This is a genomic window from Burkholderia territorii (genome assembly GCF_001718335.1).
In the GTDB taxonomy this organism is placed as follows: domain Bacteria; phylum Pseudomonadota; class Gammaproteobacteria; order Burkholderiales; family Burkholderiaceae; genus Burkholderia; species Burkholderia territorii.
Genome location: NZ_CP013366.1, coordinates 3,296,378 through 3,352,073, shown reverse-complemented (window position 1 = coordinate 3,352,073; position 55,696 = coordinate 3,296,378). Strand labels below are relative to the sequence as shown.

General features: G+C 67.0%; 55 protein-coding genes (2 of these 55 cut by a window edge). 24 read left to right on the top strand and 31 right to left on the bottom strand.

Features of this window, described 5'->3' with window-relative positions:
- The 4 genes from queE to WS51_RS25945 form a co-directional block, all read left to right on the top strand.
- On the top strand, positions 1-152 hold the final stretch of the coding sequence (queE, locus tag WS51_RS25960) for a 7-carboxy-7-deazaguanine synthase (RefSeq protein WP_059448419.1). It extends 481 nt beyond the left edge of the window; the window shows 152 of its 633 coding nt (coding positions 482-633); its start codon lies off the left edge, out of view; its stop codon occupies positions 150-152.
- An 18-nt stretch (positions 153-170) separates the two neighbouring features.
- Positions 171-623: a 6-carboxytetrahydropterin synthase QueD gene (gene queD / locus WS51_RS25955; RefSeq protein WP_044847357.1), complete on the top strand. Its 453-nt coding sequence runs from the start codon at positions 171-173 to the stop codon at positions 621-623.
- A 306-nt stretch (positions 624-929) separates the two neighbouring features.
- The gene (locus tag WS51_RS25950) at positions 930-1,715 is read left to right on the top strand and encodes an HpcH/HpaI aldolase family protein (protein WP_069229944.1); all 786 of its coding nucleotides are present in this window, start codon (positions 930-932) and stop codon (positions 1,713-1,715) included.
- A complete protein-coding gene (locus WS51_RS25945) occupies positions 1,712-2,473 on the top strand; it encodes a tetratricopeptide repeat protein (protein WP_059504447.1) in 762 nt (253 codons plus the stop codon). Before WS51_RS25950 ends, WS51_RS25945 begins: the two co-directional genes overlap by 4 nt.
- 107 nt (positions 2,474-2,580) lie before the next feature.
- Here the strand turns inward: WS51_RS25945 and rodA are convergent, their stop codons facing one another.
- From rodA to WS51_RS25920, 5 genes are all read right to left on the bottom strand, one after another.
- Positions 2,581-3,729: a rod shape-determining protein RodA gene (gene rodA / locus WS51_RS25940; RefSeq protein WP_059448422.1), complete on the bottom strand. Its 1,149-nt coding sequence runs from the start codon at positions 3,727-3,729 to the stop codon at positions 2,581-2,583.
- 11 nt (positions 3,730-3,740) lie between these two features.
- Positions 3,741-6,035, bottom strand: coding sequence for a penicillin-binding protein 2 (mrdA, locus tag WS51_RS25935; protein ID WP_060256971.1), 2,295 nt, complete (start codon positions 6,033-6,035; stop codon positions 3,741-3,743).
- 109 nt (positions 6,036-6,144) lie between these two features.
- Positions 6,145-6,657 carry a rod shape-determining protein MreD gene (mreD, locus tag WS51_RS25930; protein WP_011886346.1) on the bottom strand — a complete coding sequence of 171 codons (513 nt, stop codon included), beginning with the start codon at positions 6,655-6,657 and terminating at the stop codon, positions 6,145-6,147.
- Complete coding sequence (gene mreC / locus WS51_RS25925) at positions 6,654-7,733, bottom strand: rod shape-determining protein MreC (protein ID WP_059771755.1); 1,080 nt, start codon at positions 7,731-7,733, stop codon at positions 6,654-6,656. Before mreC ends, mreD begins: the two co-directional genes overlap by 4 nt.
- Positions 7,734-7,860: 127 nt before the next feature.
- Complete coding sequence (locus tag WS51_RS25920) at positions 7,861-8,904, bottom strand: rod shape-determining protein (protein WP_004189550.1); 1,044 nt, start codon at positions 8,902-8,904, stop codon at positions 7,861-7,863.
- 366 nt (positions 8,905-9,270) lie between these two features.
- Here WS51_RS25920 and gatC point away from each other — a divergent pair, with 366 nt between their 5' ends.
- From gatC to WS51_RS25895, 5 genes are all read left to right on the top strand, one after another.
- Positions 9,271-9,570, top strand: coding sequence for an Asp-tRNA(Asn)/Glu-tRNA(Gln) amidotransferase subunit GatC (gene gatC, locus WS51_RS25915; RefSeq protein WP_006407213.1), 300 nt, complete (start codon positions 9,271-9,273; stop codon positions 9,568-9,570).
- 65 nt (positions 9,571-9,635) lie between these two features.
- Positions 9,636-11,126, top strand: a complete 1,491-nt coding sequence (gene gatA / locus WS51_RS25910) for an Asp-tRNA(Asn)/Glu-tRNA(Gln) amidotransferase subunit GatA (protein ID WP_059448425.1) — start codon at positions 9,636-9,638, stop codon at positions 11,124-11,126.
- A gap of 4 nt (positions 11,127-11,130) precedes the next feature.
- Positions 11,131-12,603 (top strand): Asp-tRNA(Asn)/Glu-tRNA(Gln) amidotransferase subunit GatB, encoded by a 1,473-nt coding sequence (gene gatB, locus WS51_RS25905; RefSeq protein ID WP_059448426.1) that lies wholly within the window; start codon positions 11,131-11,133, stop codon positions 12,601-12,603.
- Between the two features lie 126 nt (positions 12,604-12,729).
- Positions 12,730-13,569, top strand: a complete 840-nt coding sequence (locus WS51_RS25900; protein ID WP_059448427.1) for a polyphosphate kinase 2 family protein — start codon at positions 12,730-12,732, stop codon at positions 13,567-13,569.
- A gap of 59 nt (positions 13,570-13,628) precedes the next feature.
- Positions 13,629-14,402 (top strand): exodeoxyribonuclease III, encoded by a 774-nt coding sequence (locus WS51_RS25895; RefSeq protein ID WP_059448428.1) that lies wholly within the window; start codon positions 13,629-13,631, stop codon positions 14,400-14,402.
- Positions 14,403-14,504: 102 nt separating this feature from the next.
- Here WS51_RS25895 and WS51_RS25890 read toward each other — a convergent pair whose 3' ends face one another.
- A complete protein-coding gene (locus tag WS51_RS25890) occupies positions 14,505-15,557 on the bottom strand; it encodes an NAD(P)-dependent alcohol dehydrogenase (protein ID WP_059798852.1) in 1,053 nt (350 codons plus the stop codon).
- A gap of 227 nt (positions 15,558-15,784) precedes the next feature.
- Here WS51_RS25890 and WS51_RS25885 point away from each other — a divergent pair, with 227 nt between their 5' ends.
- Positions 15,785-16,729, top strand: a complete 945-nt coding sequence (locus tag WS51_RS25885) for an AraC family transcriptional regulator (RefSeq protein ID WP_059504587.1) — start codon at positions 15,785-15,787, stop codon at positions 16,727-16,729.
- A gap of 54 nt (positions 16,730-16,783) precedes the next feature.
- Here the strand turns inward: WS51_RS25885 and WS51_RS25880 are convergent, their stop codons facing one another.
- The 7 genes from WS51_RS25880 to argB all read right to left on the bottom strand — a co-directional run bounded on the left by WS51_RS25880 (position 16,784) and on the right by argB (position 23,681).
- Entirely contained in the window at positions 16,784-17,830 is a 1,047-nt protein-coding gene (locus WS51_RS25880; protein ID WP_059448431.1) for a M48 family metallopeptidase, read from the bottom strand.
- Positions 17,820-19,241, bottom strand: coding sequence for an AmpG family muropeptide MFS transporter (locus WS51_RS25875; protein WP_059448432.1), 1,422 nt, complete (start codon positions 19,239-19,241; stop codon positions 17,820-17,822). Before WS51_RS25875 ends, WS51_RS25880 begins: the two co-directional genes overlap by 11 nt.
- 117 nt (positions 19,242-19,358) lie before the next feature.
- Positions 19,359-19,967, bottom strand: a complete 609-nt coding sequence (gene metW / locus WS51_RS25870; RefSeq protein WP_059448433.1) for a methionine biosynthesis protein MetW — start codon at positions 19,965-19,967, stop codon at positions 19,359-19,361.
- A complete protein-coding gene (gene metX / locus WS51_RS25865) occupies positions 19,964-21,109 on the bottom strand; it encodes a homoserine O-succinyltransferase MetX (protein ID WP_059504457.1) in 1,146 nt (381 codons plus the stop codon). The genes metW and metX overlap by 4 nt, the downstream gene beginning before the upstream one ends.
- A gap of 255 nt (positions 21,110-21,364) precedes the next feature.
- Positions 21,365-22,027 (bottom strand): nucleoid occlusion factor SlmA, encoded by a 663-nt coding sequence (gene slmA / locus WS51_RS25860; RefSeq protein WP_059448435.1) that lies wholly within the window; start codon positions 22,025-22,027, stop codon positions 21,365-21,367.
- The gene (locus tag WS51_RS25855) at positions 21,994-22,785 is read right to left on the bottom strand and encodes a pyrimidine 5'-nucleotidase (protein ID WP_059798853.1); all 792 of its coding nucleotides are present in this window, start codon (positions 22,783-22,785) and stop codon (positions 21,994-21,996) included. The genes slmA and WS51_RS25855 overlap by 34 nt, the downstream gene beginning before the upstream one ends.
- Entirely contained in the window at positions 22,782-23,681 is a 900-nt protein-coding gene (argB, locus tag WS51_RS25850; protein WP_006490510.1) for an acetylglutamate kinase, read from the bottom strand. The genes WS51_RS25855 and argB overlap by 4 nt, the downstream gene beginning before the upstream one ends.
- A 304-nt stretch (positions 23,682-23,985) precedes the next feature.
- Between argB and WS51_RS25845 the strand changes: the two genes are divergently transcribed.
- The 3 genes from WS51_RS25845 (at position 23,986) to WS51_RS25835 (ending at position 26,297) form a co-directional block, all read left to right on the top strand.
- Positions 23,986-24,210, top strand: a complete 225-nt coding sequence (locus tag WS51_RS25845) for a cysteine-rich CWC family protein (protein ID WP_059504461.1) — start codon at positions 23,986-23,988, stop codon at positions 24,208-24,210.
- 127 nt (positions 24,211-24,337) lie between these two features.
- A complete protein-coding gene (locus tag WS51_RS25840) occupies positions 24,338-25,741 on the top strand; it encodes an ATP-binding protein (RefSeq protein ID WP_060136170.1) in 1,404 nt (467 codons plus the stop codon).
- A 13-nt stretch (positions 25,742-25,754) separates the two neighbouring features.
- Entirely contained in the window at positions 25,755-26,297 is a 543-nt protein-coding gene (locus WS51_RS25835; protein ID WP_059448439.1) for a response regulator transcription factor, read from the top strand.
- Positions 26,298-26,380: 83 nt separating this feature from the next.
- Here the strand turns inward: WS51_RS25835 and hslU are convergent, their stop codons facing one another.
- The 9 genes from hslU to lpxL form a co-directional block, all read right to left on the bottom strand.
- The gene (gene hslU, locus WS51_RS25830; RefSeq protein ID WP_059448440.1) at positions 26,381-27,724 is read right to left on the bottom strand and encodes an ATP-dependent protease ATPase subunit HslU; all 1,344 of its coding nucleotides are present in this window, start codon (positions 27,722-27,724) and stop codon (positions 26,381-26,383) included.
- 10 nt (positions 27,725-27,734) lie between these two features.
- Positions 27,735-28,271 (bottom strand): ATP-dependent protease subunit HslV, encoded by a 537-nt coding sequence (hslV, locus tag WS51_RS25825; RefSeq protein WP_006760749.1) that lies wholly within the window; start codon positions 28,269-28,271, stop codon positions 27,735-27,737.
- Between the two features lie 236 nt (positions 28,272-28,507).
- Complete coding sequence (gene dksA, locus WS51_RS25820) at positions 28,508-28,924, bottom strand: RNA polymerase-binding protein DksA (protein WP_006477498.1); 417 nt, start codon at positions 28,922-28,924, stop codon at positions 28,508-28,510.
- 489 nt (positions 28,925-29,413) lie between these two features.
- Positions 29,414-30,511, bottom strand: coding sequence for a CobW family GTP-binding protein (locus tag WS51_RS25815; protein ID WP_069229943.1), 1,098 nt, complete (start codon positions 30,509-30,511; stop codon positions 29,414-29,416).
- Positions 30,512-30,710: 199 nt separating this feature from the next.
- The gene (locus tag WS51_RS25810) at positions 30,711-31,925 is read right to left on the bottom strand and encodes a class I SAM-dependent rRNA methyltransferase (RefSeq protein WP_059771762.1); all 1,215 of its coding nucleotides are present in this window, start codon (positions 31,923-31,925) and stop codon (positions 30,711-30,713) included.
- A 76-nt stretch (positions 31,926-32,001) separates the two neighbouring features.
- Entirely contained in the window at positions 32,002-32,922 is a 921-nt protein-coding gene (gene xerC / locus WS51_RS25805; protein ID WP_069229942.1) for a tyrosine recombinase XerC, read from the bottom strand.
- 13 nt (positions 32,923-32,935) lie between these two features.
- A complete protein-coding gene (locus WS51_RS25800) occupies positions 32,936-33,661 on the bottom strand; it encodes a DUF484 family protein (RefSeq protein WP_059504473.1) in 726 nt (241 codons plus the stop codon).
- A 36-nt stretch (positions 33,662-33,697) separates the two neighbouring features.
- Complete coding sequence (gene dapF / locus WS51_RS25795; protein WP_059542573.1) at positions 33,698-34,567, bottom strand: diaminopimelate epimerase; 870 nt, start codon at positions 34,565-34,567, stop codon at positions 33,698-33,700.
- Between the two features lie 190 nt (positions 34,568-34,757).
- The gene (gene lpxL, locus WS51_RS25790; protein WP_059448446.1) at positions 34,758-35,642 is read right to left on the bottom strand and encodes a lauroyl acyltransferase LpxL; all 885 of its coding nucleotides are present in this window, start codon (positions 35,640-35,642) and stop codon (positions 34,758-34,760) included.
- Positions 35,643-35,907: 265 nt separating this feature from the next.
- Between lpxL and metK the strand changes: the two genes are divergently transcribed.
- The 6 genes from metK to WS51_RS32235 all read left to right on the top strand — a co-directional run bounded on the left by metK (position 35,908) and on the right by WS51_RS32235 (position 41,580).
- On the top strand, positions 35,908-37,095 hold the full coding sequence (metK, locus tag WS51_RS25785) for a methionine adenosyltransferase (protein WP_011546455.1): 1,188 nt from the start codon (positions 35,908-35,910) through the stop codon (positions 37,093-37,095).
- Positions 37,096-37,641: 546 nt separating this feature from the next.
- Positions 37,642-37,791 (top strand): hypothetical protein, encoded by a 150-nt coding sequence (locus WS51_RS32240; protein ID WP_155630629.1) that lies wholly within the window; start codon positions 37,642-37,644, stop codon positions 37,789-37,791.
- A 70-nt stretch (positions 37,792-37,861) separates the two neighbouring features.
- Positions 37,862-38,863: a radical SAM protein gene (locus tag WS51_RS25780; protein ID WP_081333604.1), complete on the top strand. Its 1,002-nt coding sequence runs from the start codon at positions 37,862-37,864 to the stop codon at positions 38,861-38,863.
- The gene (locus WS51_RS25775) at positions 38,863-40,095 is read left to right on the top strand and encodes an MFS transporter (RefSeq protein WP_069229940.1); all 1,233 of its coding nucleotides are present in this window, start codon (positions 38,863-38,865) and stop codon (positions 40,093-40,095) included. The genes WS51_RS25780 and WS51_RS25775 overlap by 1 nt, the downstream gene beginning before the upstream one ends.
- Entirely contained in the window at positions 40,055-41,299 is a 1,245-nt protein-coding gene (locus tag WS51_RS25770) for a radical SAM protein (RefSeq protein ID WP_167358005.1), read from the top strand. The genes WS51_RS25775 and WS51_RS25770 overlap by 41 nt, the downstream gene beginning before the upstream one ends.
- Positions 41,300-41,313: 14 nt before the next feature.
- The gene (locus WS51_RS32235; RefSeq protein WP_147956650.1) at positions 41,314-41,580 is read left to right on the top strand and encodes a hypothetical protein; all 267 of its coding nucleotides are present in this window, start codon (positions 41,314-41,316) and stop codon (positions 41,578-41,580) included.
- A gap of 124 nt (positions 41,581-41,704) precedes the next feature.
- On the opposite strand, the gene WS51_RS25765 is transcribed toward WS51_RS32235, so the two are convergent.
- Positions 41,705-42,046: a hypothetical protein gene (locus tag WS51_RS25765; protein WP_059448447.1), complete on the bottom strand. Its 342-nt coding sequence runs from the start codon at positions 42,044-42,046 to the stop codon at positions 41,705-41,707.
- A 353-nt stretch (positions 42,047-42,399) separates the two neighbouring features.
- Here WS51_RS25765 and WS51_RS25760 point away from each other — a divergent pair, with 353 nt between their 5' ends.
- A complete protein-coding gene (locus tag WS51_RS25760) occupies positions 42,400-43,173 on the top strand; it encodes a phytanoyl-CoA dioxygenase family protein (protein ID WP_059504477.1) in 774 nt (257 codons plus the stop codon).
- 157 nt (positions 43,174-43,330) lie between these two features.
- Here WS51_RS25760 and WS51_RS25755 read toward each other — a convergent pair whose 3' ends face one another.
- Positions 43,331-43,537, bottom strand: a complete 207-nt coding sequence (locus WS51_RS25755; RefSeq protein ID WP_059448449.1) for a DUF3185 family protein — start codon at positions 43,535-43,537, stop codon at positions 43,331-43,333.
- 182 nt (positions 43,538-43,719) lie between these two features.
- Here WS51_RS25755 and mgrA point away from each other — a divergent pair, with 182 nt between their 5' ends.
- Entirely contained in the window at positions 43,720-44,763 is a 1,044-nt protein-coding gene (gene mgrA, locus WS51_RS25750; protein ID WP_059448450.1) for an L-glyceraldehyde 3-phosphate reductase, read from the top strand.
- Between the two features lie 120 nt (positions 44,764-44,883).
- On the opposite strand, the gene WS51_RS25745 is transcribed toward mgrA, so the two are convergent.
- Both WS51_RS25745 and WS51_RS25740 read right to left on the bottom strand, forming a co-directional pair.
- A complete protein-coding gene (locus WS51_RS25745; protein ID WP_059448451.1) occupies positions 44,884-45,069 on the bottom strand; it encodes a hypothetical protein in 186 nt (61 codons plus the stop codon).
- A gap of 303 nt (positions 45,070-45,372) precedes the next feature.
- Entirely contained in the window at positions 45,373-46,254 is an 882-nt protein-coding gene (locus WS51_RS25740) for a DMT family transporter (protein WP_069229938.1), read from the bottom strand.
- Positions 46,255-46,880: 626 nt separating this feature from the next.
- On the opposite strand from WS51_RS25740, the gene WS51_RS25735 reads away from it, so the two are divergent.
- Entirely contained in the window at positions 46,881-47,093 is a 213-nt protein-coding gene (locus WS51_RS25735) for a hypothetical protein (RefSeq protein ID WP_011886311.1), read from the top strand.
- Positions 47,094-47,151: 58 nt separating this feature from the next.
- Positions 47,152-48,174: a serine/threonine protein kinase gene (locus WS51_RS25730; RefSeq protein ID WP_414132999.1), complete on the top strand. Its 1,023-nt coding sequence runs from the start codon at positions 47,152-47,154 to the stop codon at positions 48,172-48,174.
- A gap of 75 nt (positions 48,175-48,249) precedes the next feature.
- On the opposite strand, the gene WS51_RS25725 is transcribed toward WS51_RS25730, so the two are convergent.
- On the bottom strand, positions 48,250-49,692 hold the full coding sequence (locus WS51_RS25725; RefSeq protein WP_069229937.1) for a coniferyl aldehyde dehydrogenase: 1,443 nt from the start codon (positions 49,690-49,692) through the stop codon (positions 48,250-48,252).
- A gap of 721 nt (positions 49,693-50,413) precedes the next feature.
- On the opposite strand from WS51_RS25725, the gene WS51_RS25715 reads away from it, so the two are divergent.
- The gene (locus tag WS51_RS25715) at positions 50,414-52,054 is read left to right on the top strand and encodes a GMC family oxidoreductase (RefSeq protein ID WP_069229935.1); all 1,641 of its coding nucleotides are present in this window, start codon (positions 50,414-50,416) and stop codon (positions 52,052-52,054) included.
- Between the two features lie 41 nt (positions 52,055-52,095).
- On the opposite strand, the gene WS51_RS25710 is transcribed toward WS51_RS25715, so the two are convergent.
- The 4 genes in view from WS51_RS25710 to fliH are tightly spaced (at most 31 nt apart) and all read right to left on the bottom strand, a layout consistent with a single transcriptional unit that may run on beyond the window.
- Positions 52,096-53,469 carry a flagellar hook-length control protein FliK gene (locus tag WS51_RS25710; RefSeq protein WP_069229934.1) on the bottom strand — a complete coding sequence of 458 codons (1,374 nt, stop codon included), beginning with the start codon at positions 53,467-53,469 and terminating at the stop codon, positions 52,096-52,098.
- 31 nt (positions 53,470-53,500) lie between these two features.
- Positions 53,501-53,959 (bottom strand): flagellar export protein FliJ, encoded by a 459-nt coding sequence (gene fliJ / locus WS51_RS25705; protein ID WP_059448457.1) that lies wholly within the window; start codon positions 53,957-53,959, stop codon positions 53,501-53,503.
- Between the two features lie 5 nt (positions 53,960-53,964).
- Entirely contained in the window at positions 53,965-55,521 is a 1,557-nt protein-coding gene (gene fliI, locus WS51_RS25700; protein ID WP_069229933.1) for a flagellar protein export ATPase FliI, read from the bottom strand.
- On the bottom strand, positions 55,515-55,696 hold the end of the coding sequence (gene fliH, locus WS51_RS25695; protein ID WP_059448459.1) for a flagellar assembly protein FliH. 502 nt of this gene lie beyond the right edge of the window; the window shows 182 of its 684 coding nt (coding positions 503-684); the start codon falls outside the window, past its right edge — the gene reads right to left on this strand; its stop codon occupies positions 55,515-55,517. Before fliH ends, fliI begins: the two co-directional genes overlap by 7 nt.

The window sequence follows — 55,696 nt, the reverse complement described above, 5'->3', positions numbered from 1 at the left end:
ACTACGCGAAGCTCGATTTCGAGTATTTTCTCGTGCAGCCGATGGACGGCCCGTCGCGCGATCTCAATACGAAGCTCGCGATCGACTGGTGCAAGCGGCATCCGCAGTGGCGGCTGTCGATGCAGACCCACAAATATCTGAACATTCCCTGAGCCACGGCTTTTGACATCGTGCTGATTACCCGAAAACTCGAATTCGACGCGGGCCACCGCATTCCCGATCACCGCAGCCAGTGCCGGAACCTGCACGGCCATCGTTACGTGCTCGAAGTCACGCTGCGCGGCGATCTCGTCGATACCGAGGGGGCACCCGATCGCGGCATGGTGATGGATTTCGCCGACGTGAAGGCGCTCGCGGTCGAGCACCTCGTCAACAAGTGGGATCACGCGTTCCTGGTCTACGCGCGCGACGAAGTCGTGCGCTCGTTCCTCGAGCAGATGGCCGACCACAAGACCGTCGTGCTCGACCGGATCCCGACCGTCGAGAACCTCGCGGCGATCGCGTTCGACATCCTCGCGAACGTGTACGACGCGCACTACGGCGTGAACCTGCGCCTGGAACGCGTGCGCTTGTACGAAACGCCGAACTGCTGGGCCGACGTCGAGCGCCAGCCCGGCCGCTGATCCTGCCTTTTCGGCAGCCTCGCCAAGCGGCGCGGGCTGCCTGCCACGGCGCCGTGCAGCCTTGTGCGGCGCCGCTCCCCGCCAGTTCCCACATTCCGCGTAACGCCGCGCTATGATCGCTGCGTGGCACCGGAAAGTGCTTCCGCGCTCTGCTGCGCGGCCCGCGCTGTCATATCGGCGGCCCACGTCCGACTGACGTTCCAGCGCCTGGTTCGGCGCCGCCGTGCATGGCGGCACCGCGTGTTGCGCCCGCTTCGCTTGTTGCTTGTCCCGTTCGATTGCCGTTCCGTCCCGGAGGCCGTATCGATGAGCACGCTCACCAATTCCCTCAAACAACGTCTGCACGACGGCGACGAGCCGCTGTACGGCCTGTGGCTGTCGCTCGGCTGCGAAACGGTCGCGGAAGCGCTCGCGCACGCCGGCTACGACTGGCTCTGCATCGACATGGAGCACGCGCCGAACGACAGCCGCGACGTCGCATCGCAACTGCGCGCGCTGGCCGCCGCGCACCTGCCGAGCGAGCCGGTCGTGCGCGTGCCGGGGCGCGAGCCATGGCTCGTGAAGCGCGCGCTCGACGCCGGCGCGCGCACGCTGATGTTCCCGTGCATCGAGACGGCCGACGAGGCCGCGCACGCGGTGCGGCTCACCCGCTTCCCGTCGCCGGATTCACCCGACGGGCTGCGCGGCGTGGCCGGCATGGTCCGCGCGGCGGCGTTCGGCATGCGCCGCGATTACCTGCAGACGGCGAACGCGCAGGTCGCCGTGATCGTGCAGATCGAATCGGCGCGCGGCATCGATGAAGTCGACCGGATCGCCGGGACACCGGGCGTCGACTGCCTGTTCGTCGGCCCGGCCGATCTGGCGGCGAGCCTCGGGCATCTCGGCGACAGCCGGCATCCGGACGTCGAAGCCGCGATGGCGCGCGTGCTCGCGGCCGGCAAGCAGGCCGGCGTCGCGGTCGGCATCTTCGCGAGCGATACCGCGAGCGCGCGTCAGTATCGCGAGGCAGGCTACCGGATGATCACGCTGTCGGCCGACGTGAGCTGGCTGCTGCGTGCGACGCGCCAGGCGCTGCAGGAGGTGCGGTCATGAACGGGTGCGAGGGCGCGCGGCATACGAGCCGCGCACGCGCGCGGATCGGCGCGATGCTCGGGCTGTGGGCCGTGTGCGTCGCGGCGGTCGCGCAGAATGCGCCACATGCGAAGCCGGACCCGGCGCGCGAGACGCAATCGGCGGTGGCCGACTACAACGCCGGCGACTATCGCGCGGCGCTGGTGCAGTTCCACGACGCGGCCGAACGCGGCGACCGGCTCGCGCAGTTCAACTACGCGATGATGCTGCTCACCGGCGTCGGCGTGACCGCGAACGTCGACGAAGGGCTGCGCTGGCTGAAACGGGCGGCCGACGCGAACATGTCGCACGCGCAGTACGTGTACGGGCGCATGTTCGACGACGGCGAGTTCGTCGCGCGCAATCCGGCCGAGGCGCACCGCTGGTTCCTGCGTGCGGCGAAGCAGGGGCACGTGCAGGCCGAGCTGTCGCTCGCGAACCAGTTCCTCGATGGGCGCGGTACGCCGCGCGACAACCGCCAGGCGTTCGCGTGGTACAAGCAGGCGGCCGACGCGGGCGAGCCGACCGCGCAGTACGTTACCGCGTCGTTCTACGAGCGCGGCGGCGACGGCGTCACGCAGAACCTGAACATCGCGCGTGCGTATTACGCGGCTGCCGCCGCGCAGGGCGACGAGACGGCCGGGATGAAGTTCAAGGAACTGAGCGCGCGCCTGAAGACCCAGGAGCCGGCATCGGGCACCGGCGCGGATCACGCGAGCCCGCGCGCGACGCCGCAGTGAGCGCGCCGCACACATCGCATTCGATCTACCAACGAAAAACGGCGCCTCGTGCGCTGTTTTTCATTGCCGCGACTGCGCCGCAGGCGGCGGTGTGTCGCACTGCAGGGTCAGCTCTTCATCAACCGCCGCTGTCGCCCGACGCTCATGATCATCCCGATCGCGATGCCGAGCGTCGTGAGCGCGGTGCCGCCGTAGCTCATGAACGGCAACGGCACGCCGACGACGGGCAGCACGCCGCTCACCATCCCGATGTTGACGAACGCATAGACGAAGAACGCGAGCGTGAGCGAGCCCGCGAGCAGCCGGCCGAACAGCGTCGCGCCCTGCGCGGCGATATAGAGCCCGCGCGCGATCAGCGCCATGTACAGCGTCAGCAGCACGAGGCCGCCGACGAGCCCCCATTCTTCGGAGAACACCGCGAAGATGAAGTCGGTGTGCTTCTCCGGAATGAACTCGAGGTGGGCCTGCGTGCCTTTCAGGTAGCCCTTGCCGAGCACGCCGCCCGAGCCGATCGCGATCACGGCCTGGATCGTGTGGAAGCCCTTGCCGAGCGGGTCGGAGGTCGGGTCGAGCAGCGTGCACACGCGATGCTTCTGGTAGTCGTGCATCAGCGGCCACTGCACCTCGGGCTGGCAGATGCGCTCCTCGAACACGGCGATCGAGCCGACCGCGATCACGCCCGCGACGAGCACCGGCACGATCAGCTTGAACGACAGGCCCGCGAGGTAGATCACGAAGAAGCCGGCCGCGAACACGAGCAGGCCCGTGCCGAGGTCGGGCTGCTTGGCGATCAGTCCGACCGGCACCATCAGGATCCCGAACGCGGCGACGAAGTCGTACCAGCGCAGTCCGCCTTCGCGGCGCTGGTAATACCACGCGAGCATCAGCGGTGTCGCGATCTTGAGGATTTCCGACGGCTGGATCACGACGCCGACGTTCAGCCAGCGTTTCGCGCCCTTCTTGGTCATTCCGAACAACGCGACCGCGACCAGTAGCGCGACCCCGAACGAATACAGCGGGACCGCGAAGCGCATCAGCGTCGTCGGTGGAATATTGGCGATCACCCACATCAGCACGAACGTCAGCAGGATGTTGCGCAACTGGTCCTCGACGCGGCCCGGCATGTCGATCGACGCGCTGTACAGCGTGACGATGCCGACGCACAGCAGCAGGAACACGATGAGGGCGAGCGGGCGGTCGAAGCCCGCGAACATCTGCTTGATCTTGTCGAGCCAGGCGCGCTTGTCGAATTGCATGCCTTTCTCCGTTAATGAGCGGTGCCGGCATTCGCCGCTTTCGCGGCGGCGAGGGCACGAGAGTTGTCGTCGCGCGGCGCGGTGGCGAGCGGTTGCGCATCGCTGGCGGGCCGGCGCGGCCGGTGCGGGCGCCGGATCGGCGGCAGGCTCGCGGGCATCGGCGCCGCCGCGCTCGCGACGGCCGGCTGCGCCGCGCTTGCCCCGGCTGCACCCGGCGCACCTGACGCCTCGGGCGCCGACGCGGCCGATGCCGCATCCGCCGCGCTGGCCGCGGCCGGCACGACGGGCTGCGGCAGTGCCTTGAAGCCGGCCGCGACCGACACGGTCTTCGATGCATCGCCGATCACCGGTGCGTTGATCGGCTCGGTCGCCGACGCGGCGGCGGCAACGGCGGCCGCCTCGTTCTCCGGTTTCTGGCGGTCGACGAGGTAGAAGTCGAGCACGCGGCGCGCGATCGGCCCCGCGGCCTGCGCGCCCCAGCCGCCGTTCTCGACGATCAGCGCAAGCGCGATCTGCGGATGGTCGACCGGCGCGTACGCGATGAACAGCGCGTGGTCGCGCAGGTGCTCGGCCAGCAGGTGCCCCTTGTAGTTCGAGCCCTGCAGCGAGAACACCTGCGCGGTGCCGGTCTTGCCGGCCGCGAGGTACGGTGCGCCGCGGAACACCTTGTACGCGGTGCCGGACGGGTTCTCGATCACGTTCTCCATCCCGCGCTTCACGACGTCGATATCGGCCTGCTTGAGCGGAATCGTTTCGCTTTCCTTCGGCACGGTCAGGTGGCGTCCGCGCGTGATCGGATCCTCGATTTCCTTCACGAGGTGGGGCTTCATCACGACGCCGTTGTTCGCGAGCGTCGCGGTGGCGTGCGCGAGCTGCAGGATCGTGAACGAGTTGTAGCCCTGGCCGATCCCGAGGCTGATCGTCTCGCCGTCGAACCACTTCTGCTGCGCGGCCTTCTTGAACGCCTTCTTCTTCCAGTCGGTCGACGGCAGGATGCCGCGCGCCTCGCCCTGGATGTCGATGCCGGTGATCTGGCCGAAACCGAACGGCTTCATGAAGTTCGCGATCGCGTTCACGCCCAGGTCGCGCGCGAGCATGTAGAAGTAGGTGTCGTTCGACACCATGATCGCCTTGTTCATGTCGACCCAGCCCTGGCCCGAGCGCACGTCGTTGCGGAACGTGTGGCCGCCGAACGTGAAGTAGCCCGGATCCTGGAAGCCCCAGCCCGGCGAGCGCTTGCCGAGCGTGAGGCCCGCCAGCGCCATGAACGGCTTGTACGTCGAGCCGGGCGGGTAAGTGCCGTGCAGCGGGCGGTTGAGCAGCGGCTTGTCGGGCGAGTTGTTCAGCTCGTCCCAGGTCTGCTGGTCGATGCCGTCGACGAACGAGTTCGGGTCGAAGCTCGGCGACGACACGAACGCGAGCACGTCGCCCGTCTTCGGCTCGATCGCGACGAGCGCGCCGCGCTTGCCGGCGAACGCCTGCTCGGCGACCTGCTGCAGCCCGATGTCGAGCGACAGCACGAGATTGTTGCCGGGCGTCGCCTGCGTGCGCGACAGCGTGCGCACCGGGCGCCCGCCCGCCGTCACCTCGACTTCCTCGAAGCCCGTGAGGCCATGCAGCTCGGACTCGTAGCTCTGCTCGACGCCGATCTTGCCGATGTAGTCGGTGCCCTTGTAGTTGTTCGCGTCGCGACGCGGATCGTAGTGTTCCGGATCGCTGTCGTTGTCGTCGCTCATCGCGTCGATGCGATCCTGGTCGCGCTTCGAGATGCGGCCGATGTAGCCGATCACGTGCGCGGCCGTCGTGCCGAGCGGGTATTGGCGGAACAGGCGCGCGCGCACGTCGACGCCGGGGAAGCGGAAGCGCTGCGCGGTGAAGCGCGCGACTTCCGCGTCGGTGAGGCGCGTGCGGATCGGCAGACTCTCGAAGTTCTTCGAGTCTTCCTGCAGCTTCTTGAAGCGGCGGCGGTCGCGCGCATCGATCGGGATGATCTCGGAGAGCTTGTCGATCGTGTTGTCGAGCGTGTCGTCGAGCTTCGACGGCGTGATCTCGAGCGTGTACGCCGAATAGTTCTTCGCGAGGACCACGCCGTTGCGGTCGGTGATGATCCCGCGGTTCGGCACGATCGGCGCGACCGAGATGCGGTTTTCCTCGGCCTGCAGCGCGTATTTGCCGTGCTGCATCAGCTGCAGGTAGAAGAAGCGGCTCGCGAGCAGCCCGAAGCAGACGAACACGAACACGCCCGCCGCCGCGACGCGCAGGCGGAACTTCGAGAGCTGCTGTTGGGTGTCGTTGAATTCGGTCATGCGGTTACGATCGATCTGGCCCGGGCGCGGCGAACGCGCGCGGGCGAGGAGCCGCCCCGGAGCGCGGCGCGCGGGCGTGGGGGCGGCGGGTATTCAAGGTCGGTCCGGCTCAGATGGGGCGCGTATCGTCCGGGTCGACCGGGCGGCGTTGCGGCATCAGCAGCAGGTGGCTCGCGATCGGCCACAGCGCCGCCTCGACGAAGCCGTCCACCAGATAGCGCCAGCCGGGAAACGCGGCGCCCATCATCAGGCGGATCACGAACGGCACCAGTTGCGCGCCGACGAGCAGCGGCGTGACGTACAGCACCTGCACGCCGATCGGCATCCACAGCACGCGCCGGTGGATCGTGATCGCGCCGTACGAAAGCAGCGTATAGGCAAGCGCGTGCTCGCCGAGCAGCCCTGCGTCATGCACGTCCATCAGGATGCCGAGCGCGAAGGCGACGCCCATCCCGACCTTGCGCGGCTGGTGGATGTTCCAGAACAGCAGCACGAGCGCGACGAAGTCCGGCACGCCGGGCAGGCGGCCCCACGGCATCAGGTTCAGCAGGAAAGCGGCGGCGAGGCTGAAGACGATGAAGTACGGGTTGACCGGCTGCAGGATGTATTGCGGGCGGTTCATCGCTGGGCTCCTGGTTGCCCGGCCGCGGGCTTCGCGGGCGCGGCGGCGGGCTTGGCCGGAGCGGCGGGGGCCGACGGCGCGGGTTTCGCGCCGGGCGCGGCCGCGGCGGGCGCCTTCGCGTCCGCCTTTTCGGTCTTGTCGGCCTTTTCGCTCTTGTCGCTCTTTGCAGCGGCCTTGGCGCCTTTCTTGCCCTTCGCGTTCTTCTCGGCGGCCGGATCCGGCTCGGCCGGGCGCGGCGGGGCGTCGTTCTGATAATGCAGCACGAGCATCTGGCGCGCACCGCGCACCGCGGCGACCGGCGCGCAGGTGACGCGCGCGAACGCGGTATCGGCGAGCTTGTCGACGCGCACGACCTTCGCGACCGGCAGGCCCGGCGGGTACACGCCGTCGAGGCCGCTCGTGACGAGTTCGTCGCCGGCGACGAGATCCGAGCTCGTCGGCACGAAGCGCAGGTCGAGCGAATCGCCCTTCGGCGTGCCGTAGATCACGCTGCGCAGGCCGGTGCGCAGCACCTGCACCGGAATCGCGAGATCGCGGTCGGTGATCAGCGTGACTTCGGCCTGCAGCGGGAACACGCGCGTGATCTGGCCGACCACGCCGTCCTCGCTGACGACCGGTGCGCCGTTCTGGATGCCCTGCTGCGAACCTTGCCCGATCACGATCTTCTGCGTGAACGGGTCGCTCGTGTCGTACTGGATCTCGACGGGCGTCGATTGCGTCGCGATGTGCTGGCGCAGCTCGAGCACCGCGCGCAGGTGCATGTTTTCCTGCGTGAGCACCGCGGCCTGGTTGGCCTGCGTGGACAGCTGCAGGTTGCGCTTGCGCAGCGCGTCGTTCTCGTGGCGCAGCGAAGCGCCCGTGACGGCGATGTCGGCCGCGCCCATGAACAGGTCGCGCGGCACGAGCGCCGCGCGCTGCAGCGGATACAGCACGGTGCCGAGCACGCCGCGGACGATTTCGAGCGTGCTGAAGCGCGCGTCCGATACGAGCAGCGCGATGGCGAGGGCGACGAAGAAGATGAGCCGCGCGAGCGCGGGCGGACCTTGCTTGAAGAGGGGCGGCGGACTGTATTCCATGGTCGGCGCCGGGCGCGTGGGATCGGTTAAATAATGCTCAGACGCGCAAACGGCGTGGCGGTTCGTTCTGAACGAGCGATCCGGCCACGCCGCGGGTGCGTCATATCAAACGGGACTGCTTAGGCGATCACTCGTACGAGAAGATGCTGCCGAGCTTGTCCATGCGCTCGAGCGCCATGCCCGAACCGCGGACGACGCAGGTGAGCGGGTCTTCGGCGACGAGCACCGGCAGGCCGGTTTCTTCCGCCAGCAGGCGATCGAGGTCGCGCAGCAGCGCACCGCCGCCCGTCAGCATCATCCCGCGCTCGGCGATGTCGGCGCCGAGTTCCGGCGGCGTCTGCTCGAGCGCGATCTTCACCGACGACACGATCTGGTTCAGCGGATCGGTCAGCGCTTCGAGGATTTCGTTGCTGGAGATCGTGAAGCTGCGCGGAATGCCTTCCGACAGGTTGCGGCCCTTCACTTCCATTTCCTTGACTTCGGAGCCCGGGAACGCGGAGCCGATTTCCTTCTTGATCGCCTCGGCGGTCTGCTCGCCGATCAGCATCCCGTAGTTGCGGCGGATGTAGTTGACGATCGCCTCGTCGAACTTGTCGCCGCCGACGCGCACCGAGCCCTTGTAGACGATGCCGCCGAGCGAGATCACGCCGACTTCCGTCGTGCCGCCGCCGATGTCGACGACCATCGAGCCCGTGGCTTCCGACACCGGCAGGCCGGCGCCGATCGCGGCCGCCATCGGCTCCTCGATCAGGTAGACCTGCGAGGCGCCGGCGCCGTGCGCCGCTTCCTTGATCGCGCGGCGCTCGACCTGGGTCGAGCCGCACGGCACGCAGATGATGATGCGCGGCGACGGCGAGAACATGCGCGACTCGTGCGCCGTCTTGATGAACTGCTTGATCATCTGCTCGGTGACGGTGAAGTCGGCGATCACGCCGTCCTTCATCGGGCGGATCGCCTCGATGTTGCCCGGCACCTTGCCGAGCATCTGCTTGGCTTCCTTGCCGACCGCCTGGATCGTCTTCTTGCCGTTGGGGCCGCCTTCCTGGCGAATCGACACGACGGACGGCTCATCGAGCACGATGCCCTTGCCGCGCATGTAGATCAGGGTGTTTGCGGTGCCGAGGTCGATCGCCAGATCGTTGGAGAAGTAGCTGCGCAAAAAACCGAACATTCAGAATCCTGTTTCGCTCTGGGCCGGCCCTGCATAGCGAACGCTGAGGGCGGCAGCGGAAAAAATAACAGCCTCGGGAAGCGTGGCGGAAGCGGCCGCCGCGGCGCACGAAGCTGCGAGTGATGTCTACCGGGGATCGCACGAAGCACGCACGGCTTGCCGAAGCGGGCGAAACGGTGCGGGAAAAGGCTGCCGGGTTTGGGTCGAACGCGTAATGATACCTTATAATTTCGCGGTATTTGAATCGAAACGGGCGGTATTTTTGCCGCTTCGGCCCCGATTTTTGAGGGTGGGATCGCACCCTCCAACCCCCCGCCGCAGCGCTGCTTTCGATGCGCTGCGCAGCCTTGTTTTTCCGGTGATCGCATGGCCCTGACCCTGACCGATGTGAAACGCATCGCGCACCTGGCGCGACTCGAAATGGCCGACGCCGACGCCGAGCATACGCTCGGCCAGCTCAATGAATTCTTCGGCCTCGTCGAGCAGATGCAGGCGGTCGACACCGCCGGCATCGCGCCGCTCGCCCACCCGATCGAACAGATCCAGGAAGTCGCGCAGCGCCTGCGCGACGACGCCGTGACGGAAGTCGTCAATCGCGACGACAACCAGCGTCCGGCGCCGGCCGTCCAGGACGGCCTCTATCTCGTGCCGAAGGTGATCGAGTAAGCATTCGATGACAAGCGCGCCGCCTTCGCGCCGCGCGCCACCCAGAATTCCCAGGAAAACACTCAATGCACGCAAAAAGCCTGACCGAACTGCGCGCCGCGCTCGCCGCCAAGGAATGCTCGGCCGTCGAGCTCGCGCAGCTCTACCTGAAACGGATCGACGCGGCCCGCGACCTGAACGCGTTCGTCCACGTCGACGCCGACCTCACCCTCGCGCAGGCGAAGGCCGCCGACGCCGAGCTCGCGCGCGGCGCGGGCGGCGCGCTGACCGGCCTGCCGATCGCGCACAAGGACGTGTTCGTCACGCGCGGCTGGCGCTCGACCGCCGGCTCGAAGATGCTCGCGAACTACGAGAGCCCGTTCGATGCGACCGTCGTGGCCCGCCTGCAGGCGGCCGGCATGGTCACGCTCGGCAAGACCAACATGGACGAGTTCGCGATGGGCTCGTCCAACGAGAATTCGGCGTTCGGCGCCGTGAAGAACCCGTGGGACACGAACGCCGTGCCGGGCGGCAGCTCGGGCGGCAGCTCGGCGGCGGTCGCCGCGCGCCTCGCGCCGGCCGCGACCGGCACCGACACCGGCGGCTCGATCCGCCAGCCCGCGTCGTTCGCGGGCGTGACGGGCATCAAGCCGACCTACGGCCGCGTGTCGCGCTACGGGATGATCGCGTTCGCGTCGTCGCTCGACCAGGGCGGCCCGATGGCGCAGAGCGCGTCCGACTGCGCGCTGCTGCTCAACGCGATGGCCGGCTTCGACGAGCGCGATTCCACGAGCCTCGAGCGCGACGACGAAGACTTCACGCGCCACCTCGGCCAGCCGTGGGCGCCGGGCAACGATGCGGGCAAGCCGCTCGCGGGCCTGCGCATCGGCCTGCCGAACGAATACTTCGGCGACGGCCTTGCCGACGACGTGCGCGCGTCGATCGACGCGGCGCTCAAGCAGTACGAGGCGCTCGGCGCGACGCTCGTGCCCGTGTCGCTGCCGAAGACGGAACTGTCGATCCCCGTGTATTACGTGATCGCGCCGGCCGAGGCGTCGTCGAACCTGTCGCGTTTCGACGGCGTGCGCTTCGGCCACCGCGCCGCGCAGTACGGCGACCTGCTCGACATGTACAAGAAGTCGCGCGCCGAAGGCTTCGGTCCCGAGGTGAAGCGCCGGATTCTCGTCGGCACCTACGTGCTGTCGCACGGTTACTACGATGCGTACTACCTGCAGGCGCAGAAGATCCGCCGCATCATCGCGAACGATTTCCAGGAAGCGTTCAAGTCCTGCGACGTGATCATGGGCCCGGCGTCGCCGACGGTCGCATGGGACCTCGGCGCGAAGGGCGACGATCCGGTACAGATGTATCTCGCGGACATCTACACGCTGTCGGTGAGCCTCGCGGGCCTGCCCGGCATGAGCGTGCCGTGCGGCTTCGGCGCCGGCGCGAACGCGAAGCGCCCGGTCGGTCTGCAGATCATCGGCAACTATTTCAACGAAGCCCGGATGCTGCAGGTCGCCGACGCGTTCCAGCGCGCGACCGACTGGCACAAGCAAGTTCCGGCGGGGGTGTAAGCATATGACTCAATGGGAAGTCGTCATCGGTCTCGAGACGCACGCGCAACTGTCGACCGTCTCGAAGATTTTCTCCGGCGCGTCGACGCAGTTCGGCGCCGAGCCGAACACGCAGGCCTGCCCGGTCGACCTGGCGCTGCCGGGCGTGCTGCCGGTGCTCAACCGCGGCGCGGTCGAGCGCGCGATCCGCTTCGGCCTCGCGATCGGCTCGACCATCGCGCCGCGCAGCATCTTCGCGCGCAAGAATTATTTCTACCCCGATCTGCCGAAGGGTTATCAGATCAGCCAGTACGAGATCCCGGTCGTGCAGGGCGGCCAGATCACGATCCAGGTGCCTGCCAACGAAAAGGCCGGCAAGCAGGCGTACGAGAAGACCATCAACCTGACCCGCGCGCACCTCGAGGAAGATGCAGGCAAGTCGCTGCATGAAGACTTCGCCGGGATGACGGGCATCGACCTGAACCGTGCGGGCACGCCGCTGCTCGAGATCGTCACCGAGCCGGAAATGCGCAGCGCGGCCGAGGCCGTTGCCTACGCGAAGGCGCTGCATGCGCTCGTCGTGTGGCTCGGCATCTGCGACGGCAACATGCAGGAAGGCTCGTTCCGCTGCGACGCGAACGTGTCGGTGCGCCCGGTCGGCCAGGAAAAGTTCGGCACGCGCGCGGAGATCAAGAACCTGAACTCGTTCCGGTTCCTCGAGGAAGCGATCAACTACGAAGTGCGCCGCCAGATCGAGCTGATCGAGGACGGCGGCGAAGTCGTGCAGGAAACGCGCCTCTACGATCCGGACAAGCGCGAGACGCGCTCAATGCGCAGCAAGGAAGACGCGCACGACTACCGCTACTTTCCCGACCCCGACCTGATGCCGCTCGTGATCGGCCGCGACTGGGTCGAGCGCGTGCAGGCCGGGATGCCCGAGCTGCCGGCCGCGATGCAGCAGCGTTTCGTCGAGCAGTACGGCGTGTCCGCGTACGACGCGGGCGTGCTGACGTCGAGCAAGGCGATGGCCGCGTACTTCGAGGCCGTGGTCGCGAAGGCCGGCGCGGCGAACGCGAAGATCGCCGCGAACTGGCTGATGGGCGACGTGTCGTCGCAGCTGAATCGCGACGGCATCGAGATCGACGCGATTCCGGTCTCGGCCGCGCAGCTCGCGCTGCTGCTGCAGCGCATCGCCGACGGCACGATCTCGAACAAGATCGCGAAGGAAATCTTCGCGACGATCTGGGACGAGAAGGCGACCGACGAAGCGGCGGCCGACCGCATCATCGACGCGAAGGGCCTGAAGCAGATCTCCGACACCGGCGCGCTGGAAGCGATCATCGACGAGGTGCTCGCGGCGAACGCGAAGTCGGTCGAGGAATTCCGCGCGGGCAAGGAAAAGGCGTTCAACGCGCTGATCGGCCAGGCGATGAAGGCGACCAAGGGCAAGGCCAATCCGCAGCAGGTCAACGAGCTGCTGAAGAAGAAGCTCGGCTGAGCATGGCCGCGCGCCTGAACCGCGCCTGACGACGGGCCGCCGCCGAACCTGTTCGGGGCGGCCCGTCGTTTTGCTGCATGCGTTATCGTGTGCGCGTATGCGTCGCACCGTCCAACGGAGGAACGAATGGCGAAACAACCGTCGCTCGACGATTTCCGCGTGCCGTACAGCACGCGCGAGAAGGAAGCCGCCGCATTCTCGCTCGATGCGTTCGATCCGGCCGCGAAGCCGTTCTCGTCGGGGTCGAAGGAGGCCGACCGCGAACGGCTGTCGGCCGTGTCGACCGAGCTCGACGTCCAGCAGGAACGCCTGCACACGCAGCAGAAGAAGCGTGTGCTGCTCGTGCTGCAGGGGATGGACACCAGCGGCAAGGACGGCACCGTGCGCGCGGTGTTCCGCGAGGTCGACCCGCTCGGCCTGCGCGTCGTGTCGTTCAAGGCGCCGACGCCGATCGAGGCCATGCACGACTTCCTGTGGCGCGTGCATCTGCAGGTCCCGGCCGCGGGCGAGCTGGCGATCTTCAACCGCAGCCACTATGAGGACGTGCTCGTGCCGCGCGTGCTCGGCGCGATCGACGGCAAGGAATGCGAGCGCCGCTACCGGCAGATCCGCGATTTCGAGACGATGCTGTTCGAGAACGGCACGACGATCGTCAAGTGCTTCCTGCACATCTCGAAGGACGAGCAGCGCGAGCGGCTGCAGGCGCGCATCGACGATCCGACCAAGCACTGGAAATTCGACATCGCCGATCTCGACGCGCGCAAGCACTGGGACGCGTACCAGTCCGCCTACCGCGACGCGCTCGCCGCGACGTCGGCCGAGCATGCGCCGTGGTACGTGATTCCGGCGAACTCGAAGACGCATCGCAACGTGATGATCGCCGAGCTGCTGCTGCGCACGATGACCGACATGAAGCTCGAATTCCCGCCGGCGAAGCCCGAACTCGAGGGCGTGAAGATCCGCTAGGCCGCGATCGTGCAAGAACATCGAACAGAACAGAACAGAACTGAACAACGGAACCCGACATGATGCGAGTGATTACCGCCAACCTGAACGGCATCCGCTCCGCCGCGAAGAAGGGCTTTTTCGAGTGGCTCGGCGAACAGAACGCCGATTGCGTGTGCGTGCAGGAAATCAAGGTTTCGGCCGACGACCTGCCGGCCGAATTCGTGGAGCCGCACGGCTTCAGGAGCTATTTCCACCACGCCGAGAAGAAGGGCTACAGCGGCGCGGGCGTGTACAGCCGCCACGAGCCCGATGACGTGATCATCGGCTTCGGCAGCAGCGAATTCGACGCCGAAGGGCGCTACGTCGAGGCGCGCTACGGCAAGCTGTCGATCGTGTCGGTGTACGTGCCGTCCGGCTCGAGCGGCGAAGAGCGCCAGCAGGCGAAGTACCGCTTCATGGACGAATTCATGCCGCACCTCGCCGAGCTGAAGAAGAAGCGCGAGGTGATCCTGTGCGGCGACGTGAACATCGTCCACAAGGAAATCGACATCAAGAACTGGAAGAGCAACCAGAAGAACTCGGGCTGCCTGCCCGAAGAGCGTGCGTGGCTCACGCAGCTGTTCGACGATGTCGGCTACGTCGACGTGTTCCGCACGCTCGATCCGCGCCCCGAGCAATACACGTGGTGGAGCAACCGCGGCCAGGCATATGCGAAGAACGTCGGGTGGCGGATCGATTACCAAATCGCGACGCCGGGCGTGGCCGCCACCGCGAAGCGCACGTCGATTTTCAAGGACATCAAGTTCAGCGATCACGCGCCGCTGACGGTGGATTACGACTACAAGAAGTGATCGCCGGCGCCGCGCCGCGCGCGTGGCAGTCGAGCCGTCCGGTCGCCGGATGCAGAACGGGCCGCATGTCGAACATGCGGCCCGTTTCGTCTGGCGCGTCGCTTACTGCTTGAGCGACGCCATGTCGATCACGAACCGGTACTTCACGTCGCTCTTCAGCATCCGCTCGTAAGCCGTGTTGATCTGCTGCATTGGAATCACTTCGATATCCGACGTGATGCCGTGCTGCGCGCAGAAGTCGAGCATTTCCTGCGTCTCGGCGATTCCACCGATCAGCGAGCCCGCGAGGCGGCGGCGCTTGAAGATCAGGTTGAACACCTGCGGCGACGGATGGTCGTGCTCCGGCGCGCCGACGAGCGTCATCGTGCCGTCGCGCTTCAGCAGGTGGAGGAACGGGTTCAGGTCATGCTGCGCGGCGACCGTGTTCAGGATGAAGTCGAAGCTGTTCAGGTGCGCGTTCATTTGCGCTTCGTCCTTCGAGATCACCACTTCGTGCGCGCCGACGCGCTTGCCGTCCTCGATCTTCGACGGCGACGTCGTGAACAGCACGACGTGCGCGCCCATCGCGCGCGCGAGCTTCACGCCCATGTGGCCAAGCCCGCCGAGGCCGACGATCCCGACCTTCTGGCCCGGGCCGACGTTCCACTGGCGCAGCGGCGAATAGGTCGTGATGCCCGCGCACAGCAGCGGTGCGGCGCCGGCCGGGTCGAGCGTCTCGGGCACGCGCAGCACGAACGCCTCGTCGACGACGAGCTGCGTCGAATAGCCGCCGTACGTGACGTCGCCGGTCACGCGATCCTGGCCGTTGTAGGTGCCGACGAAGCCGTTCTCGCAATATTGCTCGAGGCCTTCCGCGCAGCTCGGGCAGGTGCGGCAAGAATCGACGAGACAGCCGACGCCGACCAGCTCGCCGACCTTGAAGCGCGACACCTGCGGGCCGGTCGCGGTCACGCGGCCGACGATTTCATGACCCGGCACGACCGGGTAGATCGTGTTGCGCCATTCGTTGCGGGCCTGGTGCAGGTCCGAGTGGCAGACGCCGCAGTAGAGCACCTCGATCTGGACGTCGAGGTCGCGCAGCGCGCGGCGCTGGAATTCGAACGGGGCGAGCGGCGAGCGCGCGTCGGTCGCCGCGTAAGCGTAGGTTGTGCTCATGCAGGGGCTCCTTGTCCGGGAAAACGTCCGGCGAATCCGACTGCCGCCGCGTCATGTGGCGACGCGGCGAGACAGGTGCCCATCGTAAGGAGCGGGCGGCGTCGGCGAAATACACGAAGGTCTCGAAGATTTGCCTATTCCTCTCGAATTGCGCGCGAACGGCCGTCAAAGTGCTTTCAAGGTGCTACATTGCAAGCCTGATTCTCTTGCCGGACCGGACGACGCCGATGAGCTTCCAGCCCCTTTTCGACGACTCGGGCGACCGTGTGCGGCGCCGCATGATCGAGCTGCATTCGCGCCTCGCGCCGAATGAGGGCGATACGCTGGCGGCGCTCGACGGCGTGCGCTTCATCCGCGTGAGCCGCCCCGTGCCGCGCATGCCGGTGCTGTACGAGCCGAGCATCGTCGTCGTGTGCCAGGGCCGCAAGCTCGGCTACCTTGGCGAGCGCTCGTTCGTCTATGACGCGCAGCAGTATCTCGTGCTGTCGGTGCCGCTGCCGTTCGAATGCGAAACCTTCGCAAGCATCGACGAGCCGTTTCTCGCGATCTCGATCCGCGTCGATCTCGCGGTGATCGCCGAGCTCGCGATCCTGCTCGACGAGACGCTCGGTGCGGCGGTCAGCGAGCCGCACGGCGTCTATTCGACGCCGCTCGATGCGCCGCTGGCCGATGCGGTCGTGCGGCTGCTCGAGGCGCTCGCGTCGCCGCACGACACGTGCGTGCTCGGGCCGGCGATCATGCGCGAGATCGCGTACCGCGTGCTGACGGGCGCGCAGGGCGACGCGATCCGCGCGGCGCTCGCGCAGCAACATCATTTCGGCCGCATCGCGAAGGCGCTGCGGCGCATTCATGCTGACCTGAAGGCCGATCTCGACGTCGAGACGCTCGCGGGCGAGGCCGGCATGAGCCTCGCGGTGTTCCACGCGCAGTTCAAGCATGTGACGGCGACGTCGCCGATGCAGTACGTGAAGGCGGCGCGCCTGCACCAGGCGCGGTTGATGATGGTGCAGGACGGCCTCGGGGCGGGTGCCGCCGCGGCGCGGGTCGGCTATGCGAGCGCGTCGCAGTTCAGCCGCGAGTTCAAGCGGCTGTTCGGCCGCAGCCCGGGAGACGACGTGCGCTGGATGCGCGAAAGCGGCAGCCGGCCCGTCGAGTCGGGAGCCGGCGCGTAGCGCCCGGCTTCATGTGCCGCCGATGCGCGCCCGCAAAACCGCCGAGGGCGCCGCTCAGCGCCGCACGATCTTGCGCCGCTGCGCGCTGATGCCCGCATAGTCGGGCAGCGTGTCGACCCGCTTGCCGACGGCCTTCGCATACAGCGGCATCAGGTCCGGCAGGCGGTTCAGCAGATCCTGCCGCCGCGCGGCGCTGTACGGATGCATGTAGATGAAGCCCGATGTCCGGTTCGCGCGCGTGGCCGCCGCGAGCTTGTCCCACAGCGTTATCGCCGCGCGCGGATCGAAGCCCGCGCGGGCGGCAATGTCGCCGCCGATCACGTCGGCCTCGGTTTCGTCGGTCGGATCGTAGCGCAGCGTCTGCAGTCGCGCGCCGAGGTTCAGCGCCTGCGGCAGTGGATCGCCGACGCCGAACAGCGGCGGCAGCGCGGCCGCGCGCAGCGACGTTTGCGAGGCCGTGCCGAGATTGCTGCGCGCGTGTTCGCGCAGCGCATGCGCGATGCCGTGCGCGAGCAGCACGCCGAACTCGTCGTCGTTCAGGCGGACGCGATCGAGCAGCCCGCCGTACACGAGCACCTTGCCGCCCGGCAGGCACGTGACGCGGATGTCGCGCGAGCGGATCGCATTGACGTCCCACGCCCAGTTCTTCACACGATCGTTCCACTTCACCGAATACGGCGCGAGCTTCATGAGGATCGCGCGCAGCCGCTTCACGCGCGGCTGGTTCGCGGGCAGCAGGCGGTCGTTGTCGGCGGCTGCCTGCACGATCTGCGCGTATTCGCTCGCGGTCAGTTGTTCGAGCAGCGGCGACGGGATCAGCGTGCGGAACGCGATCGCATTGCCGTAGCGCACCTGCTGCGACGTCGGCGCATAGGCCTTCGCGGGCACGGCCGCGCCGCTCGGCTGCGCGGCTTCGGCGGCGGACTGCGCAACGGGAGCGGCGGGCGTGGCGGGCGCGGACGGCGCGACGACGGGTGCCGGCCCGGGCGCACCCGCACCGGCATCGGCCGCCGGCGCGCTGGCCGCCGCGCCGAGGGTCGCGATGCCGACGCTCAGCGCGGCGGCGGCGCGTGCCGCGCGACGCTGTCGATCATTGCGCACGGCTGGCCTCGCCGTTGCGCGCGGTGCCGTTCCACGGCGCGATCTTGAACAGCAGCAGCATGCCGGGGATCGCGAGCGCGGTGCACACGATGAAGTAGTCGAACCAGCCGATCTTCGCAACGATGAAGCCGCTCGCGGCCGATGCAAGCGTGCGCGGCACCGACGCGAGGCTCGTGAACAGCGCGAACTGCGTGGCCGTGTAGCGCGGGTCGGTCGTGCTCGCGATATACGCGACGAACGCGGCCATCGTGAGGCCGGTGGTGAACGTTTCGGCGGCGTAGACGAGCGCGAGCGCCACCGTCATCGGGCTCAGGTGCGGCGTAACCTCGAAGCCGAAGATCGACAGGAACGACGCGAGCGCGTGACTGGCCGCGACGGTGAAGTCGTAGAGCAGCGCGAGCACCGGCGAGCCGGGGCCGACTTGCGCGAGCCATGCGAAGCCGAGCGTCGACACCATCTGCAGCGCGCCGAAGATCCACAGCCCGCGGCCGATGCCGATCTTGACGAGCCAGATGCCGCCGATGATGCCGCCGGCCACGCTCGCGACGAGCGCGGTGGTTTTCGCGACGATGCCGATCTCGGTGCGCGTGAAGCCGATGTCGAGGAAGAACGACGTCGACAGCGTGGTCGCCATCGTGTCGCCGATCTTGAACAGGAAGATGAACGCGATGACGAGCAGCGCGCCGCTCCAGCCGTCGCGCTGGATGAATTCGCGGAACGGCAGCACGATCGCGTCGCGCAGGTTGCGCGGCGGCGCGCCGGCCACCTCGGGCTCGCGCACGACGAGCGTCATCAGGATGCCCGGCAGCATGAACGCGCCCGTGATCGCGAATACGACGTCCCACGGCATGTGGTCGGACAGGATCAGCGCCAGCGAGCCGGGAATCAGCGCGGCGAGCTTGTACGCGTTCACGTGCACCGCGTTGCCGAGGCCCTGCTCGGTGTCGCGCAGCAGTTCGCGGCGATACGCGTCGATCACGATGTCGGAGCTTGCGCCGAAGAACGCGACGAGCGTCGTGAGCGCGGCGACCGTCCAGATCGAGTCGCGCGGCGACACGAAGCCGAGCGCGGCGATCGCGCCGGCAACCAGCACCTGCGTGAGCAGCATCCAGCCGCGCCGGCGGCCCGGCCGCCAGCCGGGCAGGCGCGGGATGAAGCGGTCCATCAGCGGCGCCCACAGGAACTTCCACGTATACGGGAACTGGATCAGCGCGAACAGGCCGATTTCCTTCAGGTTCACGCCCTCGGAGCGCAGCCATGCCTGCACGAGGTAGACGAGCGTGAACAGGGGCAGCCCCGACGTGAAGCCGAGGAACACGCAGATCAGCATGTGCGTGTTCAGATAGGCGCGCCAGCCGGGATGATCCTCGTGAGCGGTGAGTGCGGGCGCCTCGTGTGGCGTTTTGGACATGGACAGGAACTGGGTAGCGTTGACTGATTGCGGCGGCAGCGCAGGCGGCGCGCACGGCGCGGGAGGGGCGGCCGCACGCGGAGTGCGGGCCGGATCATCCGTCAACGGCTCCCCGGCTCAGCTGCGCTTGACGCGGTAGACAGCAAGACTACCACGCCAGTTCGCTCCCCATCGAATCGGCTGGCCTTCGTGCAGCACGACGCGGTCGAGGATCGTGACGCCGACTTCGGGCGCGAGCGCCTCGAAATCCTTGATCGTCAGCACCCGGACGTTCGGCGTGTTGTGCCATTGGTAAGGCAGCGACTTCGACACCGGCATCCGGCCGCGCAGCACCGACAGCCGGTGCGCCCAGTAGCCGAAGTTCGGGAACGACACGATGCATTCGCGGCCGACCCGTGCGGTCTCGCGCAGGATCGCGGCCGTCTGGTGGATCGTCTGCAGCGTCTGCGACAGGATCGCGAAGTCGAAGCTGTGATCCTCGAACAGGCGCAGGCCGTCTTCCAGGTTCTGCTGGATCACGTTGATGCCGTTCTTCGCGCTCGCGAGCACGCCGGCATCGTTCAGTTCGATCCCGTAGCCGGACACGTCCAGTTCCTCGGACAGCAGCGACAGCAGCGAGCCGTCGCCGCAACCGAGATCGAGCACGGTCGAGCGCGGTTCGACCCAGCGGGCGATCGCACGGAAGTCCGCGCGTGCGGACAGGGAGTTCAGCGCTTGCTGGTTCATGCACCCACCTCGTTGGCGATTCGTTCGTAATACGCGCGCAGCAGGTTGTGATAGCGCGCGTCGTCGAGCAGGAACGCGTCGTGGCCGTGCGGCGCGTCGATCTCCGCGTAGCTGACCGTGCGCTTGTTGTCGAGCAGCGCCTTCACGATCTCGCGCGAACGCGCGGGCGCGAAGCGCCAGTCGGTCGAGAAGCTCGCGATCAGGTACTTCGCCTGCGTGTGTGCGAGCGCGGCCGTCAGGTTGCCGTCGAACGCCTTCGCCGGGTCGAAGTAGTCGAGCGCGCGCGTGATCAGCAGGTAGGTGTTCGCGTCGAAGTAGTCGGCGAACTTGTCGCCCTGGTAGCGCAGGTACGATTCGACCTCGAATTCGACGTCGAAGCTGAAGTTGTACGCGTCGAGCGCGCCGTCCGCGCGGCGCAGCGCACGGCCGAATTTCTCGGCCATGTCGTCGTCGGACAGATACGTGATGTGCCCGATCATCCGCGCGACGCGCAGGCCGCGTTTCGGCTTCACGCCGTGCGCGTAGTAGTCGCCGCCGTGGAAGTCGGGGTCCGACAGGATCGCCGAGCGCGCGACCTCGTTGAACGCGATGTTCTGCGCGGACAGCTTCGGCGTCGACGCGATGTCGATACAGTGGGCGACGCGCTCCGGATACATCAGGCTCCACGCGAGCGCCTGCATCCCGCCGAGGCTGCCGCCCATCACGGCGGCGAAGCGCTCGATGCCGAAAGCGTCGGCGACGCGCGCCTGCGCGTGCACCCAGTCCTCGACGGTGACGACTGGAAAGCGCGCGCCATACGGCTTGCCGGTCGACGGATCGATGCTCATCGGGCCGGTCGAGCCGAAACACGAGCCGAGGTTGTTCACGCCGATCACGAAGAAGCGGTTGGTGTCGAGCGGCTTGCCGGGGCCCACCATGTTGTCCCACCAGCCGGTGCTGCGCGGATCGTCCGCATAGATGCCGGCGACGTGGTGCGACGCGTTGAGCGCGTGGCAGACGAGCACCGCGTTCGAGCGCGCGGCGTTGAGCTCGCCGTACGTCTCGACGACGAGCTGATAGTTGCCGATCACGCTGCCGCTTTGCAAGCGCAGCGGTTCGGCGAAGTGCATGGTCTGTGGAGCGACGATGCCGATCGATTCCATTCGTTCCGCCTTATGACTGGGCGGCTAAACGGTGTCGGCGATGCGCGGAGGCGAAGGTGCGCGGCTGACGACCTCTTTAGCCGCATTTGTAGTGAACCGCCGGGACGAAGACGCATCAATGCCCCGGCCGGTTCGCGCGCCCGCAATCGAGTCAGCAAATCGGCGCGCTTCCGACCTGCCGCCAAGGTGGCCGCAGGTCGGAGGAGTATAGCGGAATTCCGTGCCGCGCGGATTTCGCGGGCCGGCCGCGCGCGGCTACTGCAGGATCAGCCGCAAATGCGCGTCGGCCTGCTCGCCGGGCGGTTTCTGGAATCCGCCTTTCGCGAACCGGTGCCACTTGCCGATCACGTAGCTGACGAGCAGGCTCGCGCGCGCGGCGGGATCGTAGTCGGCCGGCAGCACGAACGGCGCGGCGCCATCGGGCGCCTGCGCCTCGCTACGCGCGACCCGCAGGCACTGTTTGACGGTCGCCTCGATCCGGTCGAGCAGCTGGTTCACGCGTTCGGTGAGGCGCTCGTCCTCGCCGACCAGCGCCTCGCCCGTCAGCACGCGCGTCATGCCCGGATTCTTCGCGGCGAAATTGAGCATCGTCAGCGCGATCGTGCGCGCCTGCTGCACGCCGTTCGGCTCCTTCGCGACGATCTGGTTGACGAGCCCGAACAGCGCTTGCTCGATGAACTCGATCAGCCCTTCGTACATCTTCGCCTTGCTCGTGAAGTGCCGGTACAGCGCGGCTTCCGACACGTCGAGGCGGGCGGCGAGCGCGGCCGTCGTGATTTTTTCGGGCTTCGGCGCCTCGAGCATCGCGGCGAGCGTCTGCAGGATCATCACGCGGCGCTCGCCCGGCTTCGGGCGCGGGCGGGACGGTGACGCCTGTTCTTCCGTTACGGCTTGGTCCTGCGGGTAAGTCGGCTGCATTTCTGTCGCCCCGATCGTGTGCCCAGTCGGAGCGATTTTAACGAACGAATGCGCTGGTCGACATAATGCGGACGGCCGATGTTCGGCAAATGGCCCGGCAGGTGGCCGGTGATCCATACCGTGCCGATGCCGAGTCGCTTGTAGCGTTTCAGGTGGCTGCGGGTATCTTCGACGAGGATCGCGTCTTCGAGCCGCGCGTGCGCGGCTCGCAAGATCCGGCGCAACATCGTATGGTCGGGCTTCGCGCGCCACGTGCGACGGTCGCGCATGTGCTCGATCGCGATCACGCGCTCGAACAGCCGCTCGATGCGCAACTCGCGCAGCACCGCGCGCGCGTAGTTCTCGGGTGCGTTGGTCAGCACGAACTTGCGGCCGGGCAGCGCGGCGACGATGCGCGCGAGCCCGCGCTCGGCACGCAGCATCGCGGGCAGGTCGGAAAACGTGTGGACGACGCGCAGGAAATCGTGCGGATCGATCGGATGATGGCGCGTGAGGCCGAGAAGCGCCGCGCCGTAGCGCTGCGTGTAGCCGGTGCGCAGCCGGTCGGCTTCGGCGCGCCCGACCTGCAGCGCGTCGATGATGTACTGCGTCATCGCGCGGTTGATCTCCGGGAAGATCGCGTGCGATGCGTGATGGAGCGTGTTGTCGAGATCGAACAGCCAGACGGGCGCGCCGGCGCGCGGGCGGCTGCGGGAGATGCGCCGGCGTCGCAGCGACGCCGGCAGGTCGGGACGGGCAGTTGTGCGGCGCGCGCTCAATGCGAGCGGATCATCGTGCCGAACGGCTGCTCGGTCAGGATTTCCAGCAGCACCGAATGCTCGATGCGACCGTCGACGATGTGCACCGACTTCACGCCGCTCTTCGCGGCGTCGAGCGCCGACGAGATCTTCGGCAGCATGCCGCCGGAGATCGTGCCGTCCTCGAACAGCGCGTCGATCTCGCGCGCGGACAGATCGGTCAGCAGGTTGCCGTCCTTGTCCATCACGCCGGGGATGTTGGTCATCATCAACAGCTTCTCGGCGTTCAGCACGGTGGCGAGCTTGCCGGCGACGAGATCGGCGTTGATGTTGTACGAGAGGCCGTCCTCGCCGAAACCGATCGGCGAGATCACCGGAATGAACGCGTCGTCCTGCAGCGCCTTCACGACCGCCGGGTTGATCGCCTCGACTTCGCCGACCTGGCCGATGTCGATGTACTGGCCCGGGTTGTCGCGGTCCGGCATCAGCAGCTTGCGTGCGTGGATCAGGCCGCCGTCCTTGCCCGTGAGGCCCACCGCGTGGCCGCCGAAGTGGTTGATCAGCATCACGATGTCCTGCTGGACCTCGCCGCCCAGCACCCATTCGACGACTTCCATCGTCTCTTCGTCGGTTACGCGCATGCCCTGGATGAAGGTGCCGGCCTTGCCGATCTTCTTCAGCGCGTGATCGATCTGCGGACCGCCGCCGTGGACGATCACCGGATTGATGCCGACCAGTTTCAGCAGGATCACGTCGCGCGCGAAGCCTTGCTTGAGCCGTTCTTCCGTCATCGCGTTGCCGCCGTATTTGATGACCACCGTCTTGCCGTGGTACCGGCGGATGTACGGCAGCGCCTCGGCGAGGATTTCTGCCTTCAGCGTGGGGGCGATCTGCGAGAGGTCGATGGGCTCGGACATGGCGGCGGCTCTGGCTGGGAACGGTTGAAACAGGGCGAATTGTACAGGAGTGGCGCAGCGCAGCATGGGGTTTTTGGGCTGGCCGGACGGCCGATTGCGCGGGCCGGCCGCCAGCCGCGGCGGCCCGCCGGCCATGGCGCGGGACCTTGCACGGGACCCGCGCGACGCAGGGGCGGACCGCGCGGCGGGCGGCGTCGGCGGCGCGCATCGGCCGACCGGCCGACGTGCAAAATCCGTCCGTCGCGCTATGCTTGTCGCGTAGGGTGACGTTCATGCCCGCTTTCCGCCCTTCCGCGTTTCCGCCATGACCGATACCGCCGCCGACGCACGTTCGACTCCCGGCCGCGCGCGTTGCCCGCACTGCGGGCGCGGCTTCGACTGCGGCGCCCGCACGCAGCCGTTCGACTGCTGGTGCGCGTCGATGCCGACCTTGTCCGGCGGCGCGCCGCCGGCGCCCGGTACGCGCTGCCGCTGCCCCGAGTGTCTCGCCGACGAGATCGCCCGCAGCATGGCGCGCGCGGGCGGCTGACGGCGCGGGCCTGTTGCAAGCCGGTTCGGCGCACGCCCGCCCGGCGCGCCCGCTCGGCGCGCCCGTCCGTCCGCACTGGTCCGGCCCCCGGTAGAGGTGCCGGGCGCTAAACGGGTAAACTGCTCGGATGCAACGAATTACCACCACCGGGCGCGTCAACCTCAGCCACCTGTTCTGGCTGCGCAATCTCGCGATCATCGGCCAGCTCGTGACGATCGGCGTCGTGCAGACCTATTTCGGCGTGCATCTGCCGTTGCCGGCGATGCTGATGGTCATCGCGCTCGAAATCGTTTTCAACGCGCTGACCTGGGTGCGCGTGCTGCGCGCGCGCCCGGAGACCAATTTCGAGCTGCTCGGCCAGCTGTGGGTCGACCTCGGCGCGCTGTCGGCGCTGCTGTTCCTGTCGGGCGGCACGACCAATCCGTTCGTGTCGCTGTACCTGCCGTCGCTCGCGATCGCGGCGGCCGTGCTGCCGTGGCACCTGATGATCTGGCTCGCGGCGTTCGCGGTCGCGTGCTACGCGGCGCTCGGCTTCGATTCGGTGCCGCTCAACATGGACAACCCGGCGAACCTGTTCGACTACTACCGCACGGGCATGTGGGTGAACTTCATGGTCAGCGTCGGGCTGATCGCGTGGTTCGTCGCGCGCATGTCGAATGCGTTGCGCCAGCGCGATGCGGCGCTCGGCGAAGCGCAGGCGCATCTGCTGCGCGACGAGCGGGCGGTTGCGCTCGGCGTGCAGGCCGCCACCGTCGCGCACGAGATGGGTACGCCGCTGTCGACGATCGCGATGCTCGCGGAGGAGCTGCGCGACGCGGCACGCGCCGATCCGGGGCTCGCGCGCTACGAGGCCGACCTGAAGGTGCTGGAAGAACAGATGACGCTCTGCACGTCGGCGCTCGCGCGCCTGCGCAGCCGGGCGAGCGCGCCGGCGAGCCGCCAGCCGGTGGACGACTGGCTCGACACGTTCGTCGAGCACTGGCGCCTGCGGCATCCGCACGTGCAGTTCGAACTGCTCGGCGCGCGCCCGTCGGGCGTCGGCCTCGACGATACCGTCGCGGCCGGCCAGATCCTGACGATCCTGCTCGACAACGCCGCGCGGGCGAGCCCGCACCGCGTGACGCTGGCCGCGAAGCTCGCGCACCACGAGCGCGCCGCGGACCGGATCGAATTCGAGGTCTGCGACGACGGCCCCGGCATCCCGGCCGCGTTGCGGGACTCGCTCGGCTCGATGCCGGTCGACAGCACGCAGGGCGGGCACGGGGTCGGCCTGTACCTTGCGTTCAGCGCGGCCGTGCGGCTGGGCGGCGAGATCGAGCTGTCCGATGTCGCGCCGCGCGCGACGGGCGGCAACGGGCGCGCCGGCGGCGCGAACGGACACGCGGCAACCGCGTCGGGCCAGCGCGCGACCGAACGCGCGGCGGCCACGCCGGACAGCCGCCCGGCCGGCACCCCCGGCCGCGGCACGCGCGCGGTGCTGCGCCTGCCGGTGACGCGTATCGCGGTGCCGGCCGCCTCAACCAACACGTAGACGGAGAAACCACATGAGCGAGAACAATTTCCTGGTGATCGACGACAACGAGGTGTTCGCGGGCACGCTCGCGCGCGGCCTCGAGCGCCGCGGTTACGCGGTCCAGCAGGCGCACGACAAGGAGGCGGCGCTGCGGTTGGCGGCCGGCGGCAAGTTCCAGTTCATCACCGTCGACCTGCATCTCGGCAACGATTCGGGCCTGAGCCTGATCGCGCCGCTGTGCGACCTGCAGCCCGACGCGCGGATTCTCGTGCTGACCGGCTACGCGAGCATCGCGACCGCCGTGCAGGCGGTGAAGGAAGGCGCCGACAACTATCTGGCGAAGCCCGCGAACATCGAGTCGATCCTGGCCGCGCTGCAGACCAACGCGAGTGAAGTGCAGGCCGACGAGGCGCTCGAGAATCCGGTGGTGCTGTCGGTCGACCGGCTCGAATGGGAGCACATCCAGCGCGTGCTGGCGGAGAACAACAACAACATCTCGGCGACCGCGCGCGCGCTGAACATGCACCGCCGCACGCTGCAACGCAAGCTCGCGAAGAAGCCGGTGCGGCAGTAACGGGCGCGGCGGCATCGCCGGGCGCACCAACGAAAACGGGCGGCTCCAAGGAGCCGCCCGTTTCGCGTTCCACACCGCGCGCGTTACAGCACGTAGCGCGACAGGTCTTCGTCCTGCGCCACTTCGCCGAGCGCGCGATCGACGTATTTCGCATCGATCGTCACGCGCTCGCCGGCATGATTGCCGGCCGAGAACGACACTTCCTCGAGCAGCTTCTCGATCACCGTGTACAGGCGGCGCGCACCGATGTTCTCGGTTTTCTCGTTGACCGCGTACGCGATCTCGGCGAGGCGGCGGATGCCGTCCTCGGCGAACTCGAGCTCCACGTCCTCGGTGGCGAGCAGCGCCTGGTACTGCTTGACGAGGCTCGCGTCGGTCGCGACGAGGATCGCCTCGAAATCCTTCACCGACAGCGAGTCGAGCTCGACCCGGATCGGAAAGCGCCCCTGCAGTTCGGGAATCAGGTCGCTCGGCTTCGCGAGATGGAACGCGCCGCTCGCGATGAACAGGATGTGATCGGTCTTCACCATCCCGTACTTCGTGTTGACCGTCGTGCCCTCGACGAGCGGGAGCAGGTCGCGCTGCACGCCTTGGCGCGACACTTCGCCGCCGCTGCCTTCGTTGTTGCGCGACGTGATCTTGTCGATCTCGTCGAGGAACACGATGCCGTTCTGCTCGACGTTCTGCACGGCCTTCGTCTTCACTTCCTCGTCGTTGAGCATCTTCGCCGCTTCCTCGTCGGTCAGCAGCTTCAGCGCTTCCTTGATCTTCACCTTGCGGCGCTGCTTCTTGCCGCTGCCGAGGTTCGAGAACATCGAGCGGATCTGCTCGGTCATCTCTTCCATCCCCGGCGGCGCCATGATGTCCATGCCCACCGACGGCTGCTCGAGGTCGAGCTCGACTTCCTTGTCGTCGAGCTGGCCTTCGCGCAGGCGCTTGCGGAAGGTCTGGCGCGTCGCGTTGTTGTCGTCGTTCGCGTGGTCCGCGTTGCCGCCGAAGCCCACCGCGCGCGGTTGCGGCAGCAGGATGTCGAGGATGCGGTCCTCCGCCTGGTCGGTCGCCTTGCTGCGCACCTTGCGCATCTCGGATTCGCGCGTCTGCTTGACGGAGATCTCGATCAGGTCGCGCACGATGCTGTCGACGTCGCGGCCGACATAGCCGACTTCGGTGAACTTGGTCGCCTCGATCTTGATGAACGGCGCGTCGGCGAGCTTTGCGAGGCGGCGCGCGATTTCGGTCTTGCCGACGCCCGTCGGCCCGATCATCAGGATGTTCTTCGGCGTGATTTCCTGGCGCAGCGGCTCGGCGACCTGCTGGCGGCGCCAGCGGTTGCGCAACGCGACGGCCACCGCCTTCTTCGCCTTGTCCTGGCCGATGATGTGCTTGTCGAGTTCCGAGACGATCTCGGCAGGGGTCATGGTGCTCATGGTGCGGTCCTTACTCGATCGTTTCGATGATGCGGTTGTGGTTCGTGTAGATGCACATGTCGCCGGCGATCTCGAGCGACTTCTCGACGATCTCGCGCGGGGACAGCTCGGTGTTCTCCGCGAGCGCGCGGGCCGCGGCCTGCGCGTAGGCGCCGCCCGAACCGATCGCACAGATGCCGCCTTCCGGGTCGAGCACGTCGCCGTTGCCGGTGATGACGAGCGTGGTGGTCGCATCGGCCGTGATCAGCATCGCCTCGAGGCGGCGCAGCATCCGGTCGGTGCGCCAGTCCTTCGCCAGTTCGACGGCCGCGCGGGTCAGGTTGCCCTGGTGCTTCTCGAGCTTCGCCTCGAAGCGATCGAGCAGCGAGAACGCATCGGCGGTGCCGCCCGCGAATCCGACCAGAACCTGGTTGTTGTAGATTCGCCGCACTTTCCGCGCGCCACCCTTCATGACGATGTTGCCGAGGGTTACCTGGCCGTCGCCGCCGAGCGCGACCTTGTCGCCGCGCCGGACCGAAACGATGGTCGTGCCGTGAAATTGCTCCATCTGCGTTCCTTGAGAAAAACGGGGAAGAGTCGGGCGGCGCGTGGCGCCGCCGCGTGAATCGCAGTGCGCCGGGGAGCGGCCCGGCGCGCATCCGTTTCATTTTAGGGCGGGCGCCGGGATATCAAGAGGGGCGGGCAAATCGGCCGGCGGGCCGGGAGGCGCGCCGGAAAAACAAAAAGCGCGCGGCAGGCCGCGCGCTTTCGGGAAGCAGCGTGTCGGAGCGGAACGCCGCTCGATCAGTCGCCGAACAGCTTCTGGCGCAGCTCGCGGCGCTCTTGCGCCTCGAGCGACAGCGTCGCCGTCGGACGCGCGAGCAGGCGCGGGATGCCGATCGGTTCGCCGGTTTCCTCGCACCAGCCGTAATCGCCGGAATCGATGCGGGCGAGCGACTGCTGAACCTTCTTGAGGAGCTTGCGTTCGCGATCGCGCGTGCGCAGCTCGAGCGCGTGCTCTTCCTCGATCGTCGCGCGATCGGCGGGATCGGGCACGATCACCGTCTCGCGCAGGTTCTCGGTCGTCTGGCCTGCGTTCTTGAGGATGTCCGCCTGCAACTGTTCGAGCCGATTTTTGAAGAAGGCGAGCTGATCCTCATTCATGTAATCCTTGTCGCTCATCTTCAGGATTTCGGCTTCGGTCAAGAGTTTCTTCGTCATCTGCTTGCTTCTTCAATGTGCGGCAAATCAGGAGATATTGCCTGCACTTTGGGATTACCCGCAACTGCGCTTGCAATCATTTGCGATTTGCCGCCGCGGGGCCGAAAGCCTCTGGAAAACCGGTTCTCAAATACCAGGATAGCCCTGGCGCGGATTTGCGCGCGCGGCGAACCGGTGCTGCGCGGCAGATCGCATCGGCCGCGGCCGGGTGGCGGATGGGCGATCCGGCGCGGTTGCGATGCCCGGGTAATGGTTCAGCAAGAACCGGGCCTGTTATTGCCGTACTCCAGCGGGCACGTATTGTAACTGAATCGCAAGCGGGCGCCGTATCGGGTCGATCCCCGTCGGCTGCGCCAATATCTTGAAAATATAACGCGCAAATCGCGAAAAAGCGATGACGGCGAAACCCTGCCCGGAAAAGCACCGCGCCCGCGCCACGGCCGCCCGGGCAGGCGGCCGCGCGCACGGCCCGCGCCGGCGCCCGAACACTCAGGCGAGACAGGCGTCGAGGCCGTCGGTGATCAGGTCCTGCGGCAGGTCGACACCGATGAACACCATCTTGTTGGTCTTCTTCTCGGCCGGCAGCCATTTCGCGGCGAGGTCGCTGCCCATCATCTGGTGCACGCCCTGGAACACGACCTTGCGGTCGACGCCCTTCATGTACAGCACGCCCTTGTAGCGCAGCATCCGCTCGCCGTAGATCTGGAGGATGCCGCCGAGGAAGTCTTCCAGCTTGTTCGGGTCGAACGGGCGGTCGTTGCGGTAGACGAACGACTTGATCTTGTCGTCGTGGTGCGCGTGGTGATGGTTGTGATGGCCGTGGCCGTGATCGTGCGCGCATTGACCGTGATCGTGGTCGCAATGCGCGTGATCGTGATCATGGTCGTGATCGTGATCGTGATCGTGATCGTGATGACCGTGCGCGTGGTCGTCCTCGGCGAGGAAGTCCGGGTCGATCTCGAGCTTCGCGTTCAGGTTGAAGCCGCGCAGGTCGAAGATTTCCTTGATGTCCGCTTCACCGAAGTTCACGACCTTGATCGTCGCCTTCGGGTTCATGTGCATCAGGCGGTGCTTGAGCGCCGCGACGGCCTGGTCGTCCACCAGGTCCGACTTCGTGATGAACAGGCGATCGGCGAAGCCGACCTGGCGCTGCACCACTTCGTGTTCGTCGAGCTGCGCGTTTGCATGCTTCGCGTCGACCAGCGTGATGATCGCGTCGAGCAGGAAGTCGTCGGCGATCTCGCTGTCGATGAAGAAGGTCTGCGCGACCGGGCCCGGATTCGCAAGGCCGGTCGTTTCGATCACGATGCGGTCGAAGTCGAGCTTGCCGTCGCGCTTCTTCGCGGCGAGATCGCCGAGCGCGCGTGCCAGGTCGCCGCGGATCGTGCAGCAGATGCAGCCGTTGCTCATCTGGATGATCTGCTCGTTCGTGTCCTGAACGAGGATCTCGTTGTCGATGTTTTCTTCGCCGAATTCGTTCTCGATCACGGCGATCTTCATGCCGTGCTGTTCGTTCAGGATGCGCTTGAGCAGCGTCGTCTTGCCGCTGCCGAGGAAGCCGGTGAGGATGGTGACGGGAGTGGCCATGTCGGTCGCCTGTGGTTCGTGAATCGGGGTCAAAACCAGGATGTGTGCGTCGCGCCGTCGACTGTCGAGCCGGGGCGCACAACCATCCATTGAAACATACCTGTCAAGCCCTCGCCCGTCGTCCGGACGACAGGCTCGAGCGCGGGGCCGCCAGCGGGAAACGGCCGGCGGACGCGGGTGTGCGCGTAGATCGGGGCGATCAGACGATTTGCAACAGCAGGCCCTTCAGATATTCGCCTTCCGGGAACGCGGCGAGCAGCGGGTGGTCGACGCCCGCACCCAGCCGCTTCAGGATCCGCGCGTCGACCTTCGCGTCGGCCGCCGCGCCCGCGACGATCTTCTGGAACAGATCCATGTCGATCGCGCCCGAGCACGAGTACGTGAAGAGCAGGCCGCCCGGACGCAGCAGCCGGAAGCCGCTGAGGTTGATGTCCTTGTATGCGCGCGATGCGCGCTCGACGCTGTCGCGGGTCGGCGCGAACTTCGGCGGATCGAGCACGATCAGGTCGAAGCGCTCGCCTTCGTCGACGAGGCGGCGCAGCGTCTTGAATGCGTCCGCATCGAGCCAGGTCGCGCGTTCGGCGTCGAAGCCGTTGGCCACGACGTTCTGTTGCGCGAGCGCGAGCGCGTCGCCCGACGAGTCGATCGACACCACGCGTTTTGCGCCGCCCTTGAGCGCCGCGAGCGAGAAGCCGCCCGTGTAGCAGAAGCAGTTGAGCACGTCGCGGCCGGCCGCGTATTGCGCGACGAGCGCGCGGTTGTCGCGCTGGTCGACGTAGAAGCCCGTCTTGTGGCCGTGCGGCACGTCGACGTGATAACGCACGCCGTTTTCGTTCGCGATCAGCGTCGCGGGCGGCGCGTCGCCGGCGAGCACGCCGGTCGTCTGCGCGAGCCCTTCCTTGTCGCGGATCGACACGTCCGAGCGCTCGTACACGTTCGGGCAGCCGGTCGCGCCGACGAGTGCCGCGACGATCGCGTCCTTCCACGCGTCGACGCCCGCGGCCATGAACTGGCACACCAGCTGGCCGCGCGGCGCGGCGCCGGGTGCGGCCGTATCCGCGACGTAGTAGTCGACGACCAGCCCGGGCAGCCCGTCGGCTTCGCCGAACACGAGCCGCACCGCGCCCGTGCCCGACACCATCGACGTGCGATGCGCGACCGCGCGCTGCACGCGGCGCTTGAAGAATGCGTGATCGATCGGCTCGTTCTCGTCGAAGCTCCACACGCGCACGCGGATCTGCGACTGCGGGCTGTACGCGCCGCGCGCGAGAAAGCGTCCGTCGTGCGCGCGCACGATCACGGTGGCGCCGGGCGCGGGCGTGCCGTCGACGCGGTCGATCGCATTGGCGTAGATCCACGGATGCCGGCGCAGCAGCGATTTGTCCCTGGACGGTCTGAGTGTGACGGTTTGCATGATCGGATCGAAAGAGGCCGCGGAGGGCGCCGGCCGTGGCCGGCCGCCGTGCGCGGCGGGTATGGCGGGATGCGCGTCAGTCGCGCTTCTTCGCGCGCGGATGCGCGCTGTCGTAAATTTTCGCGAGATGCTGGAAGTCGAGCGACGTATAAACCTGCGTCGCGGCGACGCTCGCGTGGCCCAGCAGCTCCTGCACCGCGCGCAGGTCGCCGCTCGACTGCAGCACGTGCGTGGCGAACGAGTGGCGCAGCACGTGCGGGTGGACATTGGCGGGAATGCCCGCGCTCAGCGCCGCACGCTTCACGCGGTCGCGCACGACGCCGGGTGCCATCCGGTTGCCGCGCACGGACACGAACAGCGGATGCGGATCGTGCTTCACGAATTCGTCGCGCACCGCGAGCCACGCGTTCAGCGCGTCGATCGCCTTGCGGCCGACCGGCACCTTGCGTTCCTTGTTGCCCTTGCCGCGCACGGTGACTTCCGCTTCGGCGAGATCGAGCCAGCCCGCCGAGCGGTAGCCGTCCGCCTCCGTGTACCTGACGTCGAGCCCGACCAGTTCGGCCAGGCGCAGCCCGGACGAATAGAACAGCTCGAGGATCGCGTGATCGCGGGTGCCTTCGGTCGTGCCGGCGAGCGGCGCGTCCATCAGTGCCGCTGCGTCGTCGACCGACAACGCCTTCGGCAGGGTTTTCGGGCGCTTCGGCGCGCGCACCGCGGCGACGGGGTTCGCGGGCATCTCGATGCGCTGCGCGAGCCAGCGGTAGAACGCGCGCCACGCGGACAGCCGGTGCGAGATCGAGCGCGCGGACAGCCCGCCGGCATGCGCGCGGGCGACCGCGCCGCGCATGTCGGCGGCCGTGAGCGCATCGAGCGGGCGGCCGGCGGCGAGCTTCTTCAGTTCGTCGAGTTCGTGCGTGTACGCGCGCAGCGTGTGTTCCGACAGCTGCCTGACGTGCTTCAGGTTCGACAGGTAGGCGGCGATCGGATCGTCGGTCATCGCGGGCGGTGGATCAGTGCGGCAGCAGGCGCGTGAGCGCCGCGCTCGCCAGCGTTGCGATCTGCGCGAGGAAGTCGGTCGCCATCCCGTCGTGAAAGCGGCGCGGATCGGGCGAGCCCAGCACGAGCAGGCCGAACGCCGGGGCGTCGGTGCCGGCGAGCGGCGCGCGCAGCGCGAGCAGCGCGACCGACGTGGCCGCGCCGTCGCCGGCCGGTGCGGCTTCGGCGCCTTCCGTCGCGGTCGCGGCCGGTGCCGGGAGCGCGGGCGCGAGCCACTGGGCCGCTTCGAAGCCTGTGTTCGCGCCGCAATACGGCGTCGACAGCCCGTTCGCGAACAGGCGCACTTCCTCGCCGACCTGGCGCGCGAAATCGGCCTGCGCGTAGGTGTCGGCGACGTCCCATACGCGCAGCGCCGTCTGCGGCACGTCGAACACGTCGGCGATGCCTTCGGCGATCGTGCGCGGCAGCGCGTACGGGTCGCGTTCCGCGATCACGCGCGCCGTCCAGCGGCTGAACTTCGCGGACAGGCTGTCGTTCTCGTGGCCGTAGCGCACCAGTTCGGCGAGCCGGCGCTCGAGATGCTTGTTCTTGTCGCGCAGCATCTCCATCTGCCGCTCCTGCAGCGAGATCGCGGCCTTGCCGTGCGGGTTCGCGAGACGGATCGTCGCGAGCAGTTCCGCGTGTTGCGCGAAGAATTCGGGATTGGCGAGCAGGTAGTCGGCGACTTCGCGATCGTTCATGTGGCTGGAGCGTTCAGTTATCAGGACGTTGAAGGGTCAGACGTTCAGGTCGATCTCGCCTTCGAACACGGTCGCGGCGGGCCCGGCCATCATCAGCGCGGCGGATTCGTCGCGCGCGCCGTCCCAGCTGATCGTCAGCGTGCCGCCATGCGTGTGCACGGTCACCGGCGAATCGAGCAGGCCGCGCCGGATGCCGGCCGCCACCGCCGCGCACGCGCCGGTGCCGCACGCGAGCGTCTCGCCCGCGCCGCGCTCGTACACGCGCAGCTTCACTTCGTGGCGCGACACGATCTGCATGAAGCCGGCATTCACCCGCTGCGGGAAGCGGGCGTGACGCTCGATCAGCGGGCCTTCGTCGAGCACCGGCCACGCTTCGGCATCGTCGACGACCTGCACCGCGTGCGGGTTGCCCATCGACACCGTCGAGATCCAGCGCGTATGGCCGCCGACGTCGAGCGGCCACAGCGTGTCGTTGCCTTCGGCGCGGCCGTCGAGCCCCGACGCGTCGAACGGCACGTGCGCCGGCGCGAACACGGGTGCGCCCATGTCGACGACGACTTCGCCGTCGTCCTGCATCGTCAGCGTGATCAAGCCCTTCATCACTTGCACGCGCACGCTGCGCTTGTCGGTCAGGCCGCGGTCGCGGACGAATTTCACGAAGCAGCGCGCGCCGTTGCCGCAATGTTCGACCTCGCCGCCGTCGCAATTGAAGATCCGGTACTTGAAATCCGCGCCGTCGACGGTCGGCTTCTCGACGAGCAGCAGTTGATCTGCGCCGATGCCGAAGTGTCGGTTGGCGAGCGCGCGCACCTGCGCGTCGGTGAGCGGCGGCAGCGCGCGCGAATAGCTGTCGAGCACGACGAAGTCGTTGCCCGCGCCGTGCATCTTGGTGAACGAGAGTTTCACTGGGTCCGGAATTCCATGGCGAACAGGGCGGTCGGCACGGTGGACGTGCGAGCCGGCCTCGCGGGCCGCGTCGTTCGTCGTGCTGATCTCAACCGCAAATGATACATGCAGCCGACAGGGGCGTCCTGCGCTGCGCGGGGTGTCGTTCGGGGCGCAGGCACGCCTCTGACGGCGCGCCCGCGGGTTCGACTCAGTAGAGGCTCGGCTCGCCGGGCGGGCGCGTCTTGAAGCGCTTGTGCACCCAGTAATACTGCTCGGGCATCAGCGGAATCTGCTCCTCGAGGAATTCGTTCATCCGCCGTGCGTCGAGATCGTCGTCGCCGGTCGGGTAGTTGTCCCACGGCTTGAATACCTTGAGCCGGTAGCCCTTGTAGTTCGGCAGCACCTCGCCGATGAACGGCACGACCTGCGCGCGGCCCGTTTTCGCGAGCCGGCCGACGGCCGTCAGCGTGCACGCCGGCACGCCGAAGAAGGGCACGAACGTCGAATTGCGCAGGCCGTAGTCCATGTCGGCGCCGAGCATCACGGGCTTGCGGTCGCGCAGCCAGCGCAGCACGACGCGCGCGCTGTCCGCGCGGCCGACCATCTCCGCGTCGAAGCGCCCGCGGGCCTTCTTCGCCTCTTCCTCGAGCACGGCATTCGAGAACGGCTGGTACAGCGACCCGCAGCGGCGCTGCAGCGAACGGTTCAGCCAGATCGAGCCGGCTTCGATGCCGACGAAATGCAGGCCCAGGAACAGCGTCGGCGGCAGGTCCGGATCGGTGAGGTCGACGGCGCTGTCGACCTGGATCAGCTTCGCGAGCTTGCGCTCGGAACCGAACCACTGGACGCTGCGCTCGACGTAGCTGCGGATCGCGTGGCGGAAATGCCGGCCGGCCACTTCTTCGCGCCGCTCGTCGCTCCAGTCGGGGAAGCAGAGTTTCAGATTGGTATGTACGATGCGCTTTCGCCGGCTGGGAATCTGGTACAGCAGCCAGCCGAGGCCGTCGCCGAACCGCGCGGTCAGGCCGTACGGCAGCAGGGCGAGCAGCTTCAGCAAGCCGATGGCGAGGTGCGTGCCGAGGCGGCCTAGCATGCGAAGTCTCCATGAGGCCGGCAGGCCGGCACGTTGCGAACAGGGGGGTAGGACAGCGGAAGATGCAGCACGGGCGGCGCTCTGTGACAATTCACGAAAGCCGCTATAATACGGGCTTCGCCGAGTTAACTGACAACTTGCGGGGCGAAGCCGGCTGGCGCGAAGCGCGCTGCCCGGTCCTGGTAATCCGCTAAAGCGTCGCCGCTTCAGGCCCAACGAAGCTGGCTACGTGAAACCAACCGTAACCACACAGGAGCCTGAAAAAGTGGCAAACGATTATCTCTTCACGTCCGAATCCGTCTCCGAAGGCCATCCGGACAAGGTCGCGGACCAAATCTCGGACGCGATTCTCGACGCCATCCTCGAGCAGGACAAATACTCCCGCGTTGCAGCCGAAACGCTGTGCAACACGGGTCTCGTCGTTCTGGCCGGTGAAATCACCACGACGGCCAACATCGACTACATCCAGATCGCGCGCGACACCATCAAGCGCATCGGCTACGACAACACCGACTACGGCATCGACTACAAGGGTTGCGCGGTGCTGGTCGCGTACGACAAGCAGTCGCCTGACATCGCGCAAGGCGTCGATCGCGCGCACGACGACAACCTCGATCAAGGCGCGGGCGACCAGGGTCTGATGTTCGGTTACGCATGCGACGAAACGCCGGAGCTGATGCCGCTGCCGATCTACCTGTCGCACCGTCTCGTCGAGCGCCAGGCGAGCCTGCGCCGCGACGGTCGCCTGCAGTGGCTGCGCCCGGACGCGAAGTCGCAGGTGACGGTCCGCTACGTCGACGGCAAGCCCGATTCGATCGATACCGTCGTGCTGTCGACGCAGCACGCACCGGACATCGAACTGCCGGCACTGCGCGAAGCCGTGATCGAGGAGATCATCAAGCCGACGCTGCCGGCCGAGCTGATCAAGGGCGACATCAAGTTCCTGGTGAACCCGACCGGCCGGTTCGTGATCGGCGGCCCGCAGGGCGACTGCGGCCTGACGGGCCGCAAGATCATCGTCGACACCTACGGCGGTGCCGCACCGCACGGCGGCGGCGCGTTCTCGGGCAAGGATCCGTCGAAGGTCGACCGTTCGGCTGCGTATGCCGGCCGTTACGTCGCGAAGAACATCGTCGCGGCAGGCCTCGCATCGCGCGCGCTGATCCAGGTGTCGTACGCGATCGGCGTCGCCGAGCCGACTTCGGTGATGGTCAATACGTTCGGCACGGGCCGCGTGTCGGATGCGGTGATCACGAAGCTCGTGCGCGAGCATTTCGACCTGCGTCCGAAGGGCATCATCAAGATGCTCGACCTGCTGCGCCCGATCTACGAGAAGACGGCAGCTTACGGCCACTTCGGCCGCGAAGAGCCGGAATTCTCGTGGGAAGCGACCGACAAGGCGCTCGCACTGGCCGAAGCGGCCGGCGTGGAGCCGACGGCTCGCGTCGCGTAAGCGTCGTCCTGCCATCGTCGGGCGTTGGCCCGGCAGCACTCCGGTCGAACCCGTGAAGTATCGATAGTGGTTGCGGCCAATAATGCCCCGTAAGTCGTGGACTTCCGGGGCATTGTCTTTTTCCCTTCTCAAAACGGCCATCGTGGCCGTTGACGGCGCGCGTTGATTCGTCCCGCTGGCCAACCATCTTCGCGCCGCCGCTTCTCGGGGCGTGTTGTTTTCGGCTTCGCAGACGAAATACGCGGGACTGTTTCGCCGTGCCGATAGAACACGCCTGCGCGATGACGGGCGAACGATGTACCGACGCGCGGTGAATTCAAGTATTCAATTTCGTTTCGATTTTCAATCAGGTCATTTATCGATCGAATCGATATTGATCGACGTCATGCTGAGCGATCTATTTATTTATCTCTAAATTGTTACAAATGTTGACATTCGTTGACGTTGACGGTCCGGTTTTCGAGAAGTAACTTTTCAAGTGACGGGTTGAAGCGAGTTGTGTTCGATCTGTCTGTAAATGGAAATCTTAATTTAATGGAGAGAATGATGGAATCGATTCAATCGAGTAATGAAAATGTCGCGGCCGAAGTGATGCGCTCCGAATACAACATCGATATCGCCGTGCCAGGCGAACCGGCTGATTTCACCGCTATCAACGTCGAGGGCTGCTTGAGCAGCTCCAGCGTGCTTGGCTGACCCGCGTAGAGATCAGCAGCAGGCGGGAGTGGAGGGTGCCTCCTGCTCCCGTCAGGGATAAGAGGCCGTCATGAAAAAAATCGAGGCAATGGATTTTCCGCTGTTCGTTAAATGGTATATCACGCAGCGATGCAATCTGCGTTGCACACACTGCTATTTGACGGACTATCAACGCGCTCCCGAATTTAATGAAATTGTGCCGATTATTGATTATCTCGGTGCGCGCGGCGTTTTCGGAATTGTCTTAATGGGCGGGGAGCCGGTTGCGAGAAACGATCTGGCTGAAATCGTCAGGAGAATCACTTCGCACGGGATGCGGTCGAAAATCGCGACCAATGCGACATTGATCGATACCGAGAAGGCGCACGAATTGGTCGACGCAGGTGGCATGCAGTATCAGGTCAGCCTCGAAAGCCCCGTGGCGGAGGAAAACGACGCCATTCGCGGCCCCAGGACATTTGCGCGCGCCGTCCGCGGGATTCGGGCGCTGGTCGACGCAGGCGCACGTATTCATCTCGCATTTACCCTGACCGGGGTCAATTATCGTCGGCTCGAAAGCATGTTCGAACTGGCGGCCGCCTTGGGGGTAACCGGCATCAAGTTGAATGCCTTTATCCCTATTGGGACCGGTCGATTGCTGGCTCGGCAACACTTGCTGTCACCCGACATGTGTCGAGAAATTGCGGAAGCCATCGTGCATCACTCGTCCCGATTTCCGGGGCTTGATGTCGAAGGGGGCGCCTTCGTGAAGCGGATACACATCTCGCCGAATCGGTCTTCCTCGGATGCGACTTTCGGATGCGGTGCGGGCACGACTTCGATGATCATCAATAGCGATCTCACCGTTTCGGCGTGCGACATGCTCGTCGAAGAGGACAGGACCAAGCAAGCCATCCGGTCGCCTGCGGATATAGACGCGATGTGGCGAGGTGACGCCTTGTTCCGGCGGTGGCGTGGGCAAGCTCAGGGGGAGCGCACACCGACAATCAGATCGTTCGATGACGTTCATCAACACGGTTGCCATGTCGCATTCAACGCCTACTCGCGCAATCTCTTTACATCGGAATCGTGATGACCGATGAGCTGAAGCGCTGGCGGCGCCTTTGCTATCTACAGGCATGCCTCGCTCTCGAAGCATTCTCGGCGCCCGTTCTCGTGTTTTTTTACACGTCCTATGCCGGATTCACGTTCGCCCAATACAGCTCGATCATTTCGCTGATCTTCGTTTTTTTGTGGTTGCTCGAGATTCCGACAGGCGTGCTTGCCGATCGGTATGGCAGAAAGTTCGCGCTGGTGACCGGCAACGTCGTGTATTTCGCCGCGATGGTTTGTCTGGTCCGCTACGGGCATCGGGCATCGCCGTGGCTGATCGCATTTCTGTTCGCATGCGGAGGGGCACTATCGAATGGAGCATTTCAGGCAATGATGTTCGACGCGTTCGCCGCATGCGGCCGAGATGCCGACTTTCACACCGTCAATGCTCGTGCGACGAGCGTGTCTTTGTTGTGCGGGGGGGCGGCTTCGGTAGTCGGTGGCTGGCTCGCGTCGCGCTCGCTCGCATTCCCGATGTATCTCGACATGGGCATTCTCGCCGCATTGACGTTGTCGTTTGCGCTTTGGATTCGTGAACCGGTGTACGAGCACCGATCGCGCCAGCCCGGGCTTGTCGAAATCGCGAGAGACGGCATTGCGACCACCATTTCATCCCGCGCTTTGCTGCGAGCCATTCTCGTAGCGGCTGTCACGTTCGCCTGTCTGCGGGCCGGCTTCAATTTTTATCAGCCGTTGCTGCAAGAGGGCGGCGCAGATGTCGAGGCCATCGGGTGGATATTCGCCGCGATGTACGGGTTTTCTTCAGCGGCAGCCTACGTGTTCAGCCACATACGCAAATCCGCGTTGTTGTCCCGTGTCCCGGCGACGGTCTTGATTCTCCTGTTCGCGGCGGCGGCTTGCGTGATCACCGTTCCGAATGCTTTCGCTTCGTTGGAATGGGTGTTGTTCTCGATCGCTTGTCACCAGATCGTCCGAGGCATGTATCCGTCATATGCCGCCTACTTGATTAACCGCTGTTTGCCCGGGGGGACAACCAACCGAACCACGATTCTGTCGGCGGCGTCTCTGGTCAGAGCGGTGTGTGCCGCGGTGTTCTTGTGGGGAAGCGGGATGATCGCGCAACGGATCGGATTCGCGAGCGCGTTCGTCATGTTGAGCGCGTCTACCGCGGTCTTGATTGGTTTGATTTCACTTTTTCGAGGTGATGTCGATGGCGAACGTATCGTCCCCGTTTCTCCCTCAAACGATTAGCCTCTACATCACGTATCGCTGCCAGTCGCGGTGCAGGCACTGCTTTCTGGTGGAGAACGACAAGATTGGCCGTTATGAGTTGCCGCTCGAGCAGTGCCTGGCGATTATCGACGAGGCGCGTGATCATCGGGCCTACATGCTCGTACTGTCAGGGGGCGAACCGCTTCTTCACCGCGATTTCGATTTGATCGTCGAATATGCGCGAACCGCCGGCCTGTTGCCGTTGGTCGGCCTGACCGGCGCCGGAGTCACGGACGAGCATGTCGAAACCCTTTGCAGGCATGGGATTCCGAGCGTTCAGGTCAGTCTCGACGGTGCAACCGCACGGTCTAACGACGCTATCCGCGGTGCCGGGAGTTTCAATGAGGTCGGGGATGCGATCGTCCGCTTGCGCGCGGCCGGACTGAAGGTCAACCTCGCCTTGTGCTTGCACGAACAAAACCGGGGCGAAGCGATGGCGTTGTTCGAGCATGCGTGGCGGCTGGGCGTCGCGCGAGTCAAGCTAGCCTTTTATGAATCGTCGGGGTCTTGCGCCGCATTTGAGCCGCTCACGCCCGGGATGAAGCGGGAGGTGTTGCAAGCCGCGTCGGCCTTCATGGACTGCAAAAGCGGCGACGGCTGGATTGCTTGCCCTACCCATGATGTCCGGACCGGTCGCGAGATTCGCCCGACCAGGCGCCTTCCTCCGCTCGTTATCGGCGCAGACGGAGAGCTTGCTGCCGGCGAATGGGGAGAGCGAATCGGCTCCTTGTCGGAGGGGGCGCTCGCCGAACAGTATTGCACTTTCGTTGCAGGCAAGCAGGCGGCGTTCTTCGAACGCGTTGTGCTTGATGCGGCGACGCAACATGGAATAGCAAGCGTGACGGTTGCCGGCCAGGATATCGGTGCAAATGCGCTCATTTATGAGCATGGCGGTCAGCGCCATATCGTCGTGAGCGAAAGAGTGGCGGGCGCCTTGAGATTCTTCACGACGCTGCACGAAATCGGCCATGTCGCGACGCGTACGCTAGCAACAGATCCGAGGCGTCATGCTTCTATCGACGTAGAGCGCCAGGTCAACCTGTGGGTGCTGGACATGCTGCGCGATCACATCTCGGCCGATTCGCTAGCCGAATACGTGGCAGCGGCTTCTCGTTCGGAGGCCGCGCTGTACAGGCTTGTGGATCAACGACTCGATAAAGACTTGACGAACTACTGGTGCTAGACCGGGGGGCTTATATGTACGAAATCAATCGAAACTTGATTGAGCGAAAGGCGGATCGCAGCTTCTTTGATGCCGCGCATTTTTTTGTATTCAAGTTCAACGCGAATGGTTATGCGATGATCGACGCGCTAGCCGGCGGACCGTTTCCACGAGAGCGTTTCGTGGCAATGTGCGAGGCGCTGGAAATGACCCGGGAAGCGACCGATGCGTTCTGGGACAAGTGCGTACGGCATCGAATCGTGGTTGAACCAGCGGGAACGGCGATGCCGGACAGATGCTGACGTGGACGGCGGTGCGACGCACCGACTTCGACTGACCCATCGAAGGGGCAAAACAGCGGGTGTACTCGAACGTATGAGATTGCGCATTGCGGACAGCATCGTCCGCAATGGCTTTCATGGGTGCTCAGCGTGCGCTAAACCCGAACCACCCATTGCTGGCCGCGAGGCGGCGCGGGCGGTTGATGCGCCGCTGCGGCCCGAGCGTGCGGCGCAGCGCGAGCGCGCGCAGCGACGACGGCTTCTGCAGCAGCGAGCGCAGGCCGGCGCGGCGCGCGAACGCCTGCGCGCTCATCATCGAAAAGAACGCGTGGAACCACGCGCGGATGCCGTCCAGCCGGCTGTGCGCGTGCGTGTGCTCGGCGAGCGCCTGCGTGCGTGCGCGGTGATGGCGCAGCGGGCGGGCGGGAGCGGAAGGCACGACGCGCTTGGCAGTGCGGTTGAAACGGGAAGTCAGACGGAATGGCATGTGAACGATGCTTCGCTTGTATGGATGGCGCCCTTGAAAAGCGCACTGGTATGAACGGCCTCGGATTGCACAACGGATCTTACCGAAAGTCGTTGCGCGCCGCGCCCGCCAGAATTGACAGGCCGCGACAGGCTACAAGGGTTTCGTGACGTGCAAAAGTCGCGATAAACCCTTGTGCCGCCGGCGTGTCGCCGCATACCGCCTGTCGCTGAGGCTCGCGCCGCGCCGCACAGTTCCCTTGCGCCAGATCAAATCGACGATTGGCATGCCCCTGCGCACGACAATGGCGCTGTTCGCGGCATCCGGCGCCGATTTACAATCGTCACATTCACACGATAAACGTCTGGCATCCCATGTCGTCTCCATTGCAGTCGGAATCGATCCGCGCGCAAGTCGCGGAATTGCGCGAACGCGGTTTCGTCGTCGCGCGCGGCCTCGTCGACGAGGCGCAGTGCGCGGCGCTCAGGCAGATCGCGGTGCGCCAGTTGCAAGAAGCGGCGGAGCCGATCGAGTTCGAGGCGGATTTGCGCTACCCGGGCGCACCCGAGTCGAAGCATGCGCCGGGCGGTCACACGGTGCGGCGGCTGCTCGACGCGTATACGCGCGACCCGGCGTTCGCGGAGCGCGCGATCGCGCCCGAAATCGGCGCGTGGATGCGCGAGTACTTCGGCGAGCAGCCGGTGCTGTCACGCGCGCATCACAACTGCATGATGACGAAGCATCCCGCGTACGGCAGCCTGACGGGCTGGCATCGCGACTTCCGCTACTGGTCGTTCGAACGCGCGGACATGGTCTCGGTGTGGCTCGCGCTCGGGCCGGAAACGAATGAAAACGGTGCACTCTGGCTGGTGCCGGGTTCGCACACGGCAGAATTCGGGCCGGAAGCGTTCGACGACGCGAAGTTCTTCCGCAGCGACCTGCCGGAAAACCGCAAGATGATCGATGCGGCAACCTGCCCGTCGCTGCAGACGGGCGACGTCGTGTTCTTCCACTGCAACACGCTGCATTCGGCGGGGCAGAACCGCTCCGACCAGGTGAAGTTCTCGCTCGTCTATACGTACCACGGCGTGAGCAACCGGCCGCTGCCTGGCACGCGTTCGGCGGCGAAGCCGGAAGTGCAGTTCTAGCAGCGTTCGGCGGCGAGGCGGCCGCGCCGGTTGTCCGATGCGGCACTGCGGCCGCGTGGGGGAGATGAACGAACGGGCGGCCTGGGCCGCCCGTTGCGTTTTGCGCAGCGCGCTCCTGCGATGCGGGCCGCCGCCGGATGTCGGGCGGCCGCGGCGCTCAGCGCTTGTTGGCGGGCATCGCGAGGCCGATCAGGCCGATCAGCGATGCGACGGCGCCGCCGGCGATCAGCAGGATCGTCTTCGTGGCGGGCGAGCCGGTGAAGAAGCGCGACACGTTGTCGTTGATCGAATGAAACGACTGGCCGCCGAAATACAGCAGCACGACGCCGCCGACCAGCAGCGCAACCGAGATGACCCGGGACATACCAACCTCGCTGTAACGGTGATTCGAGACGCCGCAGTGTAGGCGACGCACGCGGCCGCGTCCATTGCCGTGCGCGCTTCGGCTACGTTCGATACCATAACCGTCGTACGTTTCCCTCGCCGCCGCGTGCGATGTTCGCGCGTGGCGCGCGTCCCACCCCGACGTCTTCACGGAATCGACTCATGGCCTACGAAGCAGCTTCCGAACGTTATGCCGACATGCAATACCGCACCTGCGGCAAATCCGGGCTCAAACTGCCCGCCCTGTCGCTCGGTCTGTGGCACAACTTCGGCGACTCGACGCCGATCGCCACGCAGCGCGAGATCCTGCGCACCGCCTTCGACCTCGGCATCAATCACTTCGACCTGGCGAACAACTACGGGCCGCCGTACGGCAGCGCCGAGACCAATTTCGGCAGGTTGCTGAAGGAAGATTTCCGCCCATACCGCGACGAACTGCTGATCTCGACGAAAGCCGGCTGGGACATGTGGCCGGGGCCGTACGGCAGCGGCGGCGGATCGCGCAAGTACGTGCTGGCGAGCCTCGACCAGAGCCTGCAGCGGATGGGTCTCGATTACGTCGACATCTTCTATTCGCACCGCTTCGACGCGCACACGCCGCTCGAGGAAACCGCCGGCGCGCTCGCATCGGCCGTGCAGCAGGGCAAGGCGCTGTACATCGGCATCTCGTCGTATTCGGCCGCGAAGACGCGCGAGATGGCCGAACTGCTCGCGCAGTACAAGGTGCCGCTGCTGATTCACCAGCCGTCGTACAACATGCTGAACCGCTGGATCGAGCAGGATCTGCTCGGCACGCTGGACGACATCGGCGCGGGCAGCATCGCATTCACGCCGCTCGCGCAGGGGCTGCTGACATCCAAATACCTGAACGGCGTGCCGGCCGATGCGCGCGTGAACAAGCCGGGCGGCGGTTCGCTGAAGCAGGAGCATCTGAGCGCGGACAACCTCGAGCATGTGCGCAAGCTCAACGGCATCGCGCAACGGCGCGGGCAGAGCCTCGCACAGATGGCGCTCGCGTGGGTGCTGCGCAATGGCCGCGTGACGTCCGCGCTGATCGGCGCGAGCCGTGCGGAGCAGGTGCGCGAAAACGTCGGCGCGCTGAAGAATCTCGACTTCTCGGCCGACGAACTTGCGGAGATCGATCGCTACGCGACCGAGGGCGGCATCAATCTGTGGGAAAAGCCCTCCACCGATCAGGCAATCTGAGCGGCATCGAGCATTGTCGATACGGGATGCGAACCAACACATCCCGTATTGCTGCGCACGCACACACGAACGGTTACGCTGCTGCGATGCAGCGGCGTGACCGGTGCACGTCAACGCCCGCTAGAGCAGCGCAGGCAGGCCTTCGACGAGCAATACCGCTACGCCGACGCCGAGGATCACGCCGAGCGCGCGCAACAGGTTGTGGCGGAATTCGGTTGCGCACGGCACCGCGCCGAGAAATAGCGCGCCGGCCAGCGCCATCGGAATCAACAGGATGAAGTCGCCGATCGTGAAATAGGTCGTCATGCGTGTCTCCGTAGCCGGCCGGAACAGGCGCACGCGCGTCTTCCAGCTCCATGCCGGGCATTTCTCATGTTGCGCCGCCCCCGATTGCGAACGGGGCGGTCAATTCGAGTATAGGCAACCTCGCCGCGTTTTTCGCTATCCGAACCATTAAAAGTATGCGGAAAACCCGCGCAATTTCGCGTTTTTCCGGCAAGCCGGACGAATGCCTTGCACCATTCTTTCCCGCTCCTTTCGGTTTGCGCCGAAAAATCGCGCACATGTCGATGCGGGCCGCCGCGTCCGCCGGCGCGGCGGCCCGTTCGCTTACGCGCGATCCGCTCGCGCGCGAACGGCCGGCGTGCGGAACACGAGCGCGAGCCCCGCGACGATCGCGCCCATGCCGACGAGTGCGAGCGGCTCCGGCCGGTTGCCGGGCCAGACCGCGTCCATCAGCGTGGTGACGACGGGCACGAGATAGAACAGGCTCGTCACGTTGACGAGATCGCCGCGTTGCATCAGCCGGTAGAAGAGCAACTGCGCGATCACCGAGATCACGATGCCGAGCCACAGCAGCGAGACGACGAGTGCCCAACCGATGTCGAGCGAGACCGGCCGCGACGGCAGGATCGCCACGCACAGCGCGAGGCCGATCGCGTTCTGCAGCGGCAGCACGTCGGCAGGCGCCGCGTGCATGCGCTTTTGCAGCAGCGAGCCGGCGGTCAGCGCGACGAGCGCCGTGAGCGCGCAGGCGACACCCGTGACCGGCAAGCCGGCACCGCCTACGCCCCGGCACACGACGAGCGCGAGGCCGGCCAGCGACAGCGCGAGCCCGGCGACGCGCATCGGTCGCCAGCGACGCTCGACGATTGCCAGCGTGAGGATCGGCTGAACGCCGAGGATCGTCGCCAGCACGCCCGGTGCGATCCCGCGCTCGAGCGCGAGCAGATAGAAGATCGAATAGCCGCCCATCATCAGCAGGCCGGTCATTGCGGCCATGCGTCGCACGCCGCGCGGCGGCAGCCAGCGTCCGCGCATGATGGCCGGCACGAGCAGCACGAGTGACGCGAGCGCGAATCGCGCGGTGAGGAAGACGAACGCGGATGCGTGACGCAGACCGAGTTCAGCGAAGATCGCGCCGCTGCTCCACAGCAACACGAAGAGCGACGTCACGCCATGCGCGGCGAGCGCGCGTTTGAGCGAAACCATGTGAATTCACCTGTCGAACGGATCGAAACGTTCCATGTCGCGCGCGCGGCAACGCGCCGTGCGCGACGGCGCACGAACGGTTGCGGACGAACGAATGGAAAACGGGAAACCGAAAGCCGGCCGGTCAGCCGACGCGTGCCGCCGGCGGGGGCGGCGCGGCGCCGACGAGCGGCGGTGCGACAGGAGGAGGGAGGACCGACGGATGCGCGCACGCCTGCGGCCGCGAGTCGAACTGCGGCCGGGATGTTGCGAGGGCGGACGTGGGCGATTGCATCGTGTCGTAATGCGCTTGAACGCGAATGAGCGTCAAAGGTAACGCAGGGCGGCCGTCTCGCGCAACACCTTGCGCGGAAGCCGGCGCCGCGCGCGTGGCCGGATTCGGCGGACGGTCACATTCGACAGGGTATGATGGGGGTATCCGCTCGTGCAAGCGCACGCGCGGCGCAGTGGTTGATTGGAGACATTCGACGAATTCGCGGCACTTCGCCCGCTTCTTCTTCTTTTCGCGCTTCGATAAACCGTGAACAATGGGATCACGCGCAACACCCCGGCGAGGGCGGCGCGGATCGTGCATTTGCCGGCTCGCCAGCGAGCCGGGATTCAAGTTTCAAGAGTGGGGAACCATCATGCATGTCGGGTCGATTGTCTGCACTACCCATATCGCGGTGCCGAAGGGCGCGCGCGGCATCGTCCAGCGCGTTCTGGGCGACATGGCCATGGTGACCTGGTACGCGGGCGTGCCGGGCGAGTCGAAGGAACTCAACACCGAGCCGTTCTTTCTCGAGGACCTGATCGACACCGGCGAATCCGTGCTGCCGGCCGGCGCCGCGATCCACTGAGCGCGCGTGCCGCACCGGACGCTCGTGTTTCGGCGCGGCTGACGGCACAATGCGGGGCATGAAAGACGTCACTTCCGCCCCCGCAGCTCCCGCCGGCCCGCCGTTCGCCGGTCTCACGCCCGAGTGCGTGCTCGACGCGCTCGACAGCGTGCTGATGCCGGCCGGGCTGCGCACCGACGGGCGCCTGCTCGCGCTCAACAGCTACGAAAACCGCGTCTACCAGGTCGGTATCGAGGACGGCCCGCCCGTCGTCGCGAAGTTCTATCGGCCCGCGCGCTGGTCGGACGAAGCGATCCTGGAAGAACACGCGTTCGTCGCCGAACTCGCCGCACGCGAGATTCCGGCGGTGCCCGCGCGCGTCATCGACGGCCGCACGCTGCACGCGTTCGACGGTTTCCGCTTCTCCATCTTCGAGCGGCGCGGCGGCCGTGCGCCCGACCTCGACCGCAGCGACACGCTCGAATGGCTCGGCCGCTTCATCGGCCGGATTCACGCGGTGGGTGCGACGCAGCCGTATGTCGCGCGCCCCGTGCTCGACATCCGCACGTTCGGCTACGAGCCGCGCGACTACCTGCTCGCGCACGATTTCCTTCCCGCCGACGTGCGGCCCGCCTACGAGACGGCGGTGGCGCTCGCGCTCGAAGGCGTCGAGGCCGCGTTCGAGCGTGCCGGCGAGATCCGCCTGCTGCGCACGCACGGCGACTGTCATCCGAGCAACGTGCTGTGGACCGACGCGGGCCCGCATTTCGTCGACTTCGACGACAGCCGGATGGCGCCCGCCGTCCAGGATCTGTGGCTGCTGCTGCCGGGCGATCGCGAAGGCGCGTCGCGCGCGCTCGCGGACCTGCTCGCCGGTTATGAGGACTTCTGCGAATTCGAGCCGCGCGAGCTGCATCTGATCGAGGCGCTGCGCACGCTGCGCTTGATCCACTACGCGGCCTGGCTCGCGCGACGCTGGGACGACCCGGCGTTTCCCGCCGCGTTCCCGTGGTTCAACACGCATCGCTACTGGGAAGCACGCGTGCTCGAACTGCGCGAGCAGATCGGCGCGATGCAGGAAGGGCCGCTCTGGCCCGTATGACGGCGCGCGCGGCGGCATCGCCGCGCGGCATTCGGATGCGGAGCGCCGCGTGTGGCGCCGCCCGCCACGCGTCGCTCAGAACTTCAGCATCATCTTGATCACCGCGGCGAAGCGCTTGCCGTAAGGCGGCGCGATCAGCCCGCGGGTATTCAGGCGCGCCTGCGTGAGCACGGGCTTCATCTTCGAGAACGTCACGAAGCCGTCGTAGCCGTGATACGCGCCCATTCCGCTCGCGCCGACGCCGCCGAACGGCAAGCTGCCGCACGCGATGTGCAGCAACGCATCGTTGACCGTCACGCCGCCGGAGACCGTTTCGCGCATCACGCGCTCGACCGTGCCGCCATCCTCGTCGAACAGGTACAGCGCGAGCGGTCGCGGACGCGCATTCACGTATGCGATCGCTTCGTCGAGCCGTTCGTACGGCACGAGCGGCAGCAGCGGCCCGAAGATTTCCTCCTGCATGAGCTGCGACGCGGCCGGCACCTGCGTGAGCGCACACGGCACGAACCTGCGCGACGCGGGATCGGACGGCGCATCCGACAACGGATGCAGTTGCGCGCCGGCCGCCTGCGCATCGGCCGCGAGCTGTTGCAGCCGCGCGTAATGGCGCGGCGACACGATCGTCGTGTAGTCGCCGTTGGTCGACAGGTCCGGATACAGCTTCGCGAAACGCGCACGCGCGCGCTCGATGAACGCGGCTTCCATCCCGCGCGGCAGCAGCACGTAGTCGGGCGCGATGCAGGTCTGGCCCGCGTTCAGCGTCTTGCCGCCGATGATCGCGTCGACGGCCGCGTCGAAGCGCGCATTCGGGCCGATGATCGCGGGCGACTTGCCGCCGAGTTCGAGCGTGACGGGCGTGAGATTGTCGGCCGCGGCGCGCATCACGTGGCGGCCGACGTGCGTCGAGCCGGTAAACAGCAGATGATCGAACGGCAGCGCGGTGAACGCGGCGCCGATCTGCGCATCGCCGTTCACGACCGCGACGTGGTCGCGCGAGAACGTCTTCGCGATCAGCTGCTCGAACAGCGCGGACGTGCGCGGCGTCAGTTCGGACATCTTGACGATCGCGCGGTTGCCGGCGGCGAGCGCGCAGATCAGCGGCCCGGCCGCGAGCAGGATCGGATAGTTCCACGGCACGACGATGCCGACCACGCCGAGCGGCTGCGGCAGCACCTTCGCGCGTGCCGGCCGCAGCCACTTGTTCATCGGCTTGCGGATCGGCTTCATCCAGCGCTTGCCGTGCTTGAGCGCATCGTCGATCTCTTCCTTCGCCATCCAGATTTCCGACAGCAGCACTTCCTGCTTCGCGCGATGCCCGAAGTCGGCGCTGATCGCATCGGCAAGCGCATCCGCGTGATCGATCAGCATCGTGCGCAGCGCGCGCAAGTGCTGCGCGCGGGTGTCCCACTCCGGGTACGGCGCGCGCAGGTAGGCCGCGCGCTGGTCGCGCAGCAGCGACGTCAGCGCATCGACCGACGGCAGCGCTTGCGGGGCCAGTTCGGGCATGTCGTTCTTCATGTCGTCTCCTCCAGTTGGGCGTGGCACGCGGGCCAGCAGTCAGGCCGCACGTACCCGCTCGGTGAGCGTGGCGGGGCGGGTCAGGATGGCGCGCATCGCATGGCAGGGTGCCGGATGCGATGCACGGTCGAAAACAGCGCGTTGAACGCGGCAAGCGTCGCATCCGCGCGACGGTGTTCGGGCGCGAAAACGGGATTGCACGGTTCGCGGGTACGGCCGCATGCAATCTCTTGCCGGCACTCGACGGCGCGTGGCGCGCACCTGAGCGTGCACCGAAGCAGCGCAGCGTGACGCGCGCGGCGACGCGCACATCGGCACGCTGAGCCGCGCGTGCGACGAGCCGTCCAAACGGTCGGCGATATGCGACGTCGTTCGATTTCGGCCGGCCGCGCGCACGGTGTTGCACGTCACCGTCCGGGCATCCGTTTGAAATGAAATGCGGGCCGCGCGCGGTGCGTCCGGACAACCCGGTCGGCACGCGGCCTGCAGAACGTCGCGCTGCATCGTCGTCTCCCCAGTTTCGCGACGGCGCGGCTTCTGTCGGCCGCTGCATCGCATCGCATCAATCGATACATCTTAAATTTAGTTCACGCGGGCGTTTAGAGGAATCGCTCTTGAATCGGCGCGCCGCGCGCACGACCGCCATTCCTACAATGCCCGAACATTACAAGCGGGAGCCGGGCTGCACCGGGCGCCGTCCATGACACGAAGGAGACGTGACATGCAATACGACTACATCATCGTCGGCGGAGGATCCGGCGGCTCGAGCCTCGCCAGCCGCCTCGCCGATGCATGCCCCGACGCGACCATCGCACTGATCGAGGCCGGCTCGCACACGGCGCGCAACCTGCTCGTCAACATGCCGGTGGGGATCGCGGCGCTCGTGCCGTTCAAGCTCGGCACGAACTACGGTTACGAGACGGTGCCGCAGCCGGGCCTCGGCGGCCGCCGCGGCTACCAGCCGCGCGGGCGCGGGATGGGCGGCTCGAGCGCGATCAACGCGATGATCTACACGCGCGGCCACCCGGCCGACTACGACGAGTGGGCGCAACTCGGCGCGACCGGCTGGGGCTGGCAGGACGTGCTGCCGTATTTCCGCCGCGCGGAAGGCAACACGCGCGGCGCCGATGCATGGCACGGCGCCGACGGCCCGCTGACGGTGTCCGATCTGCGCTTTCGCAATCCGTTCTCCGAACGATTCATCCAGGCGGCGCACGCGGCCGGCTATCCGCTCAACGACGACTTCAACGGCGCGACGCAGGAAGGCGTCGGCTTCTATCAGGTCACGCATCGCGACGGCTCGCGCTGCAGCGTCGCGCGCGCGTATATCTACGATCGCGAGCGGCCGAACCTGCATGTGATCACCGATGCGACGGTGCTGCGCGTGGGCTTCGACGGCAAGCGCGCGGTCGGCGTCGCGGTGTCGCGCGATGGACGCGTCGAGACGCTCGGTGCGCGCGCGGAAGTGATCCTGTCGGCCGGCGCGTTCAATTCACCGCAGCTGCTGATGTGCTCGGGGATCGGTCCGGCTCAGCAGTTGCGCCGGCACGGGATCGCCGTCGTGCACGACGCGCCGGACGTCGGCGCCAACCTGATCGACCATATCGACTTCATCATCAACACGCGCGTGAATTCATCGGAGCTGGTCGGCCTCTGCCTGCGCGGGATCGCGAAGATGACACCAGCGCTCGCACGCTACTTCGCGAGCCGCACGGGAATGATGACGAGCAACGTCGCGGAGGCCGGCGGCTTCATCAAGAGCGACCCGTCGCTCGATCGTCCGGACCTGCAGCTGCATTTCTGCACGGCGCTCGTCGACGACCACAACCGCAAGATGCACTGGGGCTTCGGCTATTCGCTGCACGTGTGCGCGCTGCGCCCGTTCAGCCGCGGCACGGTCGCGCTCGCGAGCGGCGATGCGCGCGATGCACCGCTGATCGATCCGCGCTTCTTCAGCGATCCGCGCGATCTCGACCTGCTGGTGCGCGGCGCGCAGGCGATGCGCCGGATCCTGTCGCAGGCGCCGCTCGCGTCGCAAGGCGGGCGCGAGCTGTACACGCGGGCCGACCAGAGCGAAGCCGAGCTGCGCGCGACGATCGTCGCGCATGCCGACACGATCTATCACCCGGTCGGCACCTGCCGGATGGGCTCGGATGCACGCGCGGTCGTGGATCCGCAACTGCGCGTGCGGGGCGTCGAAGGGCTGCGTGTGGTGGATGCGTCGGTGATGCCGACGCTGATCGGCGGGAACACGAATGCGCCGTCGGTGATGATCGGCGAGCGCGCGGCGGATTTCATCGTCGCGGCGCGCCGGGGCGTCGTGCCGCGCGGCGAGACGGCCGCGGCCGCGCACGGCCGCTGAGCGGCGCGCACCGGCACATATCGGCGCGCGCGACGCGATGCTCAGGCGAACGTATCGACGAGGCCGGTGCGGCTCACGCTCGCGCCGGCCGCTGCGGATTGCGCGACGTCGACCGGTGCGTCGACGGTTGACGATCCGGCGCGTGCACGCGATGACGGCCGGCCGCCGGCGAAGCTTTGCTGCGGGTTCTGCTGCTGCGACGCGAAGCCGCCGTCGCTGACGGTCGTGCTGCCCAGGCCGAGCCCACCCGCTTCCATCGCTTCACGCAGTTTCGGCAGCGCGGCTTCCACCGCGTCGCGCACCTGCGCGTGCTGCGACACGAACAGCGCGTGCGCGTGGTTGTCCGCGACGCGCAGCACGACCTGCAGCGGGCCGAGGTCCGGCGGGTTCAGCGTCAGCTCGGCGCTTTGCTGGTGCGCGTTCGACAGGAACACGACCTTCTGGCTCAGCGCATCCGTCCAGTCGGCGGTGCCGACGTGCGGCGCCAGCACGTGTGCGTTGGCCGCGGCGATCGAGCTTGCGGCGGGCGATGCCTGGAGGTTCGCCTGTGCGGCTGCCGCAGCCGTTGCGGCGGCAGCGGCCGTTGCGTCGGCGGCCGGGCTCGCGGTTTCTTCGACGGCGGCGAATGCATGCTGCGCGGCGGATTGGGCCGTGGCACCGGCCTGCAACGCCGGTGCGGTCGCTTGTGCGGGTGCCTGCTGCGTCGCGAGCGCGCCCTTCGCATCGGCGAGCGTGCGGTCGAAGGCCGGGACTTTCTGCGTCGGCGTCGGCGATGCGCCGGCGGCCGATGCGGCCGTCGTCGCCGCGGGCGCTGTCGCTGCCGCTGCCGTGCCGGTCGCGGGCATCGCGATCGCGCCCGCACCGCCGGTCAGCTTCGCGAGCGCCGCCTGCAGCGTGTCGCGACCGGACACCGGCACGGCGGGCTCGGCGCCCGCATCCTTGCTTGCATGATTCGCCAGCGCGGCCGTGGCATCGGGCTGGCCGGACACGGCCGTGGCCGTCGTTGTTGCGGCGGCGGTGGCAGCCGTATCGGCATCGGCCGGGGCCGCATCGTTCGCGCGTACCTGCAGTTGCGCCTGCACGGCGGCTGCCGCGGCGAGCGCGGCCGCGTCGGGATTGACGGGCGCGATTGCGTCTTCGGTCGACGGGTCGTCGTTGCGGTCGGCGGACTTCGTGCCGGCGGCGGAGCCCGACGAAGCCTGTTTCGTCGTGGCGTCCGGCGTGCCGGCGGTTGCCGCGTCGTGCCGCGTGACGACGCTTTGCTTCAGCGTCTGCGCGAACGGCATGGCGGCCGGGCTGCTTGCGGCATCGTTGCCGGCGGGCCTGGACGAAGCGGACGAACCCGCGTCGCGGATCGCCTTGAGCGCGGTGCCGGCGGTGTCGAGCAGCACGCCGAGCAGGGGCAGTGGAGGCATGACGATTCTCTCGTTCGAAAGCGGTGAGCGGTTACGCTGAACGGGCCGCGTCGGCCCGCATGCGCAGGATCTTCGCGGCGTGTTCGTCGGCGTCGCGCTGTTCGCGCTTGGCCGTACGCTGCGCTTCCTGCGCGACGCCGCGCGCCTGCAGGATTTCGTATGAACCGACGGTGCGTTTCTTCTGTTGCCAGTTCGGGCGTGCCTCGTCGATGCGGACTTCCGCCGCGGCCAGCACGTTGCGCTGCTGCGCGATGGCCGCGTCGAGCGTATCGATGAACGCCTGGAAGTTGCGCCAGTTGCCGGCCGGCATGCCGCTTTGCGCGGACTGCGCGAAGCGCGCGTGGTATTCGTCGCGATAGCGCAGCAGCGCATCGAGCTGTTCGGCGGCGGCGGTGCGGTCGCGCTGCGCGGTGCCGAGCTGCTTCGCGGCCGTGTCGAGATCTTCCTGCGCGCGATCGAGCAGCAGTTGAAGGGGAAAGCCGTGTGCCATCGGGGTCAGCCTCCGTGTACGTCGAACAGCGCATCGAGCGCGTCGAGGCTCGACGCGAACGGCGCGCATTCGCGAAAGCCCTGCTGCAGGAACGATTCGATGCGCGGGTAGAGCGCAATCGCGCGGTCGAGCTGCGCGTCGCGACCGGGCGCGTACGCGCCGACCGCGATCAGGTCGCGATTGCGCTGGTAGCGCGACAGCATCTGCTTGAACTGCCGCACGCGGTCGAGATGCGTGTCGTCGATCAGCGCGGTCATCGCGCGGCTGATGGACGCCTCGATGTCGATCGCCGGATAGTGGCCGGCTTCGGCGAGCGCGCGCGACAGCACGATGTGGCCGTCGAGGATCGCGCGCGCCGAGTCGGCGATCGGGTCCTGCTGGTCGTCGCCTTCGGTCAGCACCGTGTAGAACGCGGTGATCGAGCCGCCGCCTTCGGGCCCGTTGCCGGTGCGCTCGACGAGCGCGGGCAGCTTCGCGAACACCGACGGCGGATAGCCCTTGGTCGCGGGCGGCTCGCCGATCGCGAGCGCGATCTCGCGCTGCGCCATCGCGTAGCGCGTGAGCGAATCCATCAGCAGCAGCACGTGCTTGCCCTGGTCGCGGAAATACTCGGCGAGCGACGTCGCGTACGCGGCGCCCTGCATGCGCAGCAGCGGCGACACGTCGGCCGGTGCCGCGACGACGACCGAGCGCGCGAGCCCGTCCTCGCCCAGGATCTGTTCGATGAATTCCTTCACTTCGCGGCCGCGTTCGCCGATCAGTCCGATCACGATCACTTCCGCGCTGGTGTAGCGCGCCATTGTGCCGAGCAGCACCGACTTGCCGACGCCGGAGCCGGCGAACAGGCCCATCCGCTGCCCGCGGCCGACGGTGAGCAGCGCGTTGATCGCGCGCACGCCGACGTCGAGCACGTGGTGGATCGGCTCGCGATCGAGCGGGTTGATCGACGGCGCCGACAGCGGCGCGTCGACTTTCGACGCGAGCGGGCCGAGGCCGTCGAGCGGGCGGCCCGATGCATCGACGACGCGCCCGAGCATTTCCCAGCCGACCGGCAGCCGCTTTGCGCCCGCGAGCGGATCGGCGACCGGTGCGGCCTCCAGCGGCCACACGCGTGCGCCGGGCAGCACGCCCGCGACGTCGGTGGTCGGCATCAGGAACAGGCGATCGCCGGAGAACCCGACGACTTCCGCTTCCGCATGCGGCAGCGTGCTGCCGGGCGGCAATTCGATCGTGCATTCGGCACCGACCGACAGGCGCAGGCCGATCGCCTCGAGCACGAGACCCGCGGCGCGCGTCAGGCGCCCGCACGGCCGCAGCGGCAGCGCGCGATGGCTGCGGGCGGAGAGTCCGCTCAAGTGCGTGCGCCAGTGCGCGAGATGCGGATTGTGCGGCGCGCGCGGCGTGTCGGCCGCGGGATCCGCCGCGTGCGCCGCGTGCGCCGGCGCGTCATGCGCGAAGCCGTGCGCAGTCTCGGGGCCGAACGACGCGAGCGCGAGCTCGCGCTCGAGCGGCGTCATGCCGTCGTGCAGGATCGATTCGGGCGTCGGCGCGGGCGTCACCATGCGCTCACCTTGCCGATCGCGGCGGCGACGCGCTGCCAGCGGGTGGGCAGCGTCGCGTCGACTTCGCCCGTCGCGGCGTGCGCGCGGCAGCCGCCGCGCTCGATCGACGCGTCGGTGCGCACGTTCCAGCCGAGCTTGTCGAGATCGTCCTGCAGATACGCCTCGACGACGGGCA

Bases quoted from the DNA above. Each gene is read 5' to 3' on its own strand.
- slmA (WP_059448435.1), bottom strand. From the start codon at position 22,027: ATGCAGCCGACTTACCCGCAGGACCAAGCCGTAACGGAAGAACAGGCG.
- mreD (WP_011886346.1), bottom strand. From the start codon at position 6,657: ATGAACCGCCCGCAATACATCCTGCAGCCGGTCAACCCGTACTTCATC.
- WS51_RS25765 (WP_059448447.1), bottom strand. From the start codon at position 42,046: ATGCCATTCCGTCTGACTTCCCGTTTCAACCGCACTGCCAAGCGCGTC.
- WS51_RS25900 (WP_059448427.1), top strand. From the start codon at position 12,730: ATGGCGAAACAACCGTCGCTCGACGATTTCCGCGTGCCGTACAGCACG.
- WS51_RS32235 (WP_147956650.1), top strand. From the start codon at position 41,314: ATGTACGAAATCAATCGAAACTTGATTGAGCGAAAGGCGGATCGCAGC.
- WS51_RS25810 (WP_059771762.1), bottom strand. From the start codon at position 31,925: ATGCAAACCGTCACACTCAGACCGTCCAGGGACAAATCGCTGCTGCGC.
- metX (WP_059504457.1), bottom strand. From the start codon at position 21,109: ATGGAATCGATCGGCATCGTCGCTCCACAGACCATGCACTTCGCCGAA.
- hslU (WP_059448440.1), bottom strand. From the start codon at position 27,724: ATGAGCACCATGACCCCTGCCGAGATCGTCTCGGAACTCGACAAGCAC.
- WS51_RS25920 (WP_004189550.1), bottom strand. From the start codon at position 8,904: ATGTTCGGTTTTTTGCGCAGCTACTTCTCCAACGATCTGGCGATCGAC.
- WS51_RS25800 (WP_059504473.1), bottom strand. From the start codon at position 33,661: ATGAACGATCGCGAAGTCGCCGACTACCTGCTCGCCAATCCCGAATTC.
- WS51_RS25770 (WP_167358005.1), top strand. From the start codon at position 40,055: ATGGCGAACGTATCGTCCCCGTTTCTCCCTCAAACGATTAGCCTCTAC.
- WS51_RS25735 (WP_011886311.1), top strand. From the start codon at position 46,881: ATGCATGTCGGGTCGATTGTCTGCACTACCCATATCGCGGTGCCGAAG.
- WS51_RS25845 (WP_059504461.1), top strand. From the start codon at position 23,986: ATGACCGATACCGCCGCCGACGCACGTTCGACTCCCGGCCGCGCGCGT.
- WS51_RS25780 (WP_081333604.1), top strand. From the start codon at position 37,862: ATGAAAAAAATCGAGGCAATGGATTTTCCGCTGTTCGTTAAATGGTAT.
- WS51_RS25815 (WP_069229943.1), bottom strand. From the start codon at position 30,511: ATGGCCACTCCCGTCACCATCCTCACCGGCTTCCTCGGCAGCGGCAAG.
- dksA (WP_006477498.1), bottom strand. From the start codon at position 28,924: ATGACGAAGAAACTCTTGACCGAAGCCGAAATCCTGAAGATGAGCGAC.
- WS51_RS25730 (WP_414132999.1), top strand. From the start codon at position 47,152: ATGAAAGACGTCACTTCCGCCCCCGCAGCTCCCGCCGGCCCGCCGTTC.
- WS51_RS25725 (WP_069229937.1), bottom strand. From the start codon at position 49,692: ATGAAGAACGACATGCCCGAACTGGCCCCGCAAGCGCTGCCGTCGGTC.
- WS51_RS25775 (WP_069229940.1), top strand. From the start codon at position 38,863: ATGACCGATGAGCTGAAGCGCTGGCGGCGCCTTTGCTATCTACAGGCA.
- WS51_RS25890 (WP_059798852.1), bottom strand. From the start codon at position 15,557: ATGAGCACAACCTACGCTTACGCGGCGACCGACGCGCGCTCGCCGCTC.
- metW (WP_059448433.1), bottom strand. From the start codon at position 19,967: ATGAACCAGCAAGCGCTGAACTCCCTGTCCGCACGCGCGGACTTCCGT.
- WS51_RS25945 (WP_059504447.1), top strand. From the start codon at position 1,712: ATGAACGGGTGCGAGGGCGCGCGGCATACGAGCCGCGCACGCGCGCGG.
- WS51_RS25710 (WP_069229934.1), bottom strand. From the start codon at position 53,469: ATGCCTCCACTGCCCCTGCTCGGCGTGCTGCTCGACACCGCCGGCACC.
- WS51_RS25950 (WP_069229944.1), top strand. From the start codon at position 930: ATGAGCACGCTCACCAATTCCCTCAAACAACGTCTGCACGACGGCGAC.
- WS51_RS25875 (WP_059448432.1), bottom strand. From the start codon at position 19,241: ATGTCCAAAACGCCACACGAGGCGCCCGCACTCACCGCTCACGAGGAT.
- WS51_RS32240 (WP_155630629.1), top strand. From the start codon at position 37,642: ATGGAATCGATTCAATCGAGTAATGAAAATGTCGCGGCCGAAGTGATG.
- gatB (WP_059448426.1), top strand. From the start codon at position 11,131: ATGACTCAATGGGAAGTCGTCATCGGTCTCGAGACGCACGCGCAACTG.
- hslV (WP_006760749.1), bottom strand. From the start codon at position 28,271: ATGGAGCAATTTCACGGCACGACCATCGTTTCGGTCCGGCGCGGCGAC.
- WS51_RS25835 (WP_059448439.1), top strand. From the start codon at position 25,755: ATGAGCGAGAACAATTTCCTGGTGATCGACGACAACGAGGTGTTCGCG.
- WS51_RS25740 (WP_069229938.1), bottom strand. From the start codon at position 46,254: ATGGTTTCGCTCAAACGCGCGCTCGCCGCGCATGGCGTGACGTCGCTC.
- WS51_RS25840 (WP_060136170.1), top strand. From the start codon at position 24,338: ATGCAACGAATTACCACCACCGGGCGCGTCAACCTCAGCCACCTGTTC.
- lpxL (WP_059448446.1), bottom strand. From the start codon at position 35,642: ATGCTAGGCCGCCTCGGCACGCACCTCGCCATCGGCTTGCTGAAGCTG.
- argB (WP_006490510.1), bottom strand. From the start codon at position 23,681: ATGTCCGAGCCCATCGACCTCTCGCAGATCGCCCCCACGCTGAAGGCA.
- gatA (WP_059448425.1), top strand. From the start codon at position 9,636: ATGCACGCAAAAAGCCTGACCGAACTGCGCGCCGCGCTCGCCGCCAAG.
- gatC (WP_006407213.1), top strand. From the start codon at position 9,271: ATGGCCCTGACCCTGACCGATGTGAAACGCATCGCGCACCTGGCGCGA.
- WS51_RS25755 (WP_059448449.1), bottom strand. From the start codon at position 43,537: ATGTCCCGGGTCATCTCGGTTGCGCTGCTGGTCGGCGGCGTCGTGCTG.
- WS51_RS25745 (WP_059448451.1), bottom strand. From the start codon at position 45,069: ATGACGACCTATTTCACGATCGGCGACTTCATCCTGTTGATTCCGATG.
- mgrA (WP_059448450.1), top strand. From the start codon at position 43,720: ATGGCCTACGAAGCAGCTTCCGAACGTTATGCCGACATGCAATACCGC.
- xerC (WP_069229942.1), bottom strand. From the start codon at position 32,922: ATGACCGACGATCCGATCGCCGCCTACCTGTCGAACCTGAAGCACGTC.
- mreC (WP_059771755.1), bottom strand. From the start codon at position 7,733: ATGGAATACAGTCCGCCGCCCCTCTTCAAGCAAGGTCCGCCCGCGCTC.
- fliI (WP_069229933.1), bottom strand. From the start codon at position 55,521: ATGGTGACGCCCGCGCCGACGCCCGAATCGATCCTGCACGACGGCATG.
- WS51_RS25715 (WP_069229935.1), top strand. From the start codon at position 50,414: ATGCAATACGACTACATCATCGTCGGCGGAGGATCCGGCGGCTCGAGC.
- WS51_RS25760 (WP_059504477.1), top strand. From the start codon at position 42,400: ATGTCGTCTCCATTGCAGTCGGAATCGATCCGCGCGCAAGTCGCGGAA.
- mrdA (WP_060256971.1), bottom strand. From the start codon at position 6,035: ATGACCGAATTCAACGACACCCAACAGCAGCTCTCGAAGTTCCGCCTG.
- rodA (WP_059448422.1), bottom strand. From the start codon at position 3,729: ATGCAATTCGACAAGCGCGCCTGGCTCGACAAGATCAAGCAGATGTTC.
- WS51_RS25895 (WP_059448428.1), top strand. From the start codon at position 13,629: ATGATGCGAGTGATTACCGCCAACCTGAACGGCATCCGCTCCGCCGCG.
- WS51_RS25885 (WP_059504587.1), top strand. From the start codon at position 15,785: ATGAGCTTCCAGCCCCTTTTCGACGACTCGGGCGACCGTGTGCGGCGC.
- fliJ (WP_059448457.1), bottom strand. From the start codon at position 53,959: ATGGCACACGGCTTTCCCCTTCAACTGCTGCTCGATCGCGCGCAGGAA.